Source organism: Vibrio sp. 10N.222.47.A9 (genome assembly GCF_963872585.1).
Classification (GTDB): domain Bacteria; phylum Pseudomonadota; class Gammaproteobacteria; order Enterobacterales; family Vibrionaceae; genus Vibrio; species Vibrio splendidus.
In genome coordinates, this window is the sequence record NZ_CAWNBB010000051.1 from 22,226 (window position 1) to 74,802 (window position 52,577).

At 44.1% G+C, this 52,577-nt stretch carries 49 protein-coding genes and 1 other RNA gene; 37 read left to right on the forward strand and 13 right to left on the reverse strand.

The features are described 5' to 3' along the window. The 5 genes from AACT19_RS16355 to mscS all read left to right on the forward strand — a co-directional run. On the forward strand, positions 1–225 hold a 225-nt coding region (locus tag AACT19_RS16355), incomplete at its 5' end, for a transketolase-like TK C-terminal-containing protein (protein ID WP_339373543.1). Positions 226–441: 216 nt separating this feature from the next. Then, positions 442–1,491: an erythrose-4-phosphate dehydrogenase gene (gene epd, locus AACT19_RS16360; RefSeq protein WP_032545991.1), complete on the forward strand. Its 1,050-nt coding sequence runs from the start codon at positions 442–444 to the stop codon at positions 1,489–1,491. A 166-nt stretch (positions 1,492–1,657) separates the two neighbouring features. Continuing rightward, complete coding sequence (locus tag AACT19_RS16365) at positions 1,658–2,821, forward strand: phosphoglycerate kinase (protein ID WP_004735491.1); 1,164 nt, start codon at positions 1,658–1,660, stop codon at positions 2,819–2,821. A 155-nt stretch (positions 2,822–2,976) separates the two neighbouring features. Further along, the gene (fbaA, locus tag AACT19_RS16370) at positions 2,977–4,053 is read left to right on the forward strand and encodes a class II fructose-bisphosphate aldolase (RefSeq protein WP_004735492.1); all 1,077 of its coding nucleotides are present in this window, start codon (positions 2,977–2,979) and stop codon (positions 4,051–4,053) included. A gap of 378 nt (positions 4,054–4,431) precedes the next feature. Beyond that, entirely contained in the window at positions 4,432–5,298 is an 867-nt protein-coding gene (mscS, locus tag AACT19_RS16375; protein WP_029224644.1) for a small-conductance mechanosensitive channel MscS, read from the forward strand. Positions 5,299–5,409: 111 nt separating this feature from the next. Here the strand turns inward: mscS and AACT19_RS16380 are convergent, their stop codons facing one another. Then, positions 5,410–6,039: a LysE/ArgO family amino acid transporter gene (locus tag AACT19_RS16380; protein WP_004735360.1), complete on the reverse strand. Its 630-nt coding sequence runs from the start codon at positions 6,037–6,039 to the stop codon at positions 5,410–5,412. Between the two features lie 142 nt (positions 6,040–6,181). Between AACT19_RS16380 and AACT19_RS16385 the strand changes: the two genes are divergently transcribed. Both AACT19_RS16385 and AACT19_RS16390 read left to right on the forward strand, forming a co-directional pair. Continuing rightward, the gene (locus AACT19_RS16385; RefSeq protein WP_076647424.1) at positions 6,182–7,078 is read left to right on the forward strand and encodes a LysR family transcriptional regulator ArgP; all 897 of its coding nucleotides are present in this window, start codon (positions 6,182–6,184) and stop codon (positions 7,076–7,078) included. 110 nt (positions 7,079–7,188) lie between these two features. Continuing rightward, positions 7,189–7,902, forward strand: coding sequence for an oxidative stress defense protein (locus AACT19_RS16390; protein WP_076647427.1), 714 nt, complete (start codon positions 7,189–7,191; stop codon positions 7,900–7,902). 120 nt (positions 7,903–8,022) lie between these two features. On the opposite strand, the gene serA is transcribed toward AACT19_RS16390, so the two are convergent. The 5 genes from serA to zapA all read right to left on the reverse strand — a co-directional run bounded on the left by serA (position 8,023) and on the right by zapA (position 11,400). Beyond that, complete coding sequence (gene serA, locus AACT19_RS16395) at positions 8,023–9,252, reverse strand: phosphoglycerate dehydrogenase (RefSeq protein WP_017077788.1); 1,230 nt, start codon at positions 9,250–9,252, stop codon at positions 8,023–8,025. Between the two features lie 261 nt (positions 9,253–9,513). Further along, positions 9,514–10,170, reverse strand: a complete 657-nt coding sequence (gene rpiA, locus AACT19_RS16400; protein ID WP_017095260.1) for a ribose-5-phosphate isomerase RpiA — start codon at positions 10,168–10,170, stop codon at positions 9,514–9,516. 121 nt (positions 10,171–10,291) lie between these two features. Then, a complete protein-coding gene (locus AACT19_RS16405; protein WP_017084327.1) occupies positions 10,292–10,891 on the reverse strand; it encodes a 5-formyltetrahydrofolate cyclo-ligase in 600 nt (199 codons plus the stop codon). A gap of 6 nt (positions 10,892–10,897) precedes the next feature. Further along, a non-coding RNA gene (ssrS, locus tag AACT19_RS16410) (6S RNA) lies at positions 10,898–11,080 on the reverse strand. Between the two features lie 11 nt (positions 11,081–11,091). Then, positions 11,092–11,400: a cell division protein ZapA gene (gene zapA / locus AACT19_RS16415; protein ID WP_004735366.1), complete on the reverse strand. Its 309-nt coding sequence runs from the start codon at positions 11,398–11,400 to the stop codon at positions 11,092–11,094. 307 nt (positions 11,401–11,707) lie between these two features. Here zapA and AACT19_RS16420 point away from each other — a divergent pair, with 307 nt between their 5' ends. From AACT19_RS16420 to AACT19_RS16430, 3 genes are read left to right on the forward strand one after another with little or no spacing between them, the layout of a single operon-like run. Further along, positions 11,708–12,283: a YecA/YgfB family protein gene (locus AACT19_RS16420; RefSeq protein ID WP_076647430.1), complete on the forward strand. Its 576-nt coding sequence runs from the start codon at positions 11,708–11,710 to the stop codon at positions 12,281–12,283. A 24-nt stretch (positions 12,284–12,307) separates the two neighbouring features. Beyond that, entirely contained in the window at positions 12,308–13,486 is a 1,179-nt protein-coding gene (ubiH, locus tag AACT19_RS16425) for a 2-octaprenyl-6-methoxyphenyl hydroxylase (protein WP_076647433.1), read from the forward strand. A gap of 12 nt (positions 13,487–13,498) precedes the next feature. Beyond that, positions 13,499–14,722 carry an FAD-dependent 2-octaprenylphenol hydroxylase gene (locus AACT19_RS16430; protein ID WP_076647436.1) on the forward strand — a complete coding sequence of 408 codons (1,224 nt, stop codon included), beginning with the start codon at positions 13,499–13,501 and terminating at the stop codon, positions 14,720–14,722. Positions 14,723–14,877: 155 nt separating this feature from the next. Here AACT19_RS16430 and AACT19_RS16435 read toward each other — a convergent pair whose 3' ends face one another. The 3 genes from AACT19_RS16435 to ygfZ all read right to left on the reverse strand — a co-directional run bounded on the left by AACT19_RS16435 (position 14,878) and on the right by ygfZ (position 17,083). Further along, positions 14,878–15,084 (reverse strand): DUF1107 domain-containing protein, encoded by a 207-nt coding sequence (locus tag AACT19_RS16435; RefSeq protein WP_004735370.1) that lies wholly within the window; start codon positions 15,082–15,084, stop codon positions 14,878–14,880. A gap of 561 nt (positions 15,085–15,645) precedes the next feature. Next, complete coding sequence (locus AACT19_RS16440; protein ID WP_076647522.1) at positions 15,646–16,107, reverse strand: aminoacyl-tRNA deacylase; 462 nt, start codon at positions 16,105–16,107, stop codon at positions 15,646–15,648. 4 nt (positions 16,108–16,111) lie between these two features. Next, complete coding sequence (ygfZ, locus tag AACT19_RS16445) at positions 16,112–17,083, reverse strand: tRNA-modifying protein YgfZ (RefSeq protein WP_076647439.1); 972 nt, start codon at positions 17,081–17,083, stop codon at positions 16,112–16,114. A 167-nt stretch (positions 17,084–17,250) separates the two neighbouring features. Here ygfZ and AACT19_RS16450 point away from each other — a divergent pair, with 167 nt between their 5' ends. Together AACT19_RS16450 and AACT19_RS16455 are read left to right on the forward strand one after the other, a co-directional pair. Next, positions 17,251–17,511, forward strand: coding sequence for an FAD assembly factor SdhE (locus tag AACT19_RS16450; protein WP_004735374.1), 261 nt, complete (start codon positions 17,251–17,253; stop codon positions 17,509–17,511). Then, complete coding sequence (locus AACT19_RS16455; protein ID WP_339373544.1) at positions 17,459–17,899, forward strand: protein YgfX; 441 nt, start codon at positions 17,459–17,461, stop codon at positions 17,897–17,899. Before AACT19_RS16450 ends, AACT19_RS16455 begins: the two co-directional genes overlap by 53 nt. 73 nt (positions 17,900–17,972) lie before the next feature. Here AACT19_RS16455 and nadB read toward each other — a convergent pair whose 3' ends face one another. Further along, on the reverse strand, positions 17,973–19,589 hold the full coding sequence (gene nadB / locus AACT19_RS16460) for an L-aspartate oxidase (RefSeq protein WP_054541881.1): 1,617 nt from the start codon (positions 19,587–19,589) through the stop codon (positions 17,973–17,975). Between the two features lie 389 nt (positions 19,590–19,978). Between nadB and rpoE the strand changes: the two genes are divergently transcribed. From rpoE to acpS, 11 genes are all read left to right on the forward strand, one after another. Further along, a complete protein-coding gene (gene rpoE / locus AACT19_RS16465; RefSeq protein WP_004735377.1) occupies positions 19,979–20,557 on the forward strand; it encodes an RNA polymerase sigma factor RpoE in 579 nt (192 codons plus the stop codon). 26 nt (positions 20,558–20,583) lie between these two features. Then, a complete protein-coding gene (locus tag AACT19_RS16470) occupies positions 20,584–21,207 on the forward strand; it encodes a sigma-E factor negative regulatory protein (RefSeq protein ID WP_004735378.1) in 624 nt (207 codons plus the stop codon). Then, entirely contained in the window at positions 21,204–22,166 is a 963-nt protein-coding gene (gene rseB, locus AACT19_RS16475) for a sigma-E factor regulatory protein RseB (protein WP_004735379.1), read from the forward strand. Before AACT19_RS16470 ends, rseB begins: the two co-directional genes overlap by 4 nt. Then, positions 22,163–22,633 (forward strand): SoxR reducing system RseC family protein, encoded by a 471-nt coding sequence (locus tag AACT19_RS16480; RefSeq protein ID WP_017084321.1) that lies wholly within the window; start codon positions 22,163–22,165, stop codon positions 22,631–22,633. The genes rseB and AACT19_RS16480 overlap by 4 nt, the downstream gene beginning before the upstream one ends. 137 nt (positions 22,634–22,770) lie before the next feature. Next, positions 22,771–24,564 (forward strand): translation elongation factor 4, encoded by a 1,794-nt coding sequence (gene lepA / locus AACT19_RS16485; protein WP_017087214.1) that lies wholly within the window; start codon positions 22,771–22,773, stop codon positions 24,562–24,564. Between the two features lie 245 nt (positions 24,565–24,809). Beyond that, on the forward strand, positions 24,810–25,706 hold the full coding sequence (lepB, locus tag AACT19_RS16490; protein ID WP_004735382.1) for a signal peptidase I: 897 nt from the start codon (positions 24,810–24,812) through the stop codon (positions 25,704–25,706). 26 nt (positions 25,707–25,732) lie between these two features. Then, a complete protein-coding gene (gene rnc / locus AACT19_RS16495) occupies positions 25,733–26,410 on the forward strand; it encodes a ribonuclease III (protein ID WP_004735383.1) in 678 nt (225 codons plus the stop codon). After that, the gene (gene era / locus AACT19_RS16500; protein WP_004735384.1) at positions 26,403–27,374 is read left to right on the forward strand and encodes a GTPase Era; all 972 of its coding nucleotides are present in this window, start codon (positions 26,403–26,405) and stop codon (positions 27,372–27,374) included. The genes rnc and era overlap by 8 nt, the downstream gene beginning before the upstream one ends. Positions 27,375–27,476: 102 nt before the next feature. Further along, positions 27,477–28,205 carry a DNA repair protein RecO gene (recO, locus tag AACT19_RS16505; protein ID WP_012604785.1) on the forward strand — a complete coding sequence of 243 codons (729 nt, stop codon included), beginning with the start codon at positions 27,477–27,479 and terminating at the stop codon, positions 28,203–28,205. Further along, positions 28,202–28,939, forward strand: a complete 738-nt coding sequence (pdxJ, locus tag AACT19_RS16510) for a pyridoxine 5'-phosphate synthase (RefSeq protein WP_009847651.1) — start codon at positions 28,202–28,204, stop codon at positions 28,937–28,939. The genes recO and pdxJ overlap by 4 nt, the downstream gene beginning before the upstream one ends. Before the next feature lie 95 nt (positions 28,940–29,034). Further along, positions 29,035–29,415, forward strand: coding sequence for a holo-ACP synthase (gene acpS, locus AACT19_RS16515; RefSeq protein WP_017077798.1), 381 nt, complete (start codon positions 29,035–29,037; stop codon positions 29,413–29,415). Between the two features lie 288 nt (positions 29,416–29,703). On the opposite strand, the gene barA is transcribed toward acpS, so the two are convergent. After that, complete coding sequence (barA, locus tag AACT19_RS16520) at positions 29,704–32,517, reverse strand: two-component sensor histidine kinase BarA (RefSeq protein WP_004735388.1); 2,814 nt, start codon at positions 32,515–32,517, stop codon at positions 29,704–29,706. Positions 32,518–32,682: 165 nt separating this feature from the next. Between barA and rlmD the strand changes: the two genes are divergently transcribed. From rlmD to rpoS, 13 genes are all read left to right on the forward strand, one after another. Next, on the forward strand, positions 32,683–34,002 hold the full coding sequence (rlmD, locus tag AACT19_RS16525) for a 23S rRNA (uracil(1939)-C(5))-methyltransferase RlmD (protein ID WP_076647448.1): 1,320 nt from the start codon (positions 32,683–32,685) through the stop codon (positions 34,000–34,002). 136 nt (positions 34,003–34,138) lie between these two features. Continuing rightward, on the forward strand, positions 34,139–36,364 hold the full coding sequence (relA, locus tag AACT19_RS16530) for a GTP diphosphokinase (RefSeq protein WP_076647451.1): 2,226 nt from the start codon (positions 34,139–34,141) through the stop codon (positions 36,362–36,364). A 247-nt stretch (positions 36,365–36,611) separates the two neighbouring features. Continuing rightward, positions 36,612–37,427 carry a nucleoside triphosphate pyrophosphohydrolase gene (gene mazG / locus AACT19_RS16535; RefSeq protein WP_029222469.1) on the forward strand — a complete coding sequence of 272 codons (816 nt, stop codon included), beginning with the start codon at positions 36,612–36,614 and terminating at the stop codon, positions 37,425–37,427. Positions 37,428–37,559: 132 nt separating this feature from the next. Next, entirely contained in the window at positions 37,560–39,200 is a 1,641-nt protein-coding gene (locus AACT19_RS16540; protein ID WP_054547468.1) for a CTP synthase, read from the forward strand. 81 nt (positions 39,201–39,281) lie between these two features. After that, positions 39,282–40,580 (forward strand): phosphopyruvate hydratase, encoded by a 1,299-nt coding sequence (gene eno, locus AACT19_RS16545; protein ID WP_029405988.1) that lies wholly within the window; start codon positions 39,282–39,284, stop codon positions 40,578–40,580. A gap of 264 nt (positions 40,581–40,844) precedes the next feature. Next, on the forward strand, positions 40,845–41,126 hold the full coding sequence (ftsB, locus tag AACT19_RS16550) for a cell division protein FtsB (protein WP_004735394.1): 282 nt from the start codon (positions 40,845–40,847) through the stop codon (positions 41,124–41,126). Further along, complete coding sequence (ispD, locus tag AACT19_RS16555; RefSeq protein WP_076647454.1) at positions 41,126–41,827, forward strand: 2-C-methyl-D-erythritol 4-phosphate cytidylyltransferase; 702 nt, start codon at positions 41,126–41,128, stop codon at positions 41,825–41,827. The genes ftsB and ispD overlap by 1 nt, the downstream gene beginning before the upstream one ends. A gap of 2 nt (positions 41,828–41,829) precedes the next feature. Then, positions 41,830–42,309, forward strand: a complete 480-nt coding sequence (ispF, locus tag AACT19_RS16560; RefSeq protein WP_029406469.1) for a 2-C-methyl-D-erythritol 2,4-cyclodiphosphate synthase — start codon at positions 41,830–41,832, stop codon at positions 42,307–42,309. Between the two features lie 22 nt (positions 42,310–42,331). After that, the gene (gene truD, locus AACT19_RS16565) at positions 42,332–43,378 is read left to right on the forward strand and encodes a tRNA pseudouridine(13) synthase TruD (protein WP_076647456.1); all 1,047 of its coding nucleotides are present in this window, start codon (positions 42,332–42,334) and stop codon (positions 43,376–43,378) included. A 76-nt stretch (positions 43,379–43,454) separates the two neighbouring features. Next, positions 43,455–44,198, forward strand: coding sequence for a 5'/3'-nucleotidase SurE (gene surE, locus AACT19_RS16570; protein WP_076647458.1), 744 nt, complete (start codon positions 43,455–43,457; stop codon positions 44,196–44,198). Next, positions 44,199–44,825 (forward strand): protein-L-isoaspartate(D-aspartate) O-methyltransferase, encoded by a 627-nt coding sequence (locus tag AACT19_RS16575; RefSeq protein WP_004735402.1) that lies wholly within the window; start codon positions 44,199–44,201, stop codon positions 44,823–44,825. Between the two features lie 34 nt (positions 44,826–44,859). Next, positions 44,860–45,774 carry a murein hydrolase activator NlpD gene (gene nlpD / locus AACT19_RS16580; protein WP_076647461.1) on the forward strand — a complete coding sequence of 305 codons (915 nt, stop codon included), beginning with the start codon at positions 44,860–44,862 and terminating at the stop codon, positions 45,772–45,774. Positions 45,775–45,872: 98 nt separating this feature from the next. Then, entirely contained in the window at positions 45,873–46,853 is a 981-nt protein-coding gene (rpoS, locus tag AACT19_RS16585) for an RNA polymerase sigma factor RpoS (protein ID WP_076647463.1), read from the forward strand. A gap of 157 nt (positions 46,854–47,010) precedes the next feature. On the opposite strand, the gene mutS is transcribed toward rpoS, so the two are convergent. Further along, entirely contained in the window at positions 47,011–49,596 is a 2,586-nt protein-coding gene (gene mutS / locus AACT19_RS16590; protein WP_076647466.1) for a DNA mismatch repair protein MutS, read from the reverse strand. A 174-nt stretch (positions 49,597–49,770) separates the two neighbouring features. On the opposite strand from mutS, the gene AACT19_RS16595 reads away from it, so the two are divergent. Then, positions 49,771–51,105, forward strand: a complete 1,335-nt coding sequence (locus tag AACT19_RS16595) for a tyrosine-type recombinase/integrase (protein ID WP_076647469.1) — start codon at positions 49,771–49,773, stop codon at positions 51,103–51,105. Positions 51,106–51,159: 54 nt separating this feature from the next. Here the strand turns inward: AACT19_RS16595 and AACT19_RS16600 are convergent, their stop codons facing one another. Further along, positions 51,160–52,422, reverse strand: a complete 1,263-nt coding sequence (locus AACT19_RS16600) for a hypothetical protein (protein ID WP_083717889.1) — start codon at positions 52,420–52,422, stop codon at positions 51,160–51,162. Positions 52,423–52,577: the final 155 nt, after the last annotated feature.

The window sequence follows — 52,577 nt, forward strand, 5'->3', positions numbered from 1 at the left end:
AAGCAAGACGCTGAATACCGTGAGTCTGTACTTCCAGCTGACGTAACAGTACGTATTGCTGTAGAAGCTGGCATCGCTGACTTCTGGTACAAGTACGTTGGTTTCGGTGGCAAGATCATCGGTATGACAACGTTCGGCGAATCTGCACCAGCAGGCGAGCTATTCAAGATGTTCGGTTTCACTACTGAAAACGTAGTAAATACAGCGAAAGAACTTCTTGCTTAATCATTGATTATTAGCCTTGTGCGAACAATGAAATGAATGAAAAAAACCGAGCTTTAAGCTCGGTTTTTTTGTATCTGGGGTTTGTTATCACTTAGACTAAGGCTTACAAGCAACAGATCAATCTGTCATAAGTAAGCTGAGTTATTCAAGTAATGCCTTTTAGGTAGGATTCAGTTATCATCTGTTGCACGAAATTTTGGTTAGATGTACGGAACTATGCTAAAAGTCGCGATAAATGGATTTGGACGAATAGGGCGCAATGTATTGCGCGCTGTCTATGAAAGTGGCAAAAGCCAACAAATCAAAGTAGTAGCGGTCAATGAGCTTGCTCAGCCTGACGCTATGGCTCACCTATTACAGTACGACACCAGTCACGGCCGCTTCGGCAAGAAAATCTCTAACGATCAAGAACACATCTATGTTCACCATGGCATTGGTGCTGAAGATAAAGGAGAGTTTGATACCATTCGTATCTTACACTTGGCTGATATTGAACTGTTGCCTTGGCGTGACCTTGAAGTCGATATTGTTCTTGATTGTACCGGTGTTTACGGTTGCCGAGATGACGGCTTAGCACACATCGCTGCTGGAGCGAAAAAGGTGCTGTTCTCGCATCCTGGTGCTAATGACCTTGATAACACCATTATCTATGGTGTGAATCACGAGACTATCGAAGCCGATCATCGAATCGTTTCCAATGGTTCATGTACCACCAACTGTATTGTCCCTATCATTAAGGTGCTTGATGATGCCTTTGGTATTGAGTCTGGTACTATCACGACCATTCACTCTTCAATGAATGATCAGCAAGTTATTGATGCATACCATAGCGATTTGCGTCGTACTCGAGCTGCAAGCCAATCTATCATTCCTGTCGATACCAAACTGCATAAAGGTATTGAAAGAATCTTCCCGAAATTTTCTAACAAATTTGAAGCTATATCTGTGCGTGTGCCGACGGTAAACGTCACTGCGATGGATTTAAGTGTCACAATTAATGCAAATGTGAAAGTTAATGACGTAAATCAAACCATTGTTAATGCATCCCAGTGTACATTACACAATATAGTTGACTATACTGAAGCGCCGCTCGTTTCCATCGACTTTAATCACGATCCCCATAGCGCAATTGTTGATGGTTCACAAACTCGAGTGAGCAACGGCCACTTAGTGAAAATGCTAGTGTGGTGCGATAATGAATGGGGCTTTGCGAACCGGATGCTGGATACGGTTCTTGCAATGCAAGCTTCTGAAGGCAAGAAGTAAGACCTAGAAGCAAATGTGTGGATTATTTATTTTTTAGCTTGAAATAAATGCTAAGTGTCCACATATTATGAGTAGTTAAAGAATTACCAGTTGAATAATTTATAGGCTTAGCAGGGTTGCTGAGTTTCCAAAACTTTATTTTTATTTAAATTTGAGAGGACAAATCATGTCTGTGATCAAGATGACTGACCTGGAACTTGCAGGTAAACGCGTATTTATCCGTGCTGACCTAAACGTACCAGTAAAAGACGGTAAAGTAACTTCAGATGCACGTATCCTAGCATCTCTACCAACTATCAAACTTTGCCTAGAAGCTGGCGCAAAAGTTATGGTTACTTCTCACCTTGGTCGTCCTACTGAAGGCGAATACAACGAAGAGTTCTCTCTAGCTCCTGTAGTTAACTACCTAAACGACGCACTAGACTGCGACGTTAAACTAGCGAAAGATTACGTAAATGGTCTTGAGCTAAACGCTGGTGAATTAACTGTTCTTGAAAACGTTCGCTTTAACAAAGGCGAAAAGAAGAACGAAGAAGCACTTTCTAAGCAGTACGCTGCACTATGTGACATCTTCGTGATGGACGCATTCGGTACAGCTCACCGTGCTCAAGCTTCTACACACGGCGTTGGTACATACGCTCCTGTAGCATGTGCTGGTCCTCTTCTAGCTGCTGAGCTTGAAGCTCTTGGTAAAGCAATGGACAACCCAGCTCGCCCACTAGTGGCTATCGTTGGTGGTTCTAAAGTTTCTACTAAACTAACCGTTCTAGAATCTCTTTCTAAAATCGCTGACCAACTTGTTGTTGGTGGTGGTATCGCGAACACGTTCATTGCTGCTGAAGGCCACAACGTAGGTAAGTCTCTATACGAAGCTGACCTAGTTGAAACTGCTAAGAAGCTAATGAAAGAGTGTGCTATCCCAGTAGCGACTGACGTTGCATGTGCTAAAGCATTCGACGAAAACGCAGAAGCTGAAATTAAGCACGTTTCTGAAGTTCAAGACGACGACATGATCTTCGACCTTGGCCCAGATTCAACTGCAGCTCTAGCTGAAATCATCGGCAACGCAAAAACGATTCTTTGGAACGGCCCTGTAGGCGTATTCGAATTCAAAAACTTCGAAGCGGGTACTGCGGGTATTTCTAAAGCAATCGCTGACTCTGAAGGTTTCTCAGTAGCAGGCGGTGGTGACACACTAGCAGCTATCGACAAGTTCGGTATCAAAGCAGATGTTTCTTACATCTCTACTGGCGGCGGCGCTTTCCTTGAGTTTGTTGAAGGTAAAGTACTTCCTGCAGTAGCAATGCTTGAAGAGCGTGCTAAAGCGTAATTGATTTAGAAAGGCGAGATGTGAATCTCGCCTTTTAACGTTTGCTGCATATCACACTTTTTTGCTAGAATGGCATAAGTTGTGAGCAAACGATTGCAAATTTTTAAACTTAAGTTTTTTAATCTTAAAACGATAGAATAAATAGGACTATTTCCATGTCTAAGATCTTCGATTTTGTAAAACCTGGTGTGATTTCTGGCGATGACGTACAGAAAGTATTTGAAGTAGCAAAAGCAAACAAATTTGCTCTTCCTGCAGTAAACGTAATCAACACTGATACTATCAACGCTGTTCTTGAAGCTGCTGCTAAAGCAAAAGCTCCAGTTGTTGTTCAGTTCTCTAACGGCGGTGCTGGTTTCTTCGCTGGTAAAGGCGTTAAACTTGAAGGTCAAGGCGCACAAATTCTTGGCGCTGTAGCTGGTGCAAAATACGTTCACGCAGTAGCAGAATCTTACGGTGTTCCAGTTATTCTTCATACTGACCACGCTGCTAAGAAACTTCTTCCATGGATCGACGGTCTACTAGACGCTGGTGAAGAGTTCTTCGCACAAACTGGTAAGCCACTATTCTCTTCTCACATGCTAGACCTTTCTGAAGAGTCTCTAGAAGAGAACATCGAAACATGTGCAGCTTACTTAGCTCGCATGGCTAAACTAAACATGACAATCGAGATCGAACTTGGTTGTACTGGTGGTGAAGAAGACGGCGTTGATAACTCTGATATGGACGCATCTGAGCTTTACACTTCTCCTGAAGATGTTGCATACGCATACGAGAAACTAAACGCAGTTAGCCCACGTTTCACTATCGCAGCTTCTTTCGGTAACGTACACGGTGTTTACCAAGCTGGTAACGTTGTACTTACTCCAACTATCCTACGTGATTCTCAAGCATACTGTGCTGAGAAGTTTGGTATTGCAGCTGACGCTCTTAACTTCGTATTCCACGGTGGTTCTGGTTCTTCTGAAGCAGAAATCCAAGAGTCTATCGGTTACGGCGTTATCAAAATGAACATCGATACTGATACTCAGTGGGCTTCATGGGATGGCGTTCGTACTTACGAAGCTGAGAACCGTGATTTCCTACAAGGTCAAATCGGTAACCCAACTGGCGAAGCTGCTCCAAACAAGAAGTTCTACGATCCACGCGTATGGCTACGTGCTGGTCAGTCTTCAATGGTTACTCGTCTTGAGAAAGCATTCGCTGACCTTAACGCTGTAGACGTACTGTAATTCTTTGAATTAAGTACTCTTTAAGTTTTAAAAACCCGCTCATTGAGCGGGTTTTTTTATGTCTGATAAAAATTTGTACTAAATATGTGAAAAACCTAGCGTGCGGTGAATAAATTTCGTAGTCTTTTAGTTATCGGTATTTGTGTTTATTGGTAAGTTTTATTAATTCAAAAGCTTACATAAATATGACTTTGCAATCTGTCAAAGATAGGATATCGTGCCGAAAAATTGAACTTGGTTCAGTTTATAAAAAAGGACTTGGCTTTAATTTACTTTTAACACAACGACTTAACATGAGTTGTACGGTTTATTTTGTTGTTGGGTAAGTTTGGCTTAAGGCAGTTTAGCTCATAGCATATTATATAGAGGATGCACATTATGGCTGATAGTTCGACAGCGCTTGAGACTCCAATTGTGGATGGTTTGTCTCACGCAGAGCAGTGGTTAACAAATAACTCAGATCTGTTTATTCAATACGGTGTAAACATTATCTCAGCACTGATAATTCTATTTATTGGTAACCTTATTGTTAAAGCAGTAGCGAATAGCGTGTCTAAGGTTCTTCAGAAGAAGAAAATGGACCGAGCAGTTGTGGAATTCGTCCATGGTTTAGTTCGTTACTTGTTATTTGTTATTGTTTTAATTGCTGCACTTGGTCGTTTAGGCGTTCAAACTGCATCTGTAGTCGCTGTTATTGGTGCGGCTGGTTTGGCTGTTGGTCTTGCACTACAAGGCTCACTATCTAACTTTGCTGCGGGTGTACTTATCGTTGCATTCCGTCCATTCAAGTCTGGTGACTACGTGGAAATTGGTGGTGTAGCAGGTTCAGTTGATTCAATTCAGATCTTCCAAACCGTTCTAACAACACCAGATAACAAAATGGTTGTAGTACCTAACGGTAGTGTTATCGGTAGCCCAATTACTAACTACTCTCGTCATGATACGCGCCGTATTGATCTAATGATTGGTGTTTCTTACAACGCCGATCTTCAAAAGACAAAAGCGCTACTGACTAAGATCTGTGAATCTGATGAGCGTGTACTGAAAGAGCCTGGCGTTCAAGTTGGTGTTCACACACTAGCGGATTCTTCAGTTAACTTTGTCGTTCGTCCATGGGTTAGCACTGCAGAGTACTGGAATGTTTACTTCGACCTGATGCAAGCAATCAAAGAAGGCTTGGATAATGAAGGTATCGAAATCCCATTCCCGCAAGTGGATGTACACATGAATAAAGTAGAAGCTTAACTTCTAGTTAGTTTTTCTAGCTATAAGCTTTTATAAGGAAAGGCGGATAACTTAGGTTATCCGCCTTTTTTTTGATGAGTTAAGTTTGTGGGTGACGCAATATGAACGGATTTAGCCGTACTGCTCAATGAGTCCATTGGCGAGTACAAGTGCAATAGCGAACATCATGGTTGCTACCGCGATATCGATGCCTTTCTTAACTTTGGGTTTCGATAGCGTTGGGCCTAGCTTTGCAGCGCCTAATGACAAAGAGTAAAACCACACGAATGAAGCTAAGATAGTCCCCATAGCAAAAGCTATTCTATCGTTGCCTTCAAACTGCCCGCCTATGGATCCAAGAATCACTACAGTATCTAAATAAAGATGCGGGTTTAATACGGTTACTGCCAATGCACCTAAAACAACGGTGCGCTTACCGCGAGCCAGTATCTCACCCTTTGATTCATCACTAGTACGTGTTCTGAACGCACTGCGCAGTGACAATAAACCATAAACGGTTAGGAATGCGATACCACCCAGTGTCACTGAGGTGAGCAGTAATTCATTTTGCGACAGGATCGCTCCGCCACCAAAGATACCCAATGAGATGAACAAGGTATCGAGTAGGCTACAAATCGTCGCTGTGGTTAGGTGGTGATTGCGTTTAATCCCTTGATTTAAGACGTACGCATTCTGAGCGCCAATAGGGATGATCATGCTCGCCCCTAGACCAAAACCTTGTAATAAAACCCAAAAATTCATTTTAACCTCCACTTATTTAACGATATTTACGTGCTATATGGCGAAGATACTCTGACCCTTTAAATAAGTATAATTAATGATTTTAATCTATTATTAGAGTTGCTAATGTGAGCGGTAATCAGGTCAAAAAGGAAGCAAGTTGATGCGTGGATTGGATTATAAATGGATAGAAGCACTGGATGCTGTGGTGAAACAACGCAGTTTTGAAAGGGCAGCCGAGCAGTTATATATTTCCCAGTCTGCGGTGTCTCAACGCATCAAACAACTGGAAAAATGGTTAGCTCAACCCGCGCTTGTGAGAGAAAGCCCACCAAGGCCAACACCAGCAGGAAAAAAACTGTTGGGTTTGTATCGTCGTGTTCGCTTGTTAGAGCACGAGCTTGTCCCTGAATTGATGAATGAAGAGGGTACTCAACCTCTTTCCCTATCCATAGCGACCAATGCTGATAGTTTGGCGACATGGCTGTTGCCTGCGTTATCTGATGTGATGAATTCACGTCAAGTTGAGTTGAACCTTGCGATTCATGGTGAGTCGAGAACGATCGAAAAAATTAAGAGTGGAGAAGTAGCAGGGGCGATCAGTCTTGAATCTCAACCTATTCCAGGGTGCAGCGCTGACTATCTTGGTCGTATGGACTACGTCTGTGTGGCGAGTCCTAGCTTTCATCAACGCTACTTCTCTGATGGAGTGAACTATTCGACATTAACAAAAGCGCCTGCGGTTTCGTACGATCAATACGATGATCTGCATAAGAAATTTTTGCATGATCATTTTAATGTTCCTAGAGACAGTGTGATCAATCATACTGTCGGCAGCTCAGAAGCATTTGTACGCTTGGCATTGTCGGGCGTTGCCTATTGTTTGATTCCTCGATTGCAGATTATCGAGGAGCTAGAGTCTGGTGCTTTGATTGATATTACGCCCGGCTTTTTGTTGTCTTATCGAATCTATTGGCACCATTGGCAATTAGAGAGCGGGGTATTAAAAGAGATATCTCAAGCAATATTAAATTATGCCCACAACCACTTACCTCAGTAAGCTGTTGGTTTTTGCAGCGTCAAAGTTGTGTTAGAAGTCCTGTCGCGGGATTGGTTATGTGACAAATTGCTCTATGATAAAAGAACATTTGTTCAGCATAGGTCTACCTAATGAAGTTTGTACCAAAGATGTTAGCAACGTCTCTTACTCTTACTGCAGCATTGAGTGCTGTGAGTTTTCCATCATTGGCTGACTCGCCATCTTTTCCGCATATTTCAACGACAGGCTATGGTGAAGTGATCGCGACACCAGACATGGCGACATTTTCAGTTAGAGTCGTGGAATCGACGATGACTGCTGAACAGGCTAAAAATACCGTTGATAAAGTGGTGACTGGCTTTCTAAATAAGCTACATCAAGCGGGTGTTGATGAGGCGAATGTACACAGCTCTAACCTGTATTTATCTCCTCAATATCATTACCCGAAAAATGGTAAACCTGAACTGGTTGGTTACCGTGCATCACGTAATGTGACCGTTCAAGTGAATGAGCTAGCCAACTTAAATGACTACATGGATATTGCCATTGGGCAGGGTATTAACCAGATCGATAATATCCAACTTCAGGTTCGTGACCAAGCTAAGTATCAGGAGCAAGCGCGTCTGGAGGCCATTAAAGATGCGACATCAAAAGCTAAATCATTGGCGAGCGGTTTTGAGCGCGAGTTAGGTGATGTATGGCGCGTAGATTACAACGCACAATCTTCTCAGCCTGTATTGATGCGTTCAATGGCAATGAATGCGAGAACCGAGTCGAATTCTTATGAAGATTCGACGATCACCATTCGTGATCGAGTGAATGTGATCTACCAACTAGAAGAGTAGTGAACATACCTCAGGAGGGATTAGATCATCATGATCTATTTACCTACAGTAGGCCAAGTACTAAAAAGGCTCTCATTACGAGAGCCTTTTCTATTTTACTTATGATCTATAATTCGATGATTAGTGAAGTAGACGAGCACGAATTGTGCCTTCGATCTCTTTCAGTTTAAGCAGAGCTTCTTCTGAACGATTCGCTTCCACGTCGATAACCACATAACCCATATCTGCTGCAGTTTGTAAGTACTGACCTGCGATGTTAATCCCTTCCTCTGCGAAGATGGTGTTAATTTGAGTTAGGATACCCGGACGGTTTTCGTGAATGTGCAGCAGGCGAGAAGCACCTGTATGCAGTGGTAATGATACTTCAGGGAAGTTAACACTTGATAGCGTTGAGCCATTATCAGAGTATTTTGCAAGCTTACCTGCTACTTCAACACCGATGTTCTCTTGTGCTTCTTGAGTTGAACCACCCACGTGAGGTGTTAGGATCACGTTATCGAACTGCATCAATGGGGACTCAAATGGGTCAGCATTGGTTTTTGGTTCCGTTGGGAATACATCGATTGCTGCACCTGAAAGGTGACCAGAATCTAGGGCGCCGCACAGAGCTGGGATATCGACTACCGTGCCACGTGCTGCATTGATAAAGATAGAACCAGGCTTCATGCGCTCGAACTCTTCTTTACCCATCATGTTCTTCGTTTCATTGGTTTCAGGTACGTGCAAAGAGATCACGTCACACTTGTTCAGCAAGTCAGTCATAGTATGAACTTGAGTTGCGTTACCCAAAGACAGCTTGTTTTCGATATCGTAAAAGTAAACACGCATACCAAGGTTTTCAGCAATAATACCTAGCTGAGTACCAATGTGACCGTAGCCAATAATACCTAAACGCTTACCTCGAGCTTCGTAAGAGTTGTCAGCACTTTTTTTCCAGATACCACGGTGAGCAAGAGCATTCTTCTCTGGGATACCACGTAGTAGCAATAGAACTTGGCCAAGAACCAATTCAGCAACGCTTCGAGTATTTGAGAACGGTGCATTGAAAACAGGGATACCGCGTTTTGCTGCCGCTTGAAGGTTAACTTGGTTAGTACCAATACAGAAACAACCGACTGCAACTAGCTTTTCAGCTGCATCAATAACTTCTTGGGAGATGTTGGTGCGAGAACGGATACCAATGAAATGAGCATCTTTCACTGCTTCAAGAAGTTCATCTTCAGGTAGTGAGCCTTTATGGTACTCAATGTTTGTGTAACCAGCGGCTTGCAGTACTTCTACAGAAGAAGGGTGAAGACCCTCTAGAAGTAGAATTTTAATTTTTTCTTTTTCCAGTGAAACTTTGGCCATTGTTCTCGTCCTTAAAATGGAAAGGTTGGGCAAATGCGGCGCACGTGCTACAAAACGGCTAAAAGAGGAACTTATTCACCATTTTGTCAGGAGACAAACGTTTTCCCTGTGCGTCTTCTGAACAATAAAGTAACAAAAAAAAAATGTTTTGGGTAAGAAAATTACGGAATAAGACATAATTTTACAGCCGAAAAGCAAAAAAAACGGCGCCCTTGGGCACCGTATGTAATGAAGTAACAGAAAAACTCAATCTTCTATTATTTATTCTTCAATTTTTGCACCTTCAGGTGTGCCTGTGATAACCACATCAGCACCACGGTGAGCAAATAGACCAACCGTAACCACACCAGCGATACCGTTGATGATATCTTCTAATTGTTTCGGGTTTTCGATCGCCATGCCGTATACATCTAGGATCATGTTGCCATTATCGGTTGTGCAACCTTCGCGGTAAACTGGGTCACCACCAAGCTTTACTAGTTCACGTGCAACATATGAACGTGCCATTGGGATAACTTCAACAGGCAGTGGGAATTTACCCAACACATCAACGGCTTTAGTACCGTCAACAATACAAATAAACTTATCAGAGATAGCCGCTACGATTTTTTCACGAGTCAAAGCTGCACCGCCGCCTTTGATCATGTCGCGTGAACCGTTGATCTCATCTGCGCCATCAACATAGATGTCTAACTTGAATACGTCATTACACTCAAATACTTTGATTTCTAGCGCTTCTAGTTTTTCAGTAGAGGCTATAGAGCTTGAAACCGCACCTTTGATTTTTTCTTTCATTGTGCCTAGTGCGTCGATGAAGTGATTTACTGTAGAGCCAGTACCTACACCTACAATGCTGCCTTCTTCAACATATTGAAGTGCTGCCCAGCCAGCTGCTTTTTTCATTTCATCTTGAGTCATGCCATTCTCCTGAATAAGGTCTTGCGCTTTGAATTAATCGTTCGCGTATTGAAGTTAACGTTTGGGTATTGGGTTAACGTTTGGATATCGAGGTTAACGTTTGCGGCGCGATTATAGCGCTTTAATGGCTGTTTTCCCATTGCCAAGTCTTACTCGGAGTCACGATTTTAGGTAACGGAATGTCCCATTCTTCAATTGGCAGTGTATCGACATGCTGGCAATCATGAGCCAAACCAATTGGCGTTGCTCCTTCACCAGTCTCAAACCATCGAGCCAAGGTGCGATCGTAATATCCGCCGCCCATGCCTAAGCGATGCCCTTGAGAGTCAAAGCCTACAAGGGGAGTCAGAATGAGATCGAGTTGCTGACAAGGTTTAACCAGCATCTGATTGAGTTGAGGTTCGACAATGCCGTACTTATTCAAAACAGTGGGTGTGGTTGGAGAGTAATGTAGAAACAGCAGATGTCCGGCAGAGAAGGGGTGCAGTACTGGTAAATAAGTTTGCTTGCCTTGCGCCCATAACCATTCAATTAAAGGTTGGGTATCGAGTTCGCCATCGATAGAGATATAGAGGGCAATATGTTGAGCAGACTGAATCTCATCTAGCTGCATGCACTGCTTAACTAAGTCTATCCCGGATTGAGTTTGTTGGTCGCCAGATAATGCATTGCGTTTGATACGGATCTGTTTGCGAAATTCGCTGCGTGTGAGCGTCTTCATAAGAAGGGATACCCCAAAGTGCCGTTGAGAATAGATGGCCCTTGAACCAGCGAGTTCAAGGCGGATCAGCAATGATTACCGTAGGCTTCTCGGCGGACCGAGCATGCTCAATAGCACTCAAGTACTAACCCTTAGGGATTGCTTATCGGCTCGGGGACGTGAATCCTCTGACAAACACTCCAGGGTAAATTTTGTGTACGCTATTGCTGTCCGTGCTTAACTTTACTGAGGACATCTGAAAGTGATGTCGTGAGCTGTTCCATTCGCTCGGTCAGTGCGTTTTGTTCATCATTTGCTTCAAACTTCTTGGTTTGTAATTCATAGCAAATGTTCAGAGCTGCGATCGTTAGCAGCTTCACTTCATTGGTTACCTTAGTACGTTCAGCCATCTCTTTCAATCGATTATCAAGATCGGCCGCCGCTGCAATCAATGACTCTTCTTGCCCTGGGGGACAATTCACTCGAGTCAGTTTTCCTAATATTTCAACGTCTACCGCTTGATTACTCATGATGGATGAACTCTTTAACGCACTATTTAAGGCTGTTGCCCTTTATCATATTTTTACAAAGAAAAAGTGCAAGTACCGATGAGGAAGCAATCTCCTCTGAGGGAGAAACTATAGGTAAACCGCTATTAAGATTCAAGCTTTTCAGAGTGACTGTTTGTAAATGAGAGCTTGAGCACACAGTAATTCAGCAAATTGAACAATTGGTAGTCAGTCATCCTTCAATTGCTCAGGATCGATGCTTATCAGAATTGGGGTGAAGTGGTACGATTATACTATCGATATAAAGAATAACTGAGCGAGCTATCTGATGAGCGAAACTACTTTACCTGACTACCTAACGGTTGCGACTGAACTTCAATCGGCAAGCCTAGCCGTAAACCCTGCTGAGATGCATGGTTTATTAACGGGTATGTTGAGCGGAGGCTTAAACCTGGCAGATAAAAGCTGGCAACCACTGATCTTTGATTACACCAATGAAGGTATGGGCTGGCCAGATCGCGCATTAACGCTTGCGGAAGCAACGCTAAAAGTAACGACCAGCGAAATCACAGGTTCAGGCATGGAGCTGTCTATGTTGTTGCCGAACGAAGACGCAAGCGCAAGCCTGTTTGATCTTGCGGACGGTGTGTCTGATTGGATTAACCACTTTATTTCTGGTTTAGGTTTGGTTGGCGCTCAATTGAATAAAGCGTCTGACGGTACCAAAGAAGCTTTGGCTGATCTTGAAGAGATGGCCAAGCTAGGAATTGACGAAGACGATGATATGGAAGAGCAAGCACAGCTTCTAGAGCACGTTATTGAACACGTAAAAGCGTGTGCACTAACGATTCATGCTGAATTCGGTGCTCGCCCATCTGAAGATGCGGCTCCAACCATTCATTAATCCGCTTGTCGGTTTGAGGTTATGATGGCTCAGTATGATGTTGTAATTGCTGGTGGTGCAATGGCGGGGGCAACCTTAGCCCTTGCGCTGAACCACTTAAGTCAAGGCTCTCTGTCGATAGCAGTAGTAGAGCCTTATCAGGTTGATCATCAAGCTCATCCTGGTTTTGATTCTCGTTCGATCGCTTTGTCTTATGGCACGGTGCAGATCCTTGATTCTTTGCATTTGTGGCAATCTATCGTACCGGTAGCAACCCCGATTAAAGATATCCATGTATCGGATAGAGGGCATGCCGGAATGACGGACATCTACAGTGAAGAGCTTGCTGTTGATGCGCTTGGCTATGTGGTGGAGTTGGCGGATGTGGGGCGAATCTATCAGCAGAAGCTTGAGTCCGAAGCTGCAATTACGATGCTTTGCCCTGAGTCTGTCAGTAAAGTCGAACGTGAAGACTCGCTAACGACGATTGAGCTGACAAGTGGGCAAACCATAACGACTAAGTTACTGGTTGCAGCTGACGGTGCTATCTCAATCTGTTGTCAGCAACTCAATATCTCATTGAATGAGCATGACTTTGAACAAGTTGCTGTGATTGCCAATATCGTGGCTAGCGAACCTCACCAAGGTCGCGCATTTGAGCGTTTTACTCATCATGGGCCTGTCGCTCTATTACCGATGAGTGACAACCGTTTGTCGCTAGTTTGGTGTTTGTCACCGGAGCAAGCGCAAAAAGTGATGACCCTAAACGACAATGAATTTCTTGAGCAGTTGCAGAATGACTTTGGTTGGCGACTTGGCCGACTCGAGAAGGTAGGCAAGCGTGCCAGTTACCCACTGATTCTTCGTCATCGTCAGCAAAATATCTCTCATCGATTTGCGATTATTGGTAATGCCGCTCAAACGCTTCACCCCATTGCGGGACAAGGCTTTAATCTTGGCATTCGTGATGTGGCTTCCTTGGCGGAAGAGTTGTGTACCCAACTCGATGATGTTGGGCGTTACAATGGTCTTGTTAACTTTAGAAAGCGTAGAGAACAAGATAGAGACACGACGATTACGCTGACATCAAGCCTAGTCCATTTATTCTCAAACGATTTTTTGACTGCTCGCATTGGGCGTAATCTTGGGTTAGCCGTAATTGATAACCTTCCACCACTTAAAGGTCCACTTTTGCGTCATACGCTTGGCCTAGTAGAAAGATAAGGTAGAAAAATAATGATGCAAAGTGTTGATATCGCGATTGTTGGTGGAGGCATGGTTGGCCTAGCGCTTGCTGCTGCGTTGAAAGACAGTGACCTAAGAATCGCCGTCATTGAAGGCAGGGCACCCAGTGAAGGGCTTAGCGAATTGCCTGATGTGCGTGTGTCGGCATTGAGCCGCTCTAGTGAAGTGATTCTTCGTAACCTAGGCGCATGGCAAGGCATTGAACAAAGACGTGCTGCACCTTACCAAGCGATGGAGGTGTGGGAACAAGATAGCTTTGCTCGTATTGAATTTGACTCGACACGTTTGGCTCAGCCGAATCTCGGTCATATTGTTGAGAACCGTGTGATTCAACTCGCACTGCTTGATCAGGTGAAGAAGCAAGATAATGTCAGCCTGTACATGCCCGCGACGTGCAAAACGATGGCGATTGGTGAAAGCGAAGCATGGCTAACGCTAGATAATGGCCAAGCACTGACCGCTAAGTTGGTTGTTGGAGCGGACGGCGCAAACTCTTGGGTTCGCAAACAACAAGATATCCCATTAACACATTGGGATTACGGACACAGCGCGATTGTCGCGAATATCAAGACCACAGAGCAACACCACAGCGTTGCTCGTCAGATATTCACACCACAAGGGCCATTGGCATTCCTACCAATGCAGCCAAGCAACATGAGCTCGATAGTTTGGTCTACGGAGCCTAATCGTGCCGAGAAGCTTGTATCCATGTCGGATGCTAATTTTAATAAGCAACTGACGGCAGAGTTCGACTCAAAACTTGGTTTATGTGAAGTGGTTGGTGAGCGTTTTGCCTTCCCATTACGTATGCGTTATGCACGTGACTTTGCTGTAGAGCGTGTCGCTTTGGTTGGTGATGCTGCTCATACGATTCATCCGTTAGCAGGGCAAGGCGTGAACCTTGGCCTATTAGACGCAGCAAGCTTAGCGCAAGAGCTGTTAACGCTATGGGCTGCTGGCGAGGACATTGGTACTAAACGTAACCTTCGTGGCTATGAACGCTGGAGAAAAGCTGAGGCGGCGAAGATGATTGCGTCTATGCAGGGCTTTAAAGATCTGTTTGAAGGCGATAACCCAGCCAAGAAGCTGATTCGTGGTATCGGTATGAAGCTCGCGGGTCAATTACCGGGTGCGAAAGATGAGATCATGAAGCGAGCTCTGGGTTTGTCAGGCAATCTTCCTGATCTAGCCAAGCGTCCAGTTACGCACCAATAATCGTGAATCAACAATCGCAAATCAATAGTCGCGCACGGGTGAGGCGTTGTTGATGATCAGTAGCTGGATCTGATTGCCATTGACTCAATCTGAACACGAAAAAAGGGTTGGCATTATGCCAACCCTTTTTGTTTTTAATTCTGTAGATAATCAGGTCATGCGTATGCGCAGCGCAGTTTCATGATTTCACTATTTATTTCTTTTACCGTTTGAAAGTGACGCCTTTCTGCTCGGTCTGGCAGCACGAGTTTACCGTTATCAAACTCAAATTTTCCTACGCCGTAAATGTAGATTCGTCCTTTGAAAAGTCGACTTACATGTTTAGCAATCATACTCGGTGTATAGCGCTTAAACAGTCTCATTTTAATTATCCTTATATTTACCTAGCCTGCATATTATAGAAAAACTCCGAGATAATAATTGTGATAAGCATGGAGTAATATGCAGTAGAGTTGACGTGAATTAGATATTTGTGCTGTTCTAAGCACTTTCTTCAGTAAATATCTATTTTTACGTGAGCTCCTCCCCAAAATAATACTGAGTAGTGAACTGCTGTGAACTTTCCTGTCCGGTATTAAGCAGTGATAATGTTACAAGTATAAGAATAGGCGGGATTTTTTTGTTTGTGTAATCAAATTGTAAATTTTTGACAAAAAAAAGCCCGTCTAAAACGGGCGAATAGTCACAGATGCATTACACAAAAGTGGATACTGATGTTACTCAGTGGATTCACTTGTACTGATTTGCTTAAAAGCTAGTCAGTAAATTCACAATAACGTAAATTTGCCTTTGTGACTACTTATGCTTTTATTTTGATTAACTATTTATTACTGGCGTGTTCTTCTTATGACGAACTTCACACTAAAAATGTATTCAATGAAAAGTTGTACTGAAGTTTGCGAACGATGACGCGATCGAAAAGATCATCGACTGATGTCAGCAACGATTGGTGCGCAAAGGACCGTAAGATCATTGGGATCCAGCGCAACACCAGCCATTCGATCACCCGAGCTAATAGTAACCGTCGAGTTTTCTTGAATTGAAGGATCAAAAATGATCGGCATGTATCTCTTTAGAGCAAGAGGGCCAACACACCCAGCCTTAAAGCCTGTGATCGTTTCAACATCAGCGAGTGATACACAGGTCATTCGACGGCAATTCAGTACCGAGCGTACTTTCTTGGGGTCGACAGAGCGATCACCAGCAGTACAGGCCAACGCATATTGGTTGCCCATATCCTTGAGCAAAATACACTTCACCATTTGAGAGGCGTCGATGCCTCGCTCTTGAGCTGTTTCTTCGATGCTGGTGGTTGGTTTACTTTGCATCAGCAGGCGATAGTTCACCTGCTGTTGATCCAGCCATTGTGTAATCAGTGTTTCCACGTGGTTACTCGTCGTCAAGGCTGTAAGGCAGTGGCAGGATATTCCATGTTTGATCAGGCTGCGCGGTTAGTCGAAGCTGAACATCGTCATCAAGGTTGTTTGGCAGTACCATCAAACCAATCGCTTGGTTATTAGCAAATTGATAGACGTTTAATAGTCGGCCTGCACCACGCCAGTTCTCACCCACGCTACGTTCAAGTTCAATCGTATTCTCTAGAGACAGCACATCTGAAGTTGTTCCAGAAACAATGCGCATCTCACGCTTGTTCATGCCACGGTACTTGGCACGAGCAACCGTTTCTTGACCTGTGTAGCAGCCCTTTGAAAAGCTGATACCGCCAATCGCTTGTAGGTTAAGAGCTTGAGGGATGTGTTGGTTTTGTTCTGCTTTTGATAGGTTAGGCTGAGCATCAAGAATTTCATGATACTGCCAAAGCGCTTCCGATACTTTTTCAGCTGAGCTGCCTGATACCAAGGCTTCGGCTGCTTCTTGAGTAACAAGTAGAGCCCAACGGTTGTCTGAAACTTGAACGGCTGTACCACCAGAGATAGTACGCACTTTACCTTGACCATCTGCAATCGAATCAACGTATTGGTTCGCTGAAGTGCCCATGATTCCGATAACAACGTCAGACGTCTGCTCGATATCAATTTTAGAGAATACGGCGTATTTTTTGATTTCAACTAACTCGACTTCAATTGCCGATTTAGGCTGCATAAGAGCGTAACCACCATTGTGGTGGAACAAACGAAAGATACTCCAAACCTTTCCTTTCGCATCACAATGCGCGCCTAATGTAGATTCATCATTAGGAAGAGTGACGACATCGCACGTTACTTGACCTTGTAGGTACGACTTTTTGTCATCGCCTATCATGGTGATTGCGCTCCAGTCTGACACGTGTGTGATCATCAGTTCTGGAAGCGATTCATTTTGCGTATGAGCGAGCGGCTGAAATGTGTTTTTCCAATCCATTTTATCTTTCCTAAGAATTTTATTTGGCTCTATGTTAATCCGGTTCTGTTTCTTTGTCAGCCTAGGTTTTTTTGTGAGCTTAGATAGGGACTGTGACTCACATAGTAGTTGCAGAGCGTATGACTTGTTACACTCCGAGAAAGAAAAATTATAGGTGAGGATAGCCAATGTACACTGCAGAGCAGAAAGCACGAATTAAATGGGGTTGCCGTCGTGGCATGTTAGAACTTGATGTAGTCATCATGCCATTTTTTGAAGAGTGTTTTGATTCATTGCAAGAGCAGGAACAGCGCGAGTTTGTTTCTCTACTTGAGTGTGATGACCCAGATTTGTTTACTTGGGTTATGGGACATGGGCGCAGTGAAAATCTAGGCCATGCTTCAATGGTTGATAAAATTGTCGCGCATAACCTCAGCAAGGTTCGTTAAGCTTCAGCTTAAACCTTCATATTCCGCATTATTTGCAAAAGGCACTGTTTTTGGGTGCCTTTTGTTTTTCATCGTCTTTTCTTCTATCCCGCTCGTTGTTGCCCTCTATTGTTTAGCTTTAATGTTCAGTTTGTTTAAAGCCAATCATCTAATCTTGAATACAGCACATGGATGCTTTGATTATAAAGAAGATGGCGAGATTCGACTCAATGACCAATCCTACACACTTAAGTCTGTTGATAAGATCTGGGCACAGTTTTTCGTCAAACTAAAATTCGAATGTGGGCATTCGGTAATGCTTTGGCGTGATAGTTGTCGTGAGCGTGAATATCGCCACTTTCTGGCGAACTTACAACGATCGTACGAGGAAAATGAGAACGCGAGATAAAAGAAAAAGGAGCACTAGGCTCCTTTTCGTTTGATTGCGTTTAGTTGATTAGCTAATCGCTTTCAAATAATGATTACGACTGGTTTCTGTCTGGCGTCAGAATCGTTGGGCCACTGTCTTTTGCAAGTTCTGGGTAATCCAACGTGTAGTGTAAGCCGCGGCTCTCTTTACGTTGCATCGCACAGCGAACCATTAGCTCAGCCACTTGTAGTAAGTTACGCAGTTCTAATAGGTTGTTCGAAACCTTAAAGTAGCTGTAGTACTCATGAGTTTCTTGCTGCAGCATCTGAATACGGCGCATTGCACGTTCTAGACGTTTGTCCGTTCGAACAATACCCATGTAATCCCACATGAACAGTCTTAGCTCGTGCCAGTTGTGCTGAATGATCACTTCTTCATCACTGTTGGTGACTTGGCTTTCGTCCCATGCAGGCAGTTCAGCGCACAGTTGAGATTGGTCGATGTTTTCAACGATATCTTTTGCTGCTGCCCAAGCATAAACAACACATTCAAGCAGTGAGTTTGACGCCATGCGGTTCGCACCGTGTAAGCCGGTGTAACTCACTTCACCAATCGCATATAAGTTAGTTAAGTCGGTTTGACCTTGCTTATTCACCATCACACCACCGCAGGTATAGTGCGCAGCAGGTACGATCGGGATCGGCTCTTTGGTCATATCAATCCCTAAATCCATCAAACGAGTATGGATCATTGGGAAATGCGTTGTGATGAACTCTTCAGGCTTGTGGCTGATATCAACATACATGCAGTCAGCACCTAGGCGCTTCATTTCGAAGTCAATCGCACGAGCAACCACATCACGCGGAGCCAGTTCACCACGCTCGTCGAAGTCCTTCATAAAGCGAGAACCGTCTGGACGACGCAGGTAGGCACCTTCACCACGTAGTGCTTCCGTCAGTAGGAAGTTACGCGCTTCTGGGTGGAACAAGCAAGTCGGGTGGAACTGGTTGAACTCAAGGTTGGCTACACGGCACCCCGCACGCCAAGCGATAGCAATACCATCACCTGAAGAGACATCTGGATTAGAGGTGTATTGGTAAACCTTGGAAGCGCCGCCTGTTGCTAACACAACAAATTTAGCGCGCACGGTTTCAACGTGTTCTTGGTTACGGTTCCAAATGTAGGCACCGATAACTTTGTCTTTCGAACCACCAACCTTATCTTCTGTGATCAAATCTAGCGCATTGTGACGCTCGAAGATCTCGATGTTTGGGTGATTGTTGACGTTATCTTGCAGTGAGGTTTGCATTGCCATGCCAGTTGCATCGGCAGCGTGCAGAATTCGGCGGTGACTGTGGCCACCCTCACGAGTGAGGTGGTATTTTGGTTGGCCTTCCGTGCTGTTCTCATCTTTATCAAATGGAACACCACCATCAATCAGCCATTGCACACACTCTTTAGCATTTTCAGCAATGAATTGAACTGTATCTTCTTCGCATAACCCAGCCCCAGCAATTTGAGTATCTTCTACATGAGACTCAATACTGTCCGACTCATCGAACACCGCGGCGATACCACCTTGTGCGTAATACGTCGATCCTTCGCTGCGTGGTCCTTTGCTTAATACAATTACTTTTGCATGTTCTGCTACACGTAAGGCTAATGACAAGCCTGCCGCACCACTTCCTACCACTAATACATCACACTGATGTTCACGGTTTGCGTTCATAAAACTTATTAAATCCCGGGCTATAGTCGAGTTGTCCACTCTCAATTGACGTTGTCTTGTTTTAGGAGTTTGGCTAAGACTGTTATAATCTCTCCAGAGTCATCCTAAAACGCTACACAAAATCAATGTACAGACAGCTATCTAGAAATATTTAATTGCTCAATACCATTGCTTTTGCTCAAGTTTCCCCAAATTGATAGGGATAGCTATTTTTATTACATCACATTGTGAAACAATAATGGCAAATAATTTTAAGAAAGTTGGAACTTTCGGTATTTGGCTTAGTCACAATAGTGCTCTTGTAGACGGTGGTGTCAATACTACATTTCGCATAATTAGTACCCATATCTGTGAAGGTAAGGGTTATAACAATAGGAGTACCCGCTCGAATGAACGAGCAGCTAACCGATCAAGTGTTGATTGAGCGAGTTCAGAGTGGAGATAAGCAGGCTTTTAACTTACTAGTGGTTAAGTACCAAAATAAAGTTTGTAATCTTATCTCTCGATACGTGAATAATTCCGGTGATGTACCTGATGTAGCACAAGAAGCTTTTATTAAAGCTTACCGCGCGATACCTAACTTTCGTGGCGAGAGTGCCTTCTATACATGGTTGTACCGAATTGCCGTGAACACCGCTAAAAATCATATCGTTGCCCAGAGCCGTAGGCCGCCAGCAACAGATGTAGATGCAGAAGATGCAGAATATTACGAAACAGGCAGCGCGTTAAAAGAAATATCGAACCCTGAGAACTTAACGCTGTCAAACGAATTGAAACAAGTTGTTTTTGGAGCGATTGAAGCGCTACCAGAAGACTTAAAAACTGCAATGACGTTGCGTGAGCTCGAAGGTTTGAGCTACGAAGAGATTGCAGAAGTAATGGATTGCCCTGTAGGAACCGTACGTTCGCGTATTTTCCGAGCTCGTGAAGCGGTGGAAAAGAAAATTAAGCCTCTTTTGCAACGCTAGAACTTGTAATAATTATGGTGAAAATAATGGCTGATAAAGAAAAGCTTTCGGCACTCATGGATGGTGAAACGATCGATAAAGCTCTCATTGTAGATCTCGAATCTGATCAAGAAAGCATGGATACCTGGCAGAGTTACCATCTAATTGGTGATGTTATGCGTGGGGATGCGCCAGAAACTCCAGAGTGGAACATTGCTAACAGTGTTGCGGCAGCGCTTGATAATGAGCCTGCACATAGTGCAATGCCGAACTTGCACCAAGTGCATGTTGAACCAACTGTTGCTCCAATTGAAGAGCAGCCTAAACCTCAGCAAGCGAAGCGTCAGCTTCCAGCGTGGTTACAACAGTTTGGACAAGTTGCCGTGGCAGCGTGTGTCTCACTAGTCGTTGTACTAGGTGTTCAACAATATGGTGGCAGCGACCCTGCTGCGCCAGAGCAGTTGCCTGTACTCCAGACGATTCCATTTGCGGGTTCTGCGGAACCAGTAAGCTTAACGCGTGACTCTGTTGAGAAGCCAGCATCTGAAGCTAACTTGCAAGAGCAGCGTAAACGCGTTCATGCAATGCTAGAAGATTATGAGCTGCAGCTAAGATTAAACAGTGATGCATCGCCAATGCAAGATGCACATCTAGAATCGGACATTGAATGAAGAAAATCCTGGTCAGTGCACTGACACTGTTCAGCTTGATGTCTCCAACAGCCTTTGCAGAGGAACCCACTGCAAAGGCGTTGTTACATCAGATGAACGAGGCCAGTCAGCATCTAAATTACGAACTCTCCTACATTTTGATTAAGAAGAGCAGTATTGAACCTCTTGTTTATCGCCATGCGGTTAACGACGACCAACAACTTGCACACCTTGTTTACTTGAGCGGGCCTATCCGTGAAGTTATTCGACGTGGTGATGAAGTCAGTTATATTGAACCGGGCACAGAACCGTTTACCATTCAATCTGGCAGTATGGTTGCCCCTGTTATTCCGATGATTAATCGAGATATTGACGCGCTCAACGATTATTACGATTTCGTTAAAGTGGGTCGTGCTCGTGAAGCTGGAAGTACTACGCAAGTATTGCGCGTGGTGCCGAAAGATGGCCTTCGTTACTCTTACGTCGTTTGGGTAGATGAAAAAACGAGCCTTCCTTTGCGTGCCGATCTGTTGGATCGTGATGGCGAAGTGCTTGAACAGTACCGCACTATCTCTTACGTGGTGAACGATAAGATTGCTGAGGCAATGGGGGGCTTGAATAGCGCTCAACTGCCGAAAGTCTTATCGCTGCCGGAAGGCTTAGTGAGTGAAACTAACTGGCAAGCCTCTTGGATTCCTGAAGGATTTAAGTCAAAAGAGCTTAGTCGTTATCCAATGGCTGCGACCGATAAAATGGTTGAAAGCCAACTTTTCAGTGATGGGTTGTTTAGCTTTTCAGTTTATATCGCCGATAAAGATGAACATTCATTGAAAGGGCAGTTGGTACGCCAAGGACGCAGAACCTTACACAGCTTAGTGATTGGTGACAAAGAGATCTCTGTGGTGGGTGATATTCCGCCAGCAACCGCCAAACGTATTGCGCAATCAGTTACGTTCAATAAACCGGTACCAGCGCAATGATGACGGCGCTGGCAACAGTTAGCTCGGTTGAACAAAGCGGTCAACAATACTTTGTTCAACTGAGCTGCGAACAACAAACCAGTTGCAGCAGTTGTTCATCTCAAAAAAGCTGCGGAACGGGTATTGTTACTAAGGCCGTTGGCAATAAATCCTTGTTTTGGCAGCTTAAAACCAAAAGTTTAGTTAAAGCCGGACAGATCGTGGAAATTGGCTTTCCAGAAAAAAGCTTACTGCAGTCTGCGGCGATTGTTTACCTCATTCCACTTTTCATGTTGATGATTGGTGCTGGTTTTGGACAACTCTTGTTGCAACCCTTACTCCAAGGGGGCGAGGGCATTGTTATCTTAAGTGCAGCGCTGTTTACTGCTGGTGGTATTGCATTAGCCAAGCGGTTAGCCAAACCAATGGAAGACAAATCCAAGCAAGAAGTCGTCTTGATTCGAATCCTAGGTGAGCCTCTCGTCTAATTTATGATGCTTCTTGCCCTTAAATTGGGTAGAATCTGCCAACTTGATTGAAATGCCGCCACCAATGCTGACTGTAGATTGGACGCGTCGCGGCTTTCTTATTATCCCTATTCAAAGAGTTTAGTCACACCAAGCCTATGAAGCACATTCGTAATTTTTCGATTATCGCCCACATCGACCACGGTAAGTCGACCCTTTCTGACCGCTTAATCCAAGTTTGTGGAGGGTTAAGTGAACGTGAGATGGCAGCTCAAGTCCTCGATTCTATGGATATAGAACGCGAGCGTGGTATTACAATTAAAGCGCAGAGTGTGACTTTAGATTACAAAGCGAAAGATGGTGAAACTTACCAACTTAACTTTATCGACACTCCAGGACACGTAGATTTCTCTTACGAAGTATCTCGTTCTCTAGCCGCTTGTGAAGGCGCGCTATTGGTTGTGGATGCTGGTCAAGGTGTTGAAGCACAAACTCTAGCAAACTGTTACACCGCGATCGAAATGGAACTGGAAGTAGTGCCAATCTTGAACAAGATTGACTTACCTGCTGCTGAACCTGAGCGTGTTGCTGAAGAAATCGAAGAGATCGTTGGTATCGATGCGATGGAAGCGACTCGTTGTTCTGCAAAAACCGGTATCGGTGTTGATGACGTTCTTGAAAACATCGTAACAGCTATCCCACCACCGGAAGGTGATCCAGACGCGCCACTACAAGCGTTGATCATTGACTCTTGGTTCGATAACTATTTAGGCGTTGTTTCTTTGGTTCGTATCAAGAACGGTAAGCTGAAGAAGAACGACAAGATTAAAGTAATGTCGACAGACCAAGTTTGGGGTGTTGACCGTCTAGGTATCTTCACACCTAAGCAAATCGACACAACAGAGCTAAATACTGGCGAAGTTGGTTGGGTTGTTTGTGGTATTAAAGACATCCTTGGCGCACCTGTTGGTGATACGTTGACGCTTGCAAAAGGCGGCAGCACTGAACGTCTACCTGGTTTCCAAAAAGTGAAGCCTCAGGTATATGCAGGTCTATTCCCAGTATCGTCTGATGACTACGAAAACTTCCGTGACGCACTAGGTAAACTAAGCCTGAACGATGCATCACTGTTCTACGAACCAGAAAGTTCAGCAGCACTTGGCTTTGGTTTCCGTTGTGGCTTCTTAGGAATGCTTCACATGGAGATCATCCAAGAGCGTTTAGAGCGTGAATACGACCTAGACCTAATCACAACGGCACCAACCGTAGTGTACGAAGTTGTAAAAACGGATGGCAGCATTCTTTACGTTGATAGCCCGGCTAAACTGCCTGCGACTAATGATGTAGAAGAAATTCGTGAGCCTATCGCTCGTTGTAATATCCTTGTACCGTCTGACTACCTAGGTAACGTAATTACCTTATGTGTAGAAAAACGTGGTGTTCAAGTTGATATGGTTTATCACGGTAAGCAAGTTGCTGTGACTTATGACCTACCAATGGCAGAAGTGGTTCTAGACTTCTTCGACCGTTTGAAATCAACATCTCGTGGCTATGCGTCACTGGATTACAACTTCCAACGTTTTGAAGTGTCGAACATGGTTCGTGTAGACGTATTGCTTAATGGCGAAACGGTTGACGCACTGGCTATCATTACGCACAAAGACATTGCACAGTCTCGTGGTCGTCTATTGGTTGAGAAGATGAAAGAATTCATCCCTCGTCAAATGTTTGATATCGCGATTCAAGCAGCGATTGGTAACCACATCATTGCTCGTTCTACAGTGAAACAACTGCGTAAGAACGTAATCGCAAAATGTTACGGTGGTGATATCAGTCGTAAGAAGAAACTTCTTAAGAAACAAAAAGAAGGTAAGAAGCGTATGAAGCAGATCGGTAACGTTGAACTGCCTCAAGAAGCATTCTTAGCGATTCTTCATGTTGGTAAAGACTAGGTATCAATCGCACTAACTACCTGCTGAACATTATTGGTTAAAATCGTTTATTTCTTTGTTGCAAAGATTGCAATTAGGCCCACTAGTCACTGCACTTTGCGCCTCGAACTAAACGATTTTTCCTGCGTAATCTCCCCAGCATTTAGTCAGCATGATTGATACAGATTAGAAATATTAAGCAGAGTGAAAGGGTTATACTCTTTCACTTTCGTTATTTTTAAAGAAATGAAATTTAAGGGATATCAATGGCTAATACATTTTCGCTTATTTTAGTGATCGTAACTCTAGTGACCGGCATTGTATGGGCGTTGGAAAAGTTTGTGTGGGCGAAGAAACGCCAACAAAAACTGGCTGACGTTGAAGCACAATCGAATGGCCTAGACGCTGCAACCAGCGCAAAAGTTACGGCTCAGCCTTGGTGGGTTGAGAACAGTGTGTCCATTTTCCCTGTAATTGCATTTGTTTTGGTTTTGCGTTCATTTATTTATGAACCGTTTCAAATCCCATCTGGTTCGATGATGCCAACACTATTGGTTGGTGATTTCATCTTAGTAGAGAAGTACGCATACGGTCTAAAAGACCCGGTATGGCGCACTCAACTGGTCGAAACGGGCAAACCAGAACGTGGTGATTCAATCGTATTCAAATACCCACCTCAGCCGAATATCGACTACATTAAGCGTGTTGTTGGTATGCCGGGTGATACCATTCGCTACAGCAGCAATAAAGAAGTCTGCATTCAAGCGAAGGGTGGCAGTAGCTGTAAACCAGTGAAGTTAAGTCACGTTGAAGAAAGCCAATTTATTCAAGATGGTGTGCCTCTGATTCAGCTGAATGAACAGCTGGGTGATGTGGAGCACCAAATTTTAGTTAACCCATTACGTCGTGATCGTGTGCAAGCATATCAACCTCGCAATGGTGTTAACGAGTGGATCGTTCCAGAAGGCCAATACTTTGTTATGGGTGATAACCGTGACAACAGTGCTGACAGCCGTTACTGGGGCTTTGTCCCTGAAGCAAACCTTGTTGGTAAGGCCGTTGCTATTTGGATCAGCTTCGAATTCGAACGCGGTTCAGACAGTGTACTTCCAACATGGATTCCTACTGGTGTGCGTTTTAATCGCATCGGTGGGATTCACTAATCGATCACATAACACATCGAGAGAGCATGAATTCTCCAATTGATAAACTAGAGAGAAAGATTGGCTATCAGTTTAATGATGCCGATCTTATCCATCTGGCGCTGACTCACCGTAGCGCCGCAGGTAAACACAACGAACGTCTTGAGTTTCTGGGCGATTCAATTTTAAGTTTTGTTATCGCTGATGATCTTTACCACCGTTTCCCTAAGGTAAACGAAGGTGATATGAGCCGCATGCGCGCAACATTAGTACGTGGTCATACATTGGCAGAACTAGGTCGTGAATTCGAACTAGGAGATTACTTAAAATTAGGTCCAGGTGAGTTGAAGAGTGGCGGTTTCCGTCGTGATTCTATTCTAGCGGATGCGGTTGAAGCGATCATCGGCGCTGTCTATTTAGATAGTGATACCGAGGTTGTTCGCCGTATTATTTTAAGCTGGTACCAATCTCGCCTAGAGTCTATTCAGCCTGGTGTATCTCAAAAAGATCCTAAAACTCGCTTACAAGAGTTTTTACAAGGTCGAAGAAATCCCCTACCTGTCTACACAGTGACTAATATTAAAGGTGAAGCACACAACCAAGAGTTTACGGTTGAGTGTGAAGTGGCAGGTGTGGATAAACCTGTTATCGGTAAAGGCACTAGCCGCCGCAAGGCAGAACAAGCGGCTGCTGAAACAGCATTAGAGCAACTAAGCAATGTCTGATAACAATCAAGATTTCGATATCGATGCATTCTTTTCATCTGATAGCAAAAAAACGGGCCTACCGGAAAACCAACACTGTGGCTTCATCGCTATCGTGGGTCGACCAAACGTAGGTAAATCGACGCTTCTGAACCATATTTTGGGTCAGAAAATCTCGATCACATCACGTAAACCTCAGACGACACGCCACCGTATTATGGGCGTAGAAACTGAAGGTGATTACCAAGCGATCTACGTTGATACTCCTGGACTTCACATCGAAGAAAAGCGTGCAATCAACCGTTTGATGAACCGTGCGGCGAACAGCTCACTGAGCGATGTGAACCTAGTATTTTTCCTTGTTGACGGTACTCACTGGACTGACGACGATGAAATGGTACTGAATAAGCTGAGAAAAACAGATTTCCCAGTCGTCCTTTGTATTAACAAGGTAGACAACGTTCAAGACCGTACCGACGTGATGCAGCACATGATGGAAGTGTCTAAGAAGATGGACTTCCTTGATGTTGTACCAATCTCAGCGAAGCAAGGTAAGAATATCGATGTACTGCGTAAGCACGTTCGTAACTCTTTACCTAAAGCGACGCATCACTTCCCTGAAGAGTACGTAACGGATCGTTCACAGCGCTTTATGGCCTCTGAAATCATCCGTGAAAAACTGATGCGATTCACAGGCGAAGAGCTACCTTACTCAGTAACGGTTGAAATCGAGCGTTTCGATTACAACCCTGATAACGATGGCTTCCACATCAATGCTTTGATTCTTGTTGAACGTACTGGTCAGAAGAAGATGGTGATTGGTAAAGCGGGCGAGAAGATCAAAACGATTGGTCGTGAAGCTCGTATCGACATGGAAGAACTGTTCGGTCGTAAGGTTTACCTAGAGACTTGGGTTAAAGTTAAGTCTGGTTGGGCTGATGATGAGCGTGCACTTCGCTCGTTAGGCTACATCGACGATCTATAATATATTGAACGTCACTTTCTGAGATTAAGGAAGTTGAACTGAATATAATTTCAAGAGAGAGTGCGAACTCTCTCTTTTTGTATCTGTAAGAAGGGTAAGTGATTGAGCGAAGGGTTACAGCGATGCTTTGTGTTGCACCGTCGACCATACAGTGAGTCGAGCCTGATTCTGGACGTCTTCAGTGAAGAGTACGGTCGGGTGACGTTGATGTCTAAAGGTGCGCGGAGTAAGCGTTCTAATTTGAAAGGTGCATTGCAACCTTTTACGCCGCTACTGCTTAAGTGGTCTGGCAATGGTTCAATGAAAACGTTACGCCAAGCTGAACCCATCAGCTTGGGGCTTCCTCTTGCCGGTATTAATCTGTATTCCGCTATGTATGTCAATGAGCTAGTTGGCCGTGTGTTGATGGCCGAAGTGGCCATGCCCGCATTTTTTCACGACTATCTTCATGCTTTAACAGAACTCGCTCATAATGAGAACCCTGAGCCAGCGCTACGTCGTTTTGAATTGGCTCTACTTTCTGCTATGGGGTATGGCGTCGACTTTTTGCATTGTGCTGGTACTGGTGAAGCGATCGATCCAAGCATGACTTATCGCTATCGAGAGCAGAAAGGTTTCATCGCTTCTGTACGTCGAGATAACCTGACATTTATGGGCGATGAACTTATCGCAATTAGTGAACGTAGGTTTATCACTAAAGAGCAGTTAAAAGCAGCAAAACGCTTTACACGCATAGCCTTAAAGCCGTATCTTGGCGGCAAACCATTAAAAAGTAGAGAGCTATTTATGCCAACAATAGCCCTCTCTAGAGCACGGAGTATTGGAAAATGAGCTCAATCCTTTTAGGCGTTAATATCGACCATATTGCTACACTACGTAATGCACGTGGTACTAAATACCCAGATCCAGTACACGCAGCTGAAATTGCTGAACGTGCGGGTGCTGACGGCATTACCATTCACCTGCGCGAAGATCGCCGTCATATTGTTGATCGCGATGTACGTATTCTTGCTGAGACAATCCAGACTCGCATGAACTTAGAGATGGCAGTGACGGACGAGATGGTTCAAATTGCACTCGATACTAATCCTGAGTTCGTTTGTCTAGTTCCAGAAAAGCGTGAAGAGCTGACGACGGAAGGCGGCTTGGACGTGGTTGGTCAACTTGAAAAGATCAAAGCAGCGACGGAAAAACTGTCGGCAGCGGGTATCAAAGTATCTCTGTTTATCGATGCAGATCGTGAGCAAATTGACGCAGCAAAAGCGTGTGGCGCACCGTTCATTGAACTTCATACTGGTCATTACGCTGATGCGAAAACAGAAGAAGATCAGCAAGATGAGCTTAAAAAGATTGCTGCAGGCGCAAGCTACGCAGACGATCTTGGTATCACAGTGAATGCTGGTCATGGTCTGACTTATCATAACGTAGCGCCAATTGCGGCACTTCCTGAGATTTACGAGTTGAACATCGGTCACTCGATCATGGGACGCGCAGTATTTGATGGTTTGAATAAAGCCGTTGCAGACATGAAAGCCGTGATGGAAACAGCACGCAACAACGCTTAGTTCTTTAACTCGTCATTAGTTTAGTAGTAAGCGTTAAGCGGTTAATCAGTAGAATCGATAACGTTAATAGATAGAAGTTTGGTAGTAGGGTAAACATGGCTGTTGTTGGATTGGGTACAGATATCGCAGAAATCGAACGTGTTGAAAAGGCACTGTCACGAAGTGGCGACGCTTTTGCTCAGCGTATTTTGACCGACTCTGAGTTTGAAGTATTTCAGCAACTGAAGCAAAAAGGGCGTTACCTTGCAAAACGCTTTGCTGCAAAAGAAGCGGCATCTAAGGCGTTGGGCACGGGTATCGCGCTTGGTGTGACCTTTCACGATTTCGAGATTTCAAACGATGAGCATGGCAAGCCAGTTCTAAGCCTACATAAAAAGGCGCGTGAAATCGCAGAAGCGAGTGGTACAAAGTCGATTCATCTGACTATCTCAGATGAGCGCCATTATGCGGTGGCGACGGTACTACTCGAGTCGTAAATAGATTACCGTTACTTTATACCAATCGTAGTAAATAACTGTTCACCCTAGCTTGTTAAAAAACTCGATAACTTCGTTAGAATTTTTGATTGTAGAATAACTACTTATCGAAAAATCCTGCCTTGTTCTCAAGCTTTTTTCCTACGCTATTTTTGATCACTTACTTACTGTGATTGGTATTATATCTGGTGCTCTAGACACTAGACAGAAAAAAGCAGAGCTCATGAGCTCTGCTTTTTTATTGGCTGGTAAACCGTTTAACGAATATTTGTGAGTAAGAAATGTTCGCTAGGTCTTGGCTGGTTTCAAATAATGAATCGCGGTTGCTTGAACCTTATCTAATTCATCCTGAAGTTCAAAAAGTTCAGGTTCAATATCTTCAACGGAAGTGCCTGAACGCAGCTCTTTCTCTATCGTCGCACACACCGACTTCAGCCTTGGTACGCCGCTGTATGAGCTGCTGCCATGCATCTTGTGGATGATGTGTGTCAGCGCTTCAACGGGGTAGTCACTGTCTTCTATCGCTTTCTCTGCGGCTTCATAAACCTCAGGAATGAAGTCGACTAGCATTTGCAGCATATCGCGTGCGAGGTCTTCTTTGTTGGCGGCTTGCTTCATAGCTGCTTGCCAATCAATGATGATATTCTTATGCACGTTAGCCTCAGAATCTGAAACTGAGCTATTGTCTACTTCCGCAGAGACTGCCGGGTGGGCGGGGTCTATTTTTTCAATGTGCTCAACCTCAGAGGTAGGGCTCCAATGAATCAGAACCTGCTGTAACACGTGCTCTTCTATCGGTTTGGTTAGGTAGTCATCCATGCCGGCTTCAAGTAGACGATCCCGTTCGCCAACCATCGCGTGTGCTGTGACGGCAATGACGGGGGTATTCGCATTATTCGCTAGCTCTTTTATATTCTTACAGGCCGTCACACCATCCATTTGTGGCATTTGGATATCCATGAAGATGATATCAAATGGGGTCTCCTTCGCCTTGTCTATGGCCTTCTGTCCGCTGGTGCAACTGATGACCGTCTCTACACGCTCTTTTAGTAGCGCGGTGATCAATTTAAGGTTTGCTGGGTTGTCGTCTACCGCCAATACAGTAAGTGGCAGCTTCTCTTCCGAGTGCGTTTCAATCGCTGGTGCAATCAAAGTGGGTGCTTGATTAGAGATCAGAGTTTGTAGAAGTTTCTTACGAGAGAGAGGCTTGGTAATGCATTGAACATCGACCTCTTTCATCAGTTGCTCACCTAATGCAAGCTCGGTACTTGGCGTACCAATAATTACGTTCTGAGCGATTTTCTTCGCGCCAATCGCCCAACCACTCACGGTATCAAATTGATACTCTTGGTTGGCGGCTAGGTTGAGTAGAACGTAGTCATATGAGGTCGACTCGTCAGGCATCACCGAACGATACGTTACCACCAAGCCTTCTTGGGTTAAGATTTGCTGAGTAATCGAAGCCGCTTGCATGTTTGGCTCGATAAGCAGCAGCTGCTTGTCTTGCAGACACTGAGTCTCAATCAGCTCAGTCATCGGCATATCAGTCGTTGATAGTCTCAAAGTAAACCAGAAGGTTGAACCTTGGTGTAGGCGACTGGTAAGACTGATCTCTCCGCCCATTTGGCTGACCAGTTTTTGGGTGATAACCAGACCTAGCCCCGTACCGCCATAACGACGAGAGATGCTTGCGTCGGCTTGGCTGAAGGCTTGGAATAGCTGAGCTTGTTGACGCTCAGAGATACCAATACCTGTATCGCGAACCATGAATTGCAACTCGATGCTGTCTTCGCTTTGTGAACGAAGTTCAACACTGATATCAATGTTGCCACGTTCAGTAAACTTGATTGAGTTACCCACGAGGTTGGTTAGGATCTGCTGAATACGCAGTGGGTCACCAACAACGCCTGGTGGCACTTTCGGGTCTATCTTAAGTGTTAACTCTAGGCCTTTCTCATGGGCGTTGGTCGCTTGAAGGTTCACAACCTCTTCAAGGCTGGCTTGGAACTCGAATGGGATGTTCTCGAGCGCTAATTTACCGGCTTCCAGTTTCGAGAAATCAAGAATGTCGTTGATGATACTGAGTAGATTATTTGCTGAACGTTCAATGGTTTGCAAGTAATCTGTTTGACTGGTCGATAGATGGGTCTTAAGCATTTGACGAGTAAAGCCAATCACACCGTTAAGCGGTGTTCTCAATTCGTGAGACATGTTAGCCAAGAACTCAGATTTAACACGTGCCGCTTCTTGAGCGCGTTTTTTCGCAATGTCTAACTCAACGTTTTGAATCTCTAATTGCTCTAGGGTTTCACGCAGATCAGACGTAGCCTGGTCGATACTGTGCTGCATCTCGACGTGATATTCTGATAGCGATACCGCCATCGCGTTGATACCGTTTTTCAGTGAGTCTAGCTCACCGTGCATTTTGCCTTCGATACGCACATCGAGATGACCACGACGAATTCGGTCGACCATGTTTTTCATGTGTGTGATCGGTTGGGTGACGTCATGCATCAAGCGAAAAGCAAATACACCAGAAAGTCCCAGCCCCAAAATCAACACCAAGAAGGCAGAGAACACTTCTTGATACTGCTGCAATCGAAGTGACGACAAGTCTAACTCTATTGCAATATAGCCGATCGCTTGGTTGGCTTGAGACTGCCCATTGGCTGAGTTGATGTATTGACCTTCAGCGATGATAGGTGTCCGAAGAATCAGCGTATTATCGAGCAGGTTCGATGAGCTTAAATGCGGGATGGGTTTATCTTTCGGATAGGTCAGGCTTTCAAAATCAGGGTGGAAGTTTGAGGTTACAAACAACTCATGACGTTCATCAAACACCGCGATACTGCGCACTAGCTTAGAGTTTTTTCGATGCGCATAGCTAATAAGCTGACGAACAGACTCTCGACTTTCGAGCTTCATGCCTGACTCACTAGCAATTGCCAGCGGTTCAATGATGCTAGTACCAGTATTAACCACTTGGCCCTCAAGGTCTTGATAGCGGTTAAATGAGAAAAATGCACTCAATAGCAACCCAATAATCAAGGTTGGAGCTAGAGTTAAGGTAATTACACGGGCTCTTAAGCCATATCTGGTCATGTTCTTTAATTACATCGAGGTCTGGATATGGGAAAATAACGCACACAATGGCGGTTAAGTGAACGGTAAGCTTAATCAAAGCCGTGACGTTCGACAATGATTCCAAGACATAATAGTGAGTCCTGGATACCAATTACTTATTAAAAGATACATTAGGCACAAGCAATGGCACGTTTTTTCCAACCAAAAAAGAAAACTCAACTCGAGACCAAGCATCAATCGGTTTTGGTTGAACGAATGGATCACAATGGCGCTGGCATCGCTTATCAGAAGAATAAACCTGTTTTCATTGATGGCGCATTGCCCGGTGAGCAGGTGGTTATTCAACTTACTGAGAGCAAAAGTAAGTTTTCGCGAGCAAAACTCATCAAATTACTTAAACCGAGTGAGCTGCGTTTAAAGCCATTCTGTAAGCACTTTAATCAGTGTGGTGGCTGTCACCTTCAACATCTTGGTTACGCTTCTCAGGTTGAGCATAAATCGCAATCTTTGACGCACCTGATGAGTCAATACCAAACGGCTAACACCGAAGTTGTTGAGTCGATTGTGGGTGATGAAACCGGTTATCGACGTCGCGCGCGTATCAGCCTGTTTGTTGATAAGAAGACACAGCAGCTTCAGTTCGGTTTCCGTAAGAAGCAAAGTAAGCAGATTGAAAACATCACCGATTGTGCCGTGCTGGATCCTCGCCTCAATGTATTGCTGCCGAAACTGAAAAGTTTACTCAATACTTTCAGCAACCTTACGTCTTTAGGACACGTTGAATTGGTGTTGGGCGATACTGGCCCTGTGATGGTCCTGCGTCACCTTAAGCCTTTGGTTGAGAAAGATGAGCAAGCATTGATTGCACTCGCTAAAGCGGAAGGTGCCACGTTGTATACTATGCCTGAAACGGACAAGCTCGTTCGTTTGGTCGGTGATGCGCCAGCTTATAGCGAAACAGGCGTGACTTTACCTTTTGAGCCAAACCACTTTATCCAAGTTAACCAGAAAGTGAACCAGCAAATGGTTGCTCAAGCGATTGAGTGGCTAGAGCCTCAAGCTGATGAGCGAGTGCTCGATCTGTTTTGTGGCTTAGGGAACTTCAGTTTGCCTATTGCACAACAATCTGCGTTTGTAGTGGGTGTTGAAGGTGTCGATGAAATGGTTCAACAGGCCACATCTAACGCAACTTTGAATCAATTGAGTAATACAGAATTCTACCAAGCGAACCTTGAAGAAGAGTTGTCTTCACAGCCTTGGGCAAAAGAAAGATTTGATAAAATCTTACTTGATCCAGCACGTGCTGGAGCGAGTGGGATCGTTGATCAAATTTCAGGGTTAGGTGCGAAGCGTGTGGTTTATGTTTCGTGTAATCCTGCTACTCTAGCTAGAGATTCAGAGAGCTTAGAAAAACAAGGCTATCAATTAGCCAAGCTTGGTATGTTGGACATGTTCCCACACACCAGTCATCTAGAATCGATGGCTCTCTTTATCAAGGCTTAGAGGCCCTTAAACAAGGCTTAAAAATGAATCACAAAGGTGCAGGGAAGCCTGCGCTGATATCAATATGAGTCGAACTAACTTGGAATCAGTTAGTCATATTGAATTGGGTATAAAACATAATAACTAGGAAGGCATGATGGTTGCGGTACGAAGCGCACATTTAAACCCAAGCGAACAGTTTGAGCTAGATAATTGGATTGCGTCATTGAATCAAGACGCAAAAACCTCGAATAAACTGACCAAAGTTTATCGTCACTGTGAAGAGCTATTAAAAGATCATGAGCAAGGCGAGCTTTTGCTTTGGCGTGGGCGCGAGATGATCGAGATCTTGGTCACCTTGTCTATGGATCGCGCAACTTTAGTGGCAGCGCAACTCTTCCCTGTCGTATCAAGCGGTGTTTTTGAGCGTGAAGCGTTTGAAGAAAGTTACGGAAAGGAAACCGTAAAACTGATTGATGGCGTGGAAGAAATGGCGGCTTTGGGTCAGCTAAACGTCACCCTTGAAGGCAGTGCTGCCTCGGGTCAAGTCGATAATGTTCGACGAATGCTGCTTGCGATGGTGGATGACTTCCGTTGCGTCGTCATCAAACTAGCAGAGCGAATTTGCAACCTAATCGAAGTGAAAAAGGCCCCTGATGCTGTGCGCCGTGCGGCAGCAAAAGAGTGTGCCAACATTTATGCTCCTCTAGCAAACCGTTTAGGTATTGGTCAGCTAAAGTGGGAAATTGAAGACTACGCTTTCCGCTACCAACAACCAGATATCTATAAGCAGATTGCTAAACAGTTGTCTGAGCGCCGTATCGTGCGCGAACAATACATCACTGACTTTGTTGACGATTTAACGTCAGAAATGAACCGCTCAAGCATCAATGCTGAAGTTAGCGGTCGTCCAAAACACATCTACAGCATCTGGCGCAAAATGCAGAAAAAAGGCTTAGAGTTTGATGAGCTTTTTGACGTGCGTGCGGTACGTATTATCGCAGACCAACTGCAAGACTGTTATGCCGGTTTAGGCGTGGTTCACACCAAATATAAACACCTCCCAAGTGAATTTGATGACTATGTGGCGAACCCTAAACCCAATGGTTATCAATCGATTCATACCGTAGTTCTTGGCCCTGAAGGCAAGACCATTGAAATTCAGATCCGTACCAAGCAGATGCATGAAGACTCTGAATTAGGCGTTGCAGCGCACTGGAAGTACAAAGAAGGTACTTCAAGCGGCGTACGCAGTGGCTACGATGAGAAAATCACCTGGCTTCGTAAGCTTATCGACTGGCAAGAAGAGATGTCGGATTCTGGTGAAATGCTGGATGAAGTGCGTAGCCAAGTCTTTGATGACCGTGTTTATGCCTTTACACCTCGTGGTGATGTGGTCGATTTACCAATGGGTGCAACCCCGTTGGATTTTGCTTACCACATCCACTCGATGGTTGGACACCGTTGTATCGGTGCCAAAGTAGCAGGTCGAATCGTCCCGTTTACTCATAAACTGGCGATGGGCGATCAAGTTGAGATCATCACTCAAAAAGAACCGAACCCATCACGTGATTGGTTAAACCCGACCACAGGCTTTGTTCATTCGAGTCGAGCTCGTGCAAAAATTAACGCATGGTTCCGCGCTCAGAGTCGTGAGAAAAACCTTGAAGCCGGACGAGATATTCTAGAAGTCGAGCTAGGCAGAGTCGGAGCGACGCTGAAAGATGCCGAGCAATACGCGCTGAAACGATTCAACGTCAATACTCCAGATGAACTATATGCGGGTATTGGTAGCGGCGATATGCGTATCAACCAAGTCGTTAATCACATCAATGCTTTGGTCAACAAGCCGACAGCGGAAGAAGAAGATAAAAAAGCGCTCGAAAAGTTGCTTGAGTCTGACAATAAGCCCGCTCATCAGAGTCGTCCGAAAAAGGATGCTGTCGTTGTTGAAGGTGTCGATAACCTAATGACGCACTTAGCTCGTTGCTGCCAGCCAATCCCAGGCGATGTGATCAAAGGTTACATAACTCAAGGTCGCGGTATTTCAGTGCACCGTAGCGATTGCGAACAGTTAAGTGAACTTAACCTACATGCACCCGAACGTATCATCGATACTGTGTGGGGCGATGGTTTCGTAGGCTCGTATATCTTAACGCTGCGTGTAGAGGCGCTAGAACGTACCGGCTTGTTGAAAGACATAACATCCCTGTTCTTGAACGAAAAAGTCAGTGTGACGACAATGAAGAGCCGTATTGACTATAAACGTCAGCTGTCGGTGATGGATTTCGATTTGGAAGTGACCAACATTGAGATTCTGAGTCGAGTGACAAGTCGAGTAGAGCAAATCAAAGATGTCATGAGTGTAAAACGCCTCGGCTAACTTTCACGTTGCATTAGTCACTTTTACTGCGTTAACTGCGCTTTCTTGTTCCATCACATAGGCGAGCTATGCTCAGGAATCGTGAAAGCTTGTTGCCTTGTTAAAGTAACAACGGCTTAGTGAAAGATGCGTAATTTAGAGAATTAGACAGTATCAACAAAGGTGAGTGGTTTTGGCCACTCACCTTTTTTAGTTTTAGAAGACGTTATAAATTTAAAAATCAAAGACAGTGAATAGGAAGAAAACGATGAATCACCCGATTGAACAACTTGAACAGATCATGACTAAGCTGCGCGATCCTGAAGGTGGCTGTCCTTGGGATTTGAAACAAAATTTTGAAACAATTGTGCCGCATACTATCGAAGAGACGTATGAGGTGGTGGACGCGATTCACAACAAAGACTGGCCGAATCTACAAGAAGAGTTGGGCGACCTGTTGTTTCAGGTGATTTTCTACAGTCAGTTAGCAAAAGAGCAGGGCTTGTTTGAGTTCTCTGATGTGGTCGACGGTATCAATGAGAAGCTAACGCGCCGCCATCCGCATGTGTTCTCTGATACTGAGTTTGCCAGTGATGAAGAAATTAATGCCAACTGGGAAGCTGAAAAAGCCAAAGAAAAAGCACAGGCAGGCAAAACTCAAGAAAGTATTCTAGACTCAATACCAAACTCTCTACCTGCACTTTCACGTGCTACAAAGATTCAAAAGCAAGTCGCGAAATTTGGCTTTGATTGGGACTCTATCGGCCCGGTTGCAGATAAGGTTTTAGAGGAAGTTGATGAGGTGCTAGAAGAAGCACTTCAAGTAACGCCAAACGAAGATTTAGTTGAAGAAGAACTGGGTGATTTGTTGTTTGCTACCGTCAATTTAGTGCGACATTTGGGTAAAAATCCAGAAACGGCTCTCAATAAAGCCAATCTGAAATTTTCACGCCGCTTTAAAGGTGTGGAACAAAAAGTTCGTCAGCAAGATAAAATTTTGACCGACTTTTCTCTACAACAGCTTGATTCCATGTGGGATGAAGTCAAAGTGGCGGAGAAAAGATCATCAAAGCTTTTATCATGAATTGATTTGAAGCAAAAAATAAAAAATTGCAGTGTGATAGATTTCACGTTGTGGCGATAAGGGGCTTCTGGTATATTTTCATCCCGTCCAGAAGTAATCCATTTCCCTCATTCAACCAATTTCAGGTTAAACATGACGACAAATTACATTTTTGTTACTGGCGGGGTTGTATCCTCTCTAGGTAAAGGTATTGCAGCAGCATCTCTTGCGGCTATTTTAGAAGCTCGTGGTCTTAAAGTGACTATGATGAAGCTTGACCCTTACATCAACGTTGATCCAGGCACTATGAGCCCGACTCAGCACGGTGAAGTGTTCGTTACGGAAGATGGCGCTGAAACTGACCTTGACCTTGGTCACTATGAGCGATTCATTCGCACCAAGATGACTAAGCGTAACAACTTCACAGCAGGTCGTGTTTATGCTGACGTTCTACGTAATGAACGTCGTGGTGACTACCTAGGTGCAACAATCCAGGTTATTCCTCACATTACTAACTCTATCAAAGAACGCGTAATCTCTGGCGCTAAAGGCCACGATATCGCGCTTGTTGAAGTTGGTGGTACTGTTGGTGATATCGAATCTCTACCATTCATGGAAGCGATTCGTCAGTTAGCTGTAGAACTAGGTCGTGAACGCGCGATGTTCATGCACTTAACTCTCGTTCCTTATTTAGGTGCAGCGGGTGAGCTTAAAACTAAGCCAACGCAACACTCTGTAAAAGAACTACTGTCTATCGGTATCCAACCTGACATTCTAGTTTGTCGTTCAGATCGTGTTATCCCAGCAAACGAACGTAAGAAAATTGCTCTTTTCTGTAATGTACAAGAAAAAGCAGTTATCTCTATGAAAGACGTAGATTCAATCTACAAGATCCCACAGTTAATCCGTGCACAGGGTACTGATGATCTTGTATGTAAGCGTTTCGGTATCGATGCTCCAGAAGCTGATCTGTCTGAATGGGAACAAGTAATTTACGAAGAAGCTAACCCAACGGGTGAAGTAACGATTGGTATGGTTGGTAAGTACATTGAACTGCCAGATGCATACAAATCAGTAAATGAAGCGCTGAAGCACGCAGGCTTGAAAAACCGCCTAAGTGTCACAATTAAATATGTAGATTCACAAGATGTTGAGTCTAAAGGCACAGAAATTCTACAAGGCCTAGATGCAATCCTAGTTCCTGGTGGCTTTGGCGATCGTGGTGTTGAAGGTAAGATCCTTGCTGCACAATACGCTCGTGAAAACAAAGTACCTTACTTAGGTATCTGTCTAGGTATGCAAGTTGCTCTTATTGAGTACGCTCGTAACGTTGCGAAGATGGAAGGTGCACACTCTTCTGAATTCTGCAAAGAAACTAAATTCCCTGTTGTTGGCCTAATCACTGAGTGGATTGACGGCGAAGGTAAAGTTGAAGAGCGTACTGAAAAATCTGACCTAGGCGGCACAATGCGTCTTGGTTCACAGCTTTGTCACCTTGCTAAAGGGACGAAAGCTTACGAATTATACGGTAGCGCGACGATCCATGAACGTCACCGTCACCGTTACGAAGTGAACAACAATCTTCGTCCACAAATTGAAAAAGCGGGCCTAAAAGTATCGGGTCTATCTGCGGACAAGAAACTGGTTGAAGTTATTGAGAACCCGAACCACCCATGGTTCGTTGCTGCTCAGTTCCACCCAGAGTTCACTTCAACACCTCGCGATGGTCACCCATTGTTTGCAGGTTTCGTTAAAGCGGCTGGCGAATTCCAGCGCGGCGAATTAGAAAAGTAAAAAGGAATCCAGGTAGCTGCGTAAGTTGTGCTGCTACCTTTAAATTTGACATTTATATATTCAACGAGAAGGAAACATTCAATGTCTAAGATCGTTAAAGTTCTAGGTCGTGAAATCATCGATTCACGTGGTAACCCAACTGTAGAAGCTGAAGTACACCTAGAAGGCGGTTTCGTAGGTATGGCTGCTGCTCCATCTGGCGCATCTACTGGTTCTCGCGAAGCTCTTGAGCTACGTGACGGCGACAAATCACGTTTCCTAGGTAAAGGTGTTCTTAAAGCAATTGAAGCTGTAAACGGCCCAATCGCTGACGCTCTAGTTGGTAAAGACGCTAAAGCACAAGCTGACGTTGACCAAGTTATGATTGACCTAGACGGAACAGAGAACAAATCTCAGTTCGGTGCTAACGCTATCCTTGCTGTTTCTCTAGCGAACGCTAAAGCTGCTGCTGCTGCGAAAGGCATGCCTCTATACGAGCACATTGCTGAGCTAAACGGTACTGCTGGTCAGTTCTCTATGCCTCTACCTATGATGAACATCATCAACGGTGGCGAGCACGCTGATAACAACGTTGACATCCAAGAGTTCATGATCCAACCAGTTGGCGCTAAAACTCTTAAAGAAGGTCTGCGTATCGGCGCTGAAGTATTCCACAACCTAGCTAAAGTTCTTAAGTCTAAAGGCTACAGCACTGCAGTTGGTGATGAAGGTGGTTTCGCTCCTAACCTTAAATCTAACGCTGAAGCTCTAGAAGTTATCGCAGAAGCTGTTGCAGCTGCTGGTTACGAACTAGGTAAAGACGTTACTCTTGCTATGGACTGTGCAGCATCTGAGTTCTTCGACAAAGAAGCTGGCATCTACAACATGAAGGGCGAAGGTAAAACTTTCACTTCTGAAGAGTTCAACCACTACCTAGCTGAACTAGCTAACAACTTCCCAATCGTTTCTATCGAAGACGGTCTTGACGAGTCAGATTGGGATGGCTTCAAGCACCAAACTGAACTTCTAGGCGACAAGCTTCAAATCGTTGGTGACGATCTGTTCGTTACAAACACTAAGATTCTTGCTGAAGGTATCGAGAAAGGCGTAGCTAACTCTATCCTTATCAAGTTCAACCAAATCGGTTCTCTAACAGAGACTCTAGCTGCTATCAAGATGGCTAAAGACGCTGGCTACACTGCAGTAATCTCTCACCGTTCTGGCGAAACTGAAGATGCAACTATCGCTGATCTAGCGGTAGGTACAGCTGCAGGTCAAATCAAAACTGGTTCTATGAGCCGTTCTGACCGTGTTGCTAAGTACAACCAACTTATCCGTATCGAAGAAGCTCTAGGTTCTAAAGCTCCTTTCAACGGTCTTAAAGAAGTTAAAGGTCAATAATTCACTCTTGGTTTTAAACCAACGGAATTGTTAATCTAAACTTTAAATGCCTCGCTTATGCGGGGCATTTTTTTGCCTCAAATTCCTCATTCCCTAGACTGACGAAGAAAGGAGTAGGGAGCTTCATTGTTACCACTCACTATTCTGTCCAATAATTCCCCGACTTATTGATTCCCTGACACCACATATCTCGCACCAATAAGCGCATTATGGTATATATGTGCCTTATTCTAGTTCCTTCTTTTTCAACCGGCGAAAGGTGTTATGCGAATTTTTGCTTTAGTACTGCTCATAGTGTTTGGCTGGCTACAACACACACTGTGGCTCGGTAAAAATGGTATTTCTGATTACTACGGTGTGAACAACGAAATCCAAGTTCAGCAGCAAGTAAATGAAAAGCTTCATCTTCGCAATGCTGAGATGTTTGCGGAAATCGACGATCTACGCCAAGGCTTAGACGCGATAGAAGAGCGCGCACGTCATGAGCTGGGAATGGTGAAAGAAGGCGAAACGTTTTATCGTATTATTGGTGAGGAATCTCATTAATGTCGAACCAACTTCAAAGCGTTATTGCAGTGGTCCCCGCAGCGGGCGTCGGCAGCCGAATGAAGGCAGACCGTCCCAAGCAATATCTTCAAATTCACGGTAAAACGATTTTAGAGCACACGGTTGAGAAACTGTTGTCTCACCCTCAAGTGTCTAAAATTGTGGTAGCGGTCAGCGACGATGATCCTTACTACCCTGAATTACCGCTTAACCTTAATCCCCAGGTGATCAGAGTATCCGGCGGAACGGAACGAGCCGACTCGGTGCTTTCTGCTCTGGACTATATTGCCCAACAGCAACTCAATGATTGGGTGATGGTGCATGATGCCGCTAGGCCTTGTATCCAATTGAGCGATATCGACAAACTGATCTCTGGGGCTATGACCCATGATGTGGGCGCGATTTTAGCTGCGCCGGTCCGCGATACAATGAAGCGTGGTGCTCAAGGACAAATTGAACACACGGTCGATCGCGTCGATCTCTGGCATGCGCTTACCCCTCAGATGTTCCGATCTAAGCCTTTACGGAAAGTCTTGAGTGAAGCCTTGCAACAAGGTGTTTTAATTACCGATGAAGCGTCTGCTTTTGAGTGGAAAGGTTTATCACCAGCACTGATTGCTGGGCGTTCAGATAATTTTAAGATTACTCAGCCTGAAGATTTGGCTTTGGCTGAGTTCTATTTAAGTCAGAATAAGGAATAATGATGATTCGTATTGGCCATGGCTTTGATGTACACAAATTTGGTGGTGAAGGCCCGGTAATTATTGGTGGCGTGAGCGTCCCTTATGAACAGGGTCTTATCGCACACTCAGACGGTGATGTTGCCCTGCACGCATTATGCGATGCTTTACTGGGTTCAATTGCAGCCGGTGATATTGGTCGTCATTTTCCTGATACGGATGATGAGTGGAAAGGCGCAGATAGCCGCGAATTACTGAAAGATGTTTACCGTCGAGTAAAAGAGCAAGGTTATGTGATTGGTAATGCAGATATTACTATCATGGCGCAAGCTCCAAAGATGGCTCCTCATATAGACTCTATGTGCCAAGCCATTGCTCAAGATTTAGAAACAAGTATTGGCAATGTGAATGTAAAAGCCACGACTACCGAGCGTTTAGGTTTTACAGGTCGCAAAGAGGGCATCGCATGTGAAGCGGTGGTCCTAATTACTAAAAGTGCGTAAGCACCAACACGAAAAGAACAGCATGTCAGATATTTTATCTTCATTGGCTTACCTAAACGGTAAACCAACTGCGAAAGCAAAACTAAAAGCAAAAGCCGAACACTTTGTCGTTAATGAAGACTTGGGTTTTGAGTTTACTGGTGAAGGCGAGCACTTAATGGTGCGTATTCGTAAAACTGGTGAGAACACGAGCTTCGTAGCAAACGAACTGGCTAAAGCGTGTGGTGTTAAGTCGAAAGACGTGAGCTGGGCTGGTTTGAAAGACCGTCATGCTGTAACAGAACAGTGGTTGAGCGTGCATCTGCCAAAAGGTGAGCCTGACTTTTCTGCTTTTCTCGCACAATACCCAAGCATTGAGATCTTGGCGACAGCACGTCACAACAAAAAGTTACGTCCAGGCGATTTAGTTGCCAACCAATTCGAGCTAACTTTGTCTGAAGTAACGGATTGTGATGATGTGGTAAAGCGTTTAGAAAAAGTCGCTCAAGTGGGCGTGCCAAATTACTTCGGTGCTCAGCGCTTTGGTAATGAAGGTAACAACTTATCTGAAGCTCGTCGTTGGGGGCGTGAAAACGTTCGTACGCGTAATCAGAATAAGCGCAGCTTGTATCTTTCTGCGGCTCGTTCTTGGATTTACAACTTAATTCTTTCCGACCGTATTGAGCAAGATGCGTTTGCGTCGGCATTGGTTGGCGATATTGTCGTGAAAGACGGCGCTCAATTAGCGGTAACAGCGGATAACATCGAAGCGGTAAACCAAGACATCGCGAACGGCTCTGCGTTTATTACTGTTGCTTTAGCAGGAGATAATGCGTTACCGACGACGGATGCCTCTCAAGCTTTAGAGCAGAAGCACCTTGATGCTGAACCGGATCTAATGGCTCTTATTTGTGGCAACCGTATGCGCCATGATCGCCGCGAAGCTTCGCTGAAGCCGATGGGTTTAGCGTGGGAAGTGAACGAAGACAATGTCACTCTTAAGTTCTCTCTCGATGCAGGTTGTTTCGCAACCGCTATTGTTCGTGAATTGGTTGAAGAAGTTCACGTAGAGAGAAGCTACGAGCAATAACGATTCTGCTTGGAGCGAAGTCACTTGATATCGGAAATTAAGTGACTTGGCATTGGAACAAAAGAAAGGATACAAGATGAAGATTTTACTCAGCAACGATGATGGTGTGCACGCTCAAGGTATTCATGAGCTGGCCAATGAATTACGTGATCTTGCTGAAATTATCATTGTTGCACCTGACCGTAATCGCTCGGGCGCTTCAAATTCATTAACTTTAGAACAGCCTTTACGTGTTCAAGAAATTACCGAAAATACATATTCGGTACAAGGAACACCGACCGACTGCGTACATTTTGCGTTAAATGAACTGCTAAAGAATGATATGCCTGATCTGGTATTAACGGGTATTAATCATGGTGCTAACTTGGGTGACGATGTGCTTTATTCAGGTACAGTGGCAGCCGCAATGGAAGGGCACTTTTTAGGCGTTCAATCGGTGGCGTTTTCTCTGGTGGGTAAAAAACATTTTAAGACAGCGGCGGTCATTGCTCGTCGTATCGTCGAACAACATTTAGCAAACCCAATCCCAACCAATCGCCTGTTAAACGTCAATATCCCTGATTTAGCGTTAGAGCAGTTGCCTGGTACTCAGGTAACACGCTTAGGTGCTCGTCATCATGCTGAAGATATGATTAAGCAAAAAGACCCACGAGGTCATGATATCTATTGGCTTGGTCCTCCGGGAAAAGAGCAAGATGCCGGTGAAGGCACGGATTTTTACGCTATCGAGCATGGCTTTGTATCGGTAACACCATTACAAGTTGACCTGACTGCCCACGAGTCGTTGGGTGCGATGACAACATGGTTAGAGGAGAAGTAAGTGAGTAATCCGCATGCAGAGCGCTTAATTACTTTTCTGATTGAAAATGGCATTCAGGATCAAAAGGTTCTTGATGCTATTTATCAACTGCCGAGAGAGAGCTTTTTATCACAGGCGATGTATCATCAAGCTTATGATAATAATGCGCTTCCTATCGGACAGGGCCAGACGATTTCTCAGCCGTACATTGTTGCTAAGATGACAGAGTTGCTAGAATTACAGCAAGATAGCCGTGTTTTAGAAATCGGAACCGGCTCAGGTTATCAAACGGCGGTCTTGGCTCAACTGGTTGATCATGTGTATTCGGTTGAAAGAATTAAATCATTGCAATGGGATGCCAAGCGTCGTCTTAAACAGCTCGATTTCTACAATATTTCAACTAAGCATGGTGATGGCTGGCAAGGGTGGTCTTCGAAAGCCCCTTTTGATGCGATTATCGTAACTGCTGCCGCAGAGTCGATTCCTCAAGCGCTTTTGCAACAGCTGAAAGATGGTGGTCGCTTATTGATTCCTGTTGGTGATGACGAACAGCAATTGTTGAAGATTGTTCGCCATGGTGACGAGTTTTTATCGAGTGTTATCGAGATGGTGAGATTTGTACCTCTCGTCCCTGGTGAGCTAGCTTAATAAAAGACTAATGGTGTAGGTGGATAGAGAGTCGATGCGTTCGAAGTTGTTAAAAGGAAGTACTTTATTGCTTAGTTGTGCACTTGTTGGGTGTGCGGCGAATTCACCTGCGCCCGTTTCAAGCCTAAACAAGAATTACTCATCGATTGATCGTGGTAGTTATCGCGGCAGTTACTATGAAGTAAAAAAAGGCGACACCCTTTACTTCATTGCTTATGTCACCAATAAAGACGTTAAAGACCTCATCGGTTATAACAAACTCGCTGCTCCTTACACTATCCACCCGGGGCAGAAGCTTAAGTTGTGGCGCCCGAGTTACAATGCGCCAGCGTATGGTAAATCAACAGTAGCGGTTGCAGCCGTTGCTGCGCCTGTCGCGGCATCCACAACTTCATCTGCGGCAAGTAAACCGAAAACTACGCCGCAGAAGAGTAAAAACTCTAAACCTACTCCAGCTCAAACTACCACCAAAGTGGTGAAAAAAGATCCACCAAAGAAGGTTGAACAATCCAAATCAAAGGAGTATGTTGGTTCTAAAGGTAAACAGAATGTTACACCGTCCACCAAACCAACAAGTGATAAAGTATCCAAATGGTTATGGCCAACTAAAGGGAGAGTAATCAAGAATTTCTCTGTAGGCGAACAAGGAAATAAAGGCATCGACATAGCAGGACAGCGAGGTCAGCCAATAGTATCTACTGCAGGGGGAACGGTTGTTTATTCGGGTAATGCACTACGAGGCTACGGCAATCTAGTGATTGTGAAGCACAATGATAATTACTTAAGTGCATACGCGCATAACGACCGACTATTAGTATCTGAAGGGCAAAGTGTGAAACCAGGGCAGAAGATTGCAACTATGGGAAGCTCTGGAGCCAGCAGTGTTAGGCTGCACTTTGAGATTCGTTACCAAGGTAAATCGGTTAATCCAAAACGATATTTACCTTAAATACAATATGCAAAAATTACGTATTGTATGGAGTGACATAGTCATTTAGCGACATATCAAGTTGTGATGTCATGCTAATTTCGCCAGGGGGAGGCGTTATGAGTATAAGCAATACAGTAACCAAAGAAGAGTTCGATTTTAACCAAGCAACCACGGAACCGGAAGCTCTTGGAAAAGCAAAACGAACAGTCAAAAAGAAAACCGAAGCGAAAGAAGAAGTTGAAGTTACGTCTAAAAGTTTAGATGCTACCCAGCTTTATCTAGGCGAAATCGGTTTCTCACCACTACTAACCGCTGAAGAAGAAGTGCTATATGCACGACGAGCTCTACGCGGTGATGAAGCAGCACGTAAACGCATGATCGAAAGTAACCTGCGTTTAGTGGTAAAAATTTCACGTCGTTATAGTAACCGTGGTCTTGCACTTCTTGATCTTATTGAAGAAGGCAACCTAGGTTTGATTCGCGCCGTAGAGAAATTTGACCCAGAACGTGGTTTCCGCTTCTCAACTTACGCGACATGGTGGATTCGTCAAACCATTGAACGTGCGTTAATGAATCAGACTCGCACTATCCGTTTGCCAATCCATGTTGTGAAAGAGCTGAACATCTATCTGCGTACCGCAAGAGAGCTATCACAAAAACTTGATCATGAGCCAACGGCGGAAGAAATTGCTTCTAAGCTAGATAAGCCTGTTGGTGATGTGAGTAAGATGCTTCGTCTAAACGAAAGAGTGAGCTCTGTTGATACGCCAATTGGTGGTGACGGTGAGAAAGCACTGTTGGATATTATTCCAGACATCAACAATTCAGATCCTGAGGTTTCAACTCAAGATAGCGATATCAAGAACTCGTTGATTTTCTGGCTTGATGAACTGAATCCTAAGCAGAAAGAGGTGCTTGCACGTCGCTTTGGACTACTGGGTTACGAACCGTCAACACTAGAAGAAGTAGGCCGTGAAATTAGCCTGACTCGCGAACGTGTTCGTCAAATCCAAGTTGAAGGTCTTCGCCGTCTACGTGAGATTCTTATCAAGCAAGGTCTGAATATGGAAAATCTGTTCAACGTAGAAAATGACTAAATGAACTGATGATGTTTCTTTAAATAGAAGACAAATAAAAACGCTGACTTTAAGTCAGCGTTTTTTTGTTTGTGGCTTTTGTATTTCATGTTGCTGACTTAAGCGACAGTACAAAACGACAATAGCAAGCGATAATAACAAGCTACTTGGAAAGAGACTAAAGCAACTTCTTCAAACGATAGAGTTCTTCTAACGCTTGGCGAGGAGTTAAATCATCAGGGTCAACATTCGCTAGTGCTTGTTCTACTTCACTCGGTTCAGGTATCAGGCTCAGTTGGTTAGCGATATCAACGCCGCTTGGCTTTGATGTCGGAGAGTCGATACTCAATGCTTCTAACTGAGTCAGCTTCGCGCGTGCATTTTTGATTACCGCTTTCGGTACACCAGCTAAACCTGCAACCGCGAGGCCGTAAGATTTACTTGCTGCACCTTCTTGAACTGCGTGCATAAAGGCAATGCTGTCACCGTGTTCTACCGCGTCTAGGTGCACGTTAGCCAGTGTTGGAAGTTGGTTAGGCAGCTCAGTTAGCTCAAAGTAGTGCGTTGCAAACAGTGTCATCGCATTGATTTGATTGGCTAACCATTCCGCACTTGCCCAAGCCAATGACAAACCATCGTAAGTACTGGTACCACGACCGATTTCATCCATTAACACTAGGCTATTTGGTGTTGCGTTGTGCAGAATATTCGCGGTCTCTGTCATCTCAACCATGAAGGTTGAACGACCCGAAGCTAAATCATCCGATGCACCAATACGCGTAAAGATACGGTCGATAGAACCAATCGTCGCGCTTTCTGCTGGAACATAACAACCAATATGAGCCATCAGCGCAATGAGTGCGGTCTGACGCATGTAGGTCGACTTACCACCCATGTTTGGACCTGTGATGATCAGCATCTTACGTTGATCGTTGAGGTCGATAGGGTTAGCAATAAAGGGTTCGTCCATCACTTGTTCAACTACGGGGTGACGACCAGCCTGAATTTGTACACCAGCAGACTCTGTCATTGTTGGACGACAGTAATCAAGGGTGTCTGCACGTTCAGCTAAGTTTTGTAGAACATCAAGCTGAGACACTGAAGATGCAATGTTTTGTAGTCGCTCTAGATAAGGCAGTAACAAATCAAACAACTCTTCCCACAACTTCTTCTCGATAGCTAGGGCTTTCGATTTAGAGCTGAGAACTTTGTCTTCGTGCTCTTTCAGCTCAGGAATAATGTAACGTTCTGCATTTTTCAGCGTTTGGCGGCGAACATAGTGTGGTGGCACAAGATGGCTTTGTCCGCGGCTTACCTGAATGAAGAAACCGTGGACGTTGTTGTAGCCAACTTTTAGCGTGTCGATACCGTGACGTTCACGCTCTTCTTGCTCAAGCTTATCCAGAAACTCAGTTGCACCTGCAGCAAGGTCGCGCCATTCATCTAGCTCGGCGTTGTAGCCTTCTGCTATCACACCACCATCGCGGATAACCACGGGTGGGTTCTCTTTGATCGCACGCTCAAGCAGTTCAGATACTTCATCCACAGGCGAAGCATACTGAGCAAGCTGAGTTAGATATGGGTGTTTAAGTTGCGTTAGCGTTTCAGCAAGCTCTGGTAGGTATTCCATCGCTTGGCGAAGTCGTGCCATATCACGAGGACGTGCAGAACGAAGGGCAAGACGCGCAAGAATACGCTCGATATCACCGATCTGTTTCAGCGTTGGTTGTAACTCTGTAAACAGAGCCAGATCTTTCATCTCACCAATCGCATCTAGGCGTTGATCAAGAGCTGAAATATTACGCATGGGTTGATGTAACCAACGCTTAAGCATGCGGCTACCCATCGCGGTTGCGGTATGATCGAGTACTTCGGATAGGGTGTTATCGGTGCCGCCACTAAGATTTTGGGTGATCTCCAAATTACGGCGAGTAGCCGCATCAAGGATCACAGAATGATCTTGCTTATCCATTGTGAGTGAACGGATATGCGGAAGGGCAGTACGTTGCGTATCTTTAACGTATTGGATCAGACAACCCGCAGCGCATAAACCTAGTTTTGCGCTTTCAACACCAAAACCAACTAAGTCACGAGTACCAAATTGTTGATTCAGTTGCTGCTTCGCTGTATCTAATTCAAATTCCCATACGGGGCGACGGCGATTGCCATTACGACTTGCCATCAAATTTACAGGTTCGAAATCTTCAGGGAATAGCAGTTCACGTGGTGACGTTCTTTGTAGCTCTGCCGCCATTGCTTCTTCGGTTTCCGGCTCACATAGTTGGAATCGACCAGAAGTAATATCAAGCGTCGCGTAGCCAAATTTACCATTGTGGTGGTAAATGGAGGCTATAAGGTTATCAACACGCTCAGAAAGCAATGCTTCATCCGTTACAGTTCCCGGTGTCACAATTCTTACGACAGCGCGATCAACCGGGCCCTTTGAAGTTGCTGGATTACCAATCTGCTCACAAATCGCTACGGACTCGCCCAACTGCACTAACTTCGCAAGGTAACCTTCCACGGCGTGGTATGGAACGCCCGCCATAGGAATAGGCTCACCGTTTGAAGAGCCACGCTTGGTTAGCGAAATATCGAGGAGTTGAGAGGCTTTCTTAGCGTCATCGTAGAAAAGCTCGTAGAAATCTCCCATGCGGTAGAACAGCAAAATTTCTGGATTTTCTGCTTTTAGTTTTAGGTACTGCTGCATCATAGGAGTATGTGATGCTTTTGTGGTGTTGTTTTTAGTGGCTTTTTTTGGCATTTAGGTACCATAAATCAATAAGTTATGAATTGTCGGGATCTTCAACAAGTCCCACTAAGTATCAAAGGATTTCATTGCAGCGCGATCATTAGTGTAGGTAAAAGTATAGTTTTTTTATTTCCTATACTAGATAATACAATCGCCGCACAATATTGCGATAAGGGACCCCGATAAATGGCTGAGAAGAAGAATATCAAATCTATAACGAATAAGACACTTGAGGCGCTAACGGCTAAGAAAGGTGTCTTGTCTGATACTGGAGAAAACCGAGGGCTAAGAATAGCCTGTGGAAAGACGGGCAGGAAAACTTTTACCTATCGTTATAGAAGCCCAGAGTCAGGTGGTAAACTTGTACAGATTAAGCTAGGTACCTTCCCCGATATGTCACTTGAGCAAGCTCGCATTAAGCTTCGAGAAATGAAGGCTATAAGAGATCGAGGAATATGTCCAAAGGCTGACTTAGAAAGACAAGAACAAGAGCGGCGGAAGTTAGTAAAGGCTGAGCGTGTTAATAGCATCACCATTAAAGATGTGATCGATCATTACTTAGAAAATTATATTCAAGACAGATTTACTTCTTCTGGTGGAGTGATCGCAGGAGCTCGTAAGGCAAAAGGACAAAAAGAAGTTAGACGAACCTTGTATGTTGATATTGTCAATATACTTGGGAACAGATCGGTTATGGAAGTCGGAAAAAGTGATATCACACATTTAATTCAAGGTATCATTGATAGAGGGGCGTCAGTACAAGCAGGCTCTGTATTACGAGAGCTATCCAGTGCCTATGAGTATGCTATTGGTATGGATTATCTCCCTGAAAACTTTGTCAATCCAGCGCTGTTGGCTATAAATAAGTTTAAGAAGAGTAAGGTTAAGCTGACTAATAATAAAGGTAAGAGAGTGTTAGACCATTCTGAATTATCTAGATTTATCAAGTGGCTGCCGAATTCGAGTTTTTCTAAAAACATAAGAGGCATTCTCCGTATGACGCTATGGACTGGCTGTCGTACTGGAGAGATTTGCTCCTTAGAGTGGCAGCAGATTGATTTTGATAAGAACACCATTTATTTAACAGAAACAAAAAATGGTAACTCTCGTTATGTTCAGCTGCCTTCTCAAACAGTGCAGTGGTTGCGTAAATGGCGAGAGGTAAAATCATACCCTCAGTCTATCTATGTTTTCTCTTCCTCAAAAGGGCGCTCACACGTGGTACAAAAGCAACTAAGTCAGTACACATGGCGAATGCGCAAAGACGGGTTAATGATTGATATTCCGCTTTGGACTCCTCACGATCTACGACGAACAGTACGAACGGAATTAGCACGTATGGGATGCCCTACGGGAGTTGCAGAAGCAGTATTAGGGCATAGTGTTAAAGGCATCGAGGGAACATATAATTTGCATCGCTATGAAGCTGAGTGTCGGGAGTGGTTACAGCGCTGGGCTAATGAATTGGATGTTATTGTAAGTGGCGATTGTAACGTTTTTCAATTTCCTGAGGTTGTATAACTGTGTCAGTTAAAGGGGAGAAGGTCGCCATTCTCCCTTTGAAAGGAATACGCATTAGCCTTTTTCTTGACTCTTTCCTAGCTCTAAATCGATCATCTCTTTTAGCTTCACCTTGATTTGGTTTTTAGACTGGTCTCCTGCAATTTTGGTAAGCTTAGACCAATCATCTTCACTAAATGTTAGCGTTCTCTCTTCTTTACTAATTTTATTCCCCTTGTTATTGAACACTCTTTTTTTTCTATTAAATTTTTCGGTTAGTGTTTCTTCCAGTTTTGTAAATTCCTCTGGTTCCGTAGTAGCGCAAAGCACATCAAAGATACATAAAATGGATTGCTTTTTTTTATCGGTGTTCTCTGTTAAGGAGAGAGCTACTTTTGGGAATTCCTTGGTTAGGCTACGGTAATACCATTCTATTAAATCGCTATTACTTGTTTTAAAAATATTTTTATTCGTATTTATTCTATGAAAAATCATAGTATAAATTTCTTCTAAATCTTGAAGTAGTTCATATGTTCTCTCGCGTTTTCTTGAGCTGATTGATGTGACGATGAAATCTAGAGTGCTTATTATTCTTTTGTAAGTTGAGGTGCTTTTGTTTGGGCATATTTTTGTTAAAGGCTTAAGATGATTGACCTCACTTAATATATCTTCTAGCTCTTTTATAGGTTTTATAAGTTCTCTTTTTGTTATGTCGGTATTTAAATTATCTTTAGGTTCTTCAAAAGATAATTTTATTACAGGGTAACAAATATTAGTAAAATCATTTTTATATATTGCATGAATCATTACAAGGAAAAAGTAAATGGCTCTAGGTTGTTCATGTAACCAGCCAATATAATCATCAAGTTCATTCTTTATATTTTTAGAAAGTGAAAAAATATCATCAATAAAATTACCCAGCAATTCTAATTCTTCTTTGTTTAAATTTCCAGAGTCTAAAATCTCCCTATCTATATTTAAATTCTCACAAATGTATTCTTTTAATAAGAACTCTAGTTGGGTTTTGTTACGATCATTTAAGTCTTTTGTTTTTCTATTGTTATTTCGTCTAGTTTCGATAATGGTTATATATTTTCTTAGGTCTTCTATCGTCGAATTTCTTATTAATTCCTGGTAGCGTTTATGAATCATTTTTACTCGCGTTGATTTTTTCTGTTGGTATGTGGTGAGAAATATATCATATCTCGGAGGTTTTTTTGGTGTGTTATGGTTGGTTTTTGGTTGGTTTATTGTGGTTTTTGTGTGGTTTTCTGGTTTTGTGACTTTAGAGTGACTAGATGGTTTCTGTTGGAAAGTTGATGTTAGAAAAATCAACATGACTAACTGAATATTATACTACCTTAAAGTTTTTATTTTTTGAAGGGGGGGGAAATTAATTAAGATAACTTCGGAGTGGTTTTGGGTTTTTAAAAATAGTAGAAAGGTTGTTTTGAGTGATTTTGTTTGAGGAGTGATTCTATGAAGAAGAGTTG

Excerpts from the sequence above, each read along its gene's own strand:
- serA (WP_017077788.1), bottom strand. The coding sequence starts at position 9,252 with ATGGCCAAAGTTTCACTGGAAAAAGAAAAAATTAAAATTCTACTTCTA.
- AACT19_RS16380 (WP_004735360.1), bottom strand. The coding sequence starts at position 6,039 with ATGAATTTTTGGGTTTTATTACAAGGTTTTGGTCTAGGGGCGAGCATG.
- rlmD (WP_076647448.1), top strand. The coding sequence starts at position 32,683 with ATGGCACGTTTTTTCCAACCAAAAAAGAAAACTCAACTCGAGACCAAG.
- AACT19_RS16595 (WP_076647469.1), top strand. The coding sequence starts at position 49,771 with ATGGCTGAGAAGAAGAATATCAAATCTATAACGAATAAGACACTTGAG.
- mutS (WP_076647466.1), bottom strand. The coding sequence starts at position 49,596 with ATGCCAAAAAAAGCCACTAAAAACAACACCACAAAAGCATCACATACT.
- AACT19_RS16385 (WP_076647424.1), top strand. The coding sequence starts at position 6,182 with ATGCGTGGATTGGATTATAAATGGATAGAAGCACTGGATGCTGTGGTG.
- AACT19_RS16450 (WP_004735374.1), top strand. The coding sequence starts at position 17,251 with ATGTACACTGCAGAGCAGAAAGCACGAATTAAATGGGGTTGCCGTCGT.
- rpoS (WP_076647463.1), top strand. The coding sequence starts at position 45,873 with ATGAGTATAAGCAATACAGTAACCAAAGAAGAGTTCGATTTTAACCAA.
- ispF (WP_029406469.1), top strand. The coding sequence starts at position 41,830 with ATGATTCGTATTGGCCATGGCTTTGATGTACACAAATTTGGTGGTGAA.
- rnc (WP_004735383.1), top strand. The coding sequence starts at position 25,733 with ATGAATTCTCCAATTGATAAACTAGAGAGAAAGATTGGCTATCAGTTT.
- rpiA (WP_017095260.1), bottom strand. The coding sequence starts at position 10,170 with ATGACTCAAGATGAAATGAAAAAAGCAGCTGGCTGGGCAGCACTTCAA.
- mscS (WP_029224644.1), top strand. The coding sequence starts at position 4,432 with ATGGCTGATAGTTCGACAGCGCTTGAGACTCCAATTGTGGATGGTTTG.
- nadB (WP_054541881.1), bottom strand. The coding sequence starts at position 19,589 with ATGAACGCAAACCGTGAACATCAGTGTGATGTATTAGTGGTAGGAAGT.
- acpS (WP_017077798.1), top strand. The coding sequence starts at position 29,035 with ATGGCTGTTGTTGGATTGGGTACAGATATCGCAGAAATCGAACGTGTT.
- mazG (WP_029222469.1), top strand. The coding sequence starts at position 36,612 with ATGAATCACCCGATTGAACAACTTGAACAGATCATGACTAAGCTGCGC.
- lepA (WP_017087214.1), top strand. The coding sequence starts at position 22,771 with ATGAAGCACATTCGTAATTTTTCGATTATCGCCCACATCGACCACGGT.
- era (WP_004735384.1), top strand. The coding sequence starts at position 26,403 with ATGTCTGATAACAATCAAGATTTCGATATCGATGCATTCTTTTCATCT.
- AACT19_RS16420 (WP_076647430.1), top strand. The coding sequence starts at position 11,708 with ATGAGCGAAACTACTTTACCTGACTACCTAACGGTTGCGACTGAACTT.
- lepB (WP_004735382.1), top strand. The coding sequence starts at position 24,810 with ATGGCTAATACATTTTCGCTTATTTTAGTGATCGTAACTCTAGTGACC.
- ygfZ (WP_076647439.1), bottom strand. The coding sequence starts at position 17,083 with ATGGATTGGAAAAACACATTTCAGCCGCTCGCTCATACGCAAAATGAA.
- barA (WP_004735388.1), bottom strand. The coding sequence starts at position 32,517 with ATGACCAGATATGGCTTAAGAGCCCGTGTAATTACCTTAACTCTAGCT.
- AACT19_RS16405 (WP_017084327.1), bottom strand. The coding sequence starts at position 10,891 with ATGAAGACGCTCACACGCAGCGAATTTCGCAAACAGATCCGTATCAAA.
- AACT19_RS16365 (WP_004735491.1), top strand. The coding sequence starts at position 1,658 with ATGTCTGTGATCAAGATGACTGACCTGGAACTTGCAGGTAAACGCGTA.
- ispD (WP_076647454.1), top strand. The coding sequence starts at position 41,126 with ATGTCGAACCAACTTCAAAGCGTTATTGCAGTGGTCCCCGCAGCGGGC.
- AACT19_RS16430 (WP_076647436.1), top strand. The coding sequence starts at position 13,499 with ATGATGCAAAGTGTTGATATCGCGATTGTTGGTGGAGGCATGGTTGGC.
- relA (WP_076647451.1), top strand. The coding sequence starts at position 34,139 with ATGGTTGCGGTACGAAGCGCACATTTAAACCCAAGCGAACAGTTTGAG.
- rpoE (WP_004735377.1), top strand. The coding sequence starts at position 19,979 with ATGAACGAGCAGCTAACCGATCAAGTGTTGATTGAGCGAGTTCAGAGT.
- zapA (WP_004735366.1), bottom strand. The coding sequence starts at position 11,400 with ATGAGTAATCAAGCGGTAGACGTTGAAATATTAGGAAAACTGACTCGA.
- AACT19_RS16435 (WP_004735370.1), bottom strand. The coding sequence starts at position 15,084 with ATGAGACTGTTTAAGCGCTATACACCGAGTATGATTGCTAAACATGTA.
- nlpD (WP_076647461.1), top strand. The coding sequence starts at position 44,860 with ATGCGTTCGAAGTTGTTAAAAGGAAGTACTTTATTGCTTAGTTGTGCA.
- AACT19_RS16390 (WP_076647427.1), top strand. The coding sequence starts at position 7,189 with ATGAAGTTTGTACCAAAGATGTTAGCAACGTCTCTTACTCTTACTGCA.
- surE (WP_076647458.1), top strand. The coding sequence starts at position 43,455 with ATGAAGATTTTACTCAGCAACGATGATGGTGTGCACGCTCAAGGTATT.
- pdxJ (WP_009847651.1), top strand. The coding sequence starts at position 28,202 with ATGAGCTCAATCCTTTTAGGCGTTAATATCGACCATATTGCTACACTA.
- AACT19_RS16540 (WP_054547468.1), top strand. The coding sequence starts at position 37,560 with ATGACGACAAATTACATTTTTGTTACTGGCGGGGTTGTATCCTCTCTA.
- eno (WP_029405988.1), top strand. The coding sequence starts at position 39,282 with ATGTCTAAGATCGTTAAAGTTCTAGGTCGTGAAATCATCGATTCACGT.
- rseB (WP_004735379.1), top strand. The coding sequence starts at position 21,204 with ATGAAGAAAATCCTGGTCAGTGCACTGACACTGTTCAGCTTGATGTCT.
- AACT19_RS16480 (WP_017084321.1), top strand. The coding sequence starts at position 22,163 with ATGATGACGGCGCTGGCAACAGTTAGCTCGGTTGAACAAAGCGGTCAA.
- epd (WP_032545991.1), top strand. The coding sequence starts at position 442 with ATGCTAAAAGTCGCGATAAATGGATTTGGACGAATAGGGCGCAATGTA.
- ubiH (WP_076647433.1), top strand. The coding sequence starts at position 12,308 with ATGGCTCAGTATGATGTTGTAATTGCTGGTGGTGCAATGGCGGGGGCA.
- AACT19_RS16470 (WP_004735378.1), top strand. The coding sequence starts at position 20,584 with ATGGCTGATAAAGAAAAGCTTTCGGCACTCATGGATGGTGAAACGATC.
- AACT19_RS16455 (WP_339373544.1), top strand. The coding sequence starts at position 17,459 with ATGCTTCAATGGTTGATAAAATTGTCGCGCATAACCTCAGCAAGGTTC.
- truD (WP_076647456.1), top strand. The coding sequence starts at position 42,332 with ATGTCAGATATTTTATCTTCATTGGCTTACCTAAACGGTAAACCAACT.
- fbaA (WP_004735492.1), top strand. The coding sequence starts at position 2,977 with ATGTCTAAGATCTTCGATTTTGTAAAACCTGGTGTGATTTCTGGCGAT.
- ftsB (WP_004735394.1), top strand. The coding sequence starts at position 40,845 with ATGCGAATTTTTGCTTTAGTACTGCTCATAGTGTTTGGCTGGCTACAA.
- AACT19_RS16600 (WP_083717889.1), bottom strand. The coding sequence starts at position 52,422 with ATGTTGATTTTTCTAACATCAACTTTCCAACAGAAACCATCTAGTCAC.